Here is a 57671-nt window from a genome sequence, read left to right as displayed (position 1 = left end):
CTTCCAGCTGCAGGGCCAGATCGATCAGGTCGCGGACGTCGTCTTCGGACTCGTAGCGCTGGATCAGCTCGGCCGAGGCCATTTCCGAACTCGTGCCTTCCTTGCCCTTGCCCAGCGCATCCTTCAGGTGGATGCCGAGGATGTTGGGGATCAGCTTGGAAACGCCGTCGACCAGACCGTAGGGGAAGCCGAGCACGCGGCCGGTATCACGCACCACCGCCTTGGCCGCCATGGTGCCGTAGGTGATGATCTGGCTGACGCGCTCGCGGCCATACTTGCGTGCAACGTAGTCGATCACCTCGTCGCGGCGATCCATGCAGAAGTCGATGTCGAAGTCGGGCATCGACACGCGTTCCGGGTTGAGGAAGCGCTCGAACAGCAGGTTGTAGGGCAGCGGATCCAGATCGGTGATCTTCAGCGCCCAGGCCACGAGCGAACCGGCACCGGAACCACGGCCCGGGCCGATCGGAATGCCCTGGTTCTTACCCCACTGGATGAAGTCGGCCACGATCAGGAAGTAGCCGGGGAAGCCCATCTTGATGATCGTGTTGAGCTCGAACTCCAGCCGCGCGTCATAGTCCTCGCGGGTCATGCCGGCAGCAATTGGATGCACCTGCAGGCGCTCTTCCAGGCCGTCGCGCGAGATCTTCTGGATCCAGCTGTCCAGGGTCTGGTCGTCCGGCACCGGATAGTTGGGCAGGAAGTAGGTGCCCAGCCGCATCTCGACGTTGCAGCGTTCGGCCAGCGCCAGGGTGTTGTCGATCGCGTCGGGGATGTCGGCGAACAGCTCGCACATCTGTTCCGGCGTCTTCAGGTACTGCTCGGCGCTGTACTCACGCGGACGCTTGGGGTCGTCCAGCACGCGGCCGGTGGAAATGCAGACACGCGCCTCATGCGCGTAGAAGTCATCCGGCGACAGGAAGCGCACATCATTGGTGGCCACCACCGGCAGGCCGCGCTGGCCGGCAGCCTGCAGCGCGAACTGGTTGAAGGCTTCTTCGCCATCGCGGCCGGTGCGGGTCAGTTCCAGGTGCAGGCCGTCACCGAACACGCGCTGCCAATCGGCGAGCTGCTGCTCGGCCAGATCATGGCGGCCGTCATTGGCCAGGCGCCCGGCCAGGCTGTGACGGCCGGCCAGCGCGAACAGGTTCTTGCAGCCATCCTTCAACCATTGCGGATGCACGGCAACACCACCTTCGTTGCGATGGCCTTCCATCCACGCACGGGTCAGCAGCCTTGACAGGCTCAGGTAGCCTTCACGGTCGCGGCACAGCAAGGTCATGCGCCAGGGGTCCTGGCCGTCCTCGGTGATCAGCAGGTCGGCGCCGGCGATGGGCTTGATGCCCACGCCTTCGGCAGCCTTGTAGAACTTCACCAGCGCGAACATGTTGTTCAGGTCGGTGACCGCCAGCGCCGGTGCCTTCATCTCGACCGAGCGGCTCAGCAGGTTGGCCTGCTTGGCCTTCTTGGGGTCGGCCTGGTCGGGTTTGGCAGGTACGCGGATGGTGGAGTCCACCATCGAGAATTCGGTGTGGACGTGTAGATGGACGAAGCGGGAAGAAGTAGACATGCGGAGCCAGAAGTATGCCGGTGCAGGGTAGCGACGGGGGCGGGGTGGGGCAAGGCTTGACATGCCTGCGACCCGCGCCGGCCCGGGCCAACGGCCCGCAGGTGCACACTATCAGTACGGGCGCAGGCCCGGCTGGGTTGATCGCCAAGTCCCGCCCGTCAGGGCTCCAGCATGAGCTCGGTGGGTCTGGCTGGAGCACTGTCGGTGCCGCTGTCAGTGGACACGGAAGTAGCTGAGCGGTTCAGGTGCGTAGCTGCTTTCACGTACCCGGCGCTGGTGCTCGTGCAGACGGGCTTCGATCTCACGCAGCTCCAGCCAGCTGCGGCGGTTGAAGGCGATGTCATGGTAGCCGCGGCCCTGGCGTTCGGCCTCCATCTGGCGCAGGCGCTGGTAGTCGAGGAAGTTGGCGACTTCGCCGGCCAGTTTCGGCCAGACGGTGTCGATGACGATGGCCTGATCCAGCTGGCCGACGCCCGGGACTGTGTCGGGGATCAGCTGGTGGCTGGCGTGCAGGTAGGCCATGACCAGATGCAGTTCACAACTGACCTCGGCGGCGGGTTCCCAGTCGGTCTCCTGCAGCAGCTGTTCCAGCAGGTCGGCGTGGCGCATCCGCTGCTCGATGCAGGGCGAGGCGCTTGCTTCCCCGGCTGCGTTGTTCAGGCTGCGGGCAGCGGTGGCCAGTTGGTCCGTCTGCAGTGGCGGCTGGGTCCGGCCAAGACGGGCCAGCAGGCCGTTGAAGTATTCCATTTCACGCGGGACCAACAGATAGTCGTTCACATGGCTGCGGCGATGCGGGGTGCCGCTCGGGTACTGGTCCAGAACCTGCGGCAGCGGTAGGCGGGGGTCGATGGCGTACATGGTGGTGCTCCTGCGGGTGGGGCGTCCGGGAGGGGGGAACGCAGCGCCAGCATCCGCTTGGGCGTAGCATTGGTCATGATGGCAGGCGGAGCCTTCAGACAGTCATTGCGCTGGTTTCTGAGGAATTCATGAGGGCTTGCCGATGGGTGCGGTCGAAGACCCTGCTGACACAGGTCAAGCGGTCGAACGCTACCGTTTCGACGGCATCGTGGTGGATGCGCTGGCGCATACGCTCAGCCGTGACGGTCAGTATCAATCGCTGGAGCCAAAAGCATTCGCGGTGCTGTTGATGCTGCTGCGGCATGCCGATGAATTGCTGGTGCGCGACCAGTTGCTGGATGCTGTCTGGGGCCACCGGCATGTGACGCCAGGTGTGCTGACCCGTGCCATCGCGCAGTTACGTTCGGTGCTGGACGACCACTCGCATGAGCCGCGTTACATCCAGACCCAGCACGGTCTGGGCTATCGCTTCATTGGCAAGTTGTTGCCGCCAGAGGCCGCGGCTTCATCGGCCTCGGTCGTTGAAGCGATTTCCACGTCTACGGCGGCGGAGCAGGCTGTTGCAGTTGCTGAACCCGCTGAACACATCGCTGTGGATAGTGATCCGAATGCCGAGCCGTCGCAGCCGCCAGAACGGCGATTGTCGCGCTGGTGGCGGGAGGCGCCGAAGTTGTCGCTGCCAGCGTGGATGCGTTCACGCGCCTTCCTGATCGGCTGTGCGCTGTTGCTGCTGCTGTTGGGGGTTGGTTACTGGTGGTGGAGTCGCACGCCGGTGGTGGCCGGCGCTTCGATTGCGGTGATGCCATTCAGCAGCCTCAGCGACGCCGCCGCCGACCGCTATTTTGCCGATGGTCTGGCGGTGGAGATGCATGATGCCCTCACCAATGTACCGGGCTTGAAGGTGGCCGCACGACAACTCGCGGCGCCTGCCGAAGGCGCTACCGACGATGACGATGTGCGTCGGATCGGGCGCCGTCTGGGTGTGGCCACGCTGCTGGATGCCAGTGTGCGTCGCGAGGGCGGACGCGTGCGCATCAGTGCGCGGCTGTCCGATACCAATACTGGTTTTACCTTGTGGGCGGAAACATACGATCGGGAGATCAATGATGTGTTTGCGCTGCAGGGCGAGATAGCCAACAAGGTCGTGCACGCCTTGCTCGGCCATCTACCGGGGAAGACATCCGGGGTTGCGCAGCGCTTGAACCCGACCAACGACGTCAACGCCTACGATGCCTATCTGCGAGGCCTGTCGCTGCTGCAACGGCCAATCGGCGAGGCCGGCAACGAGCGCGCGATGGCGGCGTTTGCACAGGCGCTGGCGATTGATCCACGCTTCGCGCGGGCCCAGGCCGGCATCTGTCGCGCGCAGATCGCCCGGTTGGAGGGGGTGAGTGACGCAGGCGCGTTCGAGCGCGCACGTCAGGCATGTGCACGAGCGCAGGCGATGGACCCCGGCTTGCGCGAGGTGAGTCTGGCGATGGCGGAAATTGCCCGCGTCAGTGGCCAGAACGAACAGGCGCTGAAGCTGTACCAGCAGGTCATCGATGATCCGGCACTGCGCGCTGATGGTCTGGTCGGACAGGCACGCACTTACGCTGCGCTCGGCAAGGAAGAGCAGGCGCTGCAGTCGTTCCAGCAGGCCATCGCGGCGCGGCCTAGTGATGCGCAGATCTATCGCTTGCTTGGCTACCACCATTGGCTGCGCGGCGACGTGCCCAAGGCGATCGATGCGTTTGTCACCGCCACCGTGCTGCAGCCGGAAGACAGTCGCCTTTGGGGTAGCCTGGGCGGTCTGTATCTTGCCCAGGGCGATAGCGAACAGGCGGGGCATGCGTTCAACATGTCCTTGTCGATCGAGCCCAATGCCGGCGCCTTGACCAACCTGGGTACGATGAAATTCGATCACGGCGAATACGCGGTCGCCGCAGAACTGTTCCAACAGGCGACGGTGCTGGAACCGGAGGACTATCTGCACTGGGGCAATCTTGCCGATGCACTGGCTGCCGCGCCTGCAACCGCCGCGCAGGCACAGGCGCCGTATCTGCGTGCGGCGCATCTGGCGCAGCAATACGTCGATGTGCGCCGCGATGATGCGTATGCCTTGGCCTTGCTGTCCTGGTACCGCGCCAACCTGGGCGAGCGTGCACGCGCGCTGCAGGATCTGCAGGCGGCGCGTGCGTTGGGCACGCAGGCGGCAGAGGTCGCATTGTGGTGCGCGCAGACCTTGACCCTGCTTGGCGACAAGGCGGGCGCGCACAGCTGCGTAGAAAGCGCGTTGAAGCAGGGCATACCGCAGCAGCGCATCGATGCCTTGCTGTCGCTGCAGCGTCATGCGCTGGTCGGCAGCGGCGTGCGTAAGGAGTGAACACGGTTCCTGTCCGTGGCGGCGGACCTCAACGAGGAGTGGTCGTCATGAACCTTGGCGTGTGGCTCTATCTTGTCGTCTCCATCGGAACGGTTGCAGGCGTTGCTGCCTGCGCCACCCAACCTCCGCGCCCGGGTGAGGTGTTGCAATGCACGGAGAACCTGCCGCCGCGTATCGTCAAACTGGTCTACGTCGATGTGGCGTCTGGTCCAGGTGGGCCGGTAATCACTCCGGATGTATGCACGGTGCGTAGTGGTACGCAGGTGCTCTGGCGCACCGCAGAAGATGTATTGGACCCGTTCGCATTGGCGTTTGCCGAATCTCCCGGTGCTGCCGCGTATTACCGCAGTGCGGACAGCACCGGGCAGAAGGACTTCAATTCGCAGCGCATGGGCAGGCGGCAGGAAGTGCTGATCGTTGCAAAAACCGTGAGCAGCGAGAGCAACATCAAGTACGACGTGCGCATCGGCTCAACCCACCTCGACCCGGGGATCAAGATCATGCCACGCTGATGGGGGCGGCGCGTGGCTCAGGATGCGTCCAGGCTCGCACGCACCGGTGCAAAGCTGCGCCGGTGCTGCGGGCAGGGGCCATGTGCGCGCAGCGCTGCCATATGGAAGGGTGTGCCATAACCCTTGTGCTGATCGAAGCCGTACTCGGGGTGCTGCTGGTGCAGTTCCAGCATGAAGCGGTCGCGGCTGACCTTGGCCAGAATCGAGGCGGCCATGATGCTGCGGTCGATGGCGTCACCACCAACCAGTGCTTCGGCCGGGCAGGGCAGGCCCTTGGGAATCTTGTTGCCATCGATGCGGGCGAACTGGGCGACATGTGCCACGCCTTCCACCGCCAGGCGCATGCCCTGCATGGTGGCCTGGAAGATATTGAAGCTGTCGATCTCGGCTACGTCGACCATCACGATCTTGTACGCCAGGGCGCGTTCGATGATGCGGTCGTAGAGCTGGTCGCGGCGGAGTGCAGTCAATGCCTTGGAGTCATCCAGGCCGTTGATGCGTGGACGTTCGGGATCGAACACGACGGCTGCTACCGCGACCGGGCCGGCCAGCGGGCCGCGTCCGGCCTCATCGACGCCAGCAACCAGGCGCGGGGCCTGCCGTGCCAGCAAGGCGGCATCGTCAAACAAGGACAGCGAGGCATCCGCTGCCTTGGGAGTGCGCCTTGTGGTCACGGCTGGCCTGGCTTGCGCGGCGCCTGCAGCAGCCCGGCGACAGCGTCGGCGGCGCGTGCCGAGGCATCCTGGCGCAGTTGCTGGTGCAGCTGCTGGTAGTCGTCCTGCAGACCGCTGATGCAGTCGGGGTGCTCAAACCAGTTGCGTACTGCGGCGGCCAGATTGTCGGGCGTGCATTCGTGCTGGATCAGCTCCGGTGCCAGGTCCTTGCCGGCCAATACATTGGGCAGGGCAAAACGATCGACCTTGATCAGGCCCAGCGCCTTGACGATGCGATAGGTGAGCTCGGCCACGCGGTAGCCCACCACCATCGGCCGTTTGACCAGCATGGTTTCCAGAGTCGCGGTGCCGGAGGCCAGCATCACCACATCGGCGGCGATCATTGCTTCGCGTGCCTTGCCATCAAGCAGGTGCAGGCGCGCGCTGGGGAGCGCTGCGCTGCGGATCTGCTCGGTGATCATCGCCTTGCACTTGGCATTGGCCGCGGGCACGACGATATGCAGGCCGCGGTCTTGTTCGCACAGCTGCCAGGCGGCGGCGAAGAACGGCGGGCCGAGCCGGCTCACTTCGCCCAGGCGGCTGCCGGGCAGTACCGCAAGCAGCTTTGCCTGCCCGGGAATGCCCAGTGCTTGCCGCGCTGCCGTGCGGTCGCTGTGCAATGGGATCTCATCGGCCATCGGATGGCCGACGAAGCGTGCATCAATGCCGTGGCGGGCATAGATCGGCGGTTCCATCGGGAACAGGCACAGCACCAGATCGGCGCTGGCGCCGATTTTCTCGGCGCGCTTCTCGCGCCAGGCCCAGACCGAGGGGCTGACGTAATGCACGGTGCGCAGGCCGCGTTGCTTGAGCCACTTTTCCACACCCAGATTGAAATCCGGTGCGTCGATGCCGATGAATACATCCGGCTGCCAGTCGAGCACGCGCTGGCGGAATTCCTTGCGCAGCTTCAGCAGGCGCGGCAGATGGCGCAGGATTTCAGCCAGCCCCATCAGCGCCAGCTCGCTGGCATCGAACCAGGTTTCGCAGCCGGCATTGCGCATTGCATCGCCGCCGATGCCGACAAATTCGGCATCGGGGTAGCGCGCACGCAGGGCATTGATCAGGCCGGCGCCAAGCAGGTCGCCCGACGCCTCGCCGGCAACCAGCGCGATCCGCGGCTTGCGGCCAAGCGCCAATCCGGAGTCCTGGGTTACAGCGCTCATCGCTGCAGCGGGCGCTCGCCGTGCTCGATGAAGTCCAGCATCTGCTTGACGTCATCGCTGCTCTGGGCCTGCTCGGCCAGCGCCAGCTTGGCTTCGGCCAACGGCACACCGGCGACGTAGATGGTGCGGTAAGCGCGCTTGATCGCGCTGATGCGCTCGGCGTCGAAACCGCGCCGCTTCAGGCCTTCGCTGTTGATGCCGCGTGGACGGCCGTGGCCGTCGATGCCGACCATGGTGAACGGCGGGATGTCGCCGGTGACCAGTGCACCCATGCCGAGGAAGGCATGGTCGCCGATGCGACAGAACTGGTGGGCACCGGCGAAGCCGCTGATGATCACCCAGTTGCCGACCGAGACGTGGCCGGCCAGGGTGGTGTTGTTGGAGAACACGCAGTGGTCGGCGACATGGCAGTCATGGGCGACATGCACGTAGGCCAGCATCCAGTTGTCGTTGCCGATGGTGGTGACGCCACCGCCGCCGGCAGTGCCGCGGCTGAGGGTGACGAACTCACGGAACACATTGCGGTCGCCGATCACCAGCTCGGTGCGTTCACCGGCGAACTTCTTGTCCTGCGGTTCGCCGCCGACCGCGACGTGGCCGATGAAACGATTGTCGCGACCGATGCGGGTCGGTCCGTGGATGCTGCAATGCGGCCCCACTTCGGTGCCATCGCCGATCTCGACGTCGGCGCCGATCAGGGTGAACGCACCCACGCGCACGCCTTGGCCGAGTTTGGCCGAGGGATCGATGACCGCGGTCGGGTGAATCAAGGGTGCGTTATCGCTCATCGTTTGCTCCAGGCAGATTATTCGCGGGTGCCGGCGCAGAGCACTTCGGCGTGTGCGACGATTTCACCATCCACCTTGGCTTCGCCGTAGTAGACCGCCATGTTGCGGATCATGCGCTTGACCTGCACATGCAGTTCCAGCACGTCACCCGGTACCACCTGCTTCATGAAACGCACGTTGTCGACCTTGACCAGATAGAACAGCTTGGACTGCGCGTCGCGGCCAAGGCTGAGCTGGGTCAGCACGCCACCGGCCTGGGCCAGGGCTTCGATGATCAGCACGCCCGGCATGATCGGCTGGCCCGGGAAGTGGCCCTGGAAATAGGGCTCGTTGATGGTGACATTCTTGTGCGCGATGATGCGCTTGGCGTCCACATCCAGGTCGACAACCTTGTCGACCAGCAGGAACGGGTAGCGGTGCGGGATCAACGTCTGGATCGTGGTGACGTCGATGGGCATCTGCAGTGGTGCGTTCATTCTTTCTCCTTGCTCACAGCCAGGATGCGCCGTGCCAGCGAATCGAGCTGCTTGAAGCGCGCAGCGTTCTTGCGCCACGTGCGGTTGTCGGTCAAAGGGGTGCCAGACGAGTACTCGCCCGGTTCGGTAATCGAGTTGCGCACCACCGACTTGCCGGTGATGACGACGTGGTCGCAGATTTCCAGGTGGCCAACGACGCCGACGGCGCCGCCGAGCAGGCAGTAGCGGCCGATCTTGGCGCTGCCGGCAATGCCGGTGGAGCCTGCAATGGCGCTGTGTGCGCCGATCTGTACGTTGTGGGCGATCTGCACGAGGTTGTCCACGCGCACGTCTTCGTCCAGCGTGGTGTCTTCCAGTGCACCACGGTCGATGCAGGTGTTGGCGCCGATCTCGCAATCGTCGCCGATGCGCACGCCACCCAGCTGCGGGACCTTGATCCAGTGGCCGTTGTCCATTGCCAGGCCGAAGCCCTCGGCACCGAGCACGGCGCCCGGATGGATGCGCACGCGCTTGCCCAGCTTGACCCGCGCAACCAGGGTGACGCGGGCCAGCAATTCGGTGCCGGCCTCGACCACGCAGTCGTCACCGATGATGCTGCCGACGCCGATGATGCAGCTCTCGCCGATCACACTGCGTGCGCCGATGCAGACGTGCGGACCGATATGGGCGCTGGCGGCCACCGTCGCGCTGGGGTCGATGACCGCGCTGGGGTGGATGCCAGGTTCGCGCACCGGCACGGTCTCGAACAGCGCACCGATCTTGGCGAAGGTGGTGTACGGGTCCTTGGCAACCAGGGCGGTGCCCGGTGCGGCCTCGGCGTCGTCGGCGCGCAGCAGCACGATCGACGCCTTGCTGTAGGCGAGCTGTGCCCGGTAACGCGGATTGGCCAGGAAGGTCAGCTGCCCGGGCCCGGCATGGGCCAGCGTGGCAACGCCGTGGATGGCGACCGATGGGTCACCGTGCACCTGCAGGCCGAAACGGTCGGCAAGTTCCTGAGCGGTATAGGTAGGAGTATTCACGCAGCAAGTTTACCGTGTGCGCCGATGGCGGTCATGCGAACGGACGTTATCACTCTTGCAGGGCAAGGGCAGCGGGGTGGGCGGGAGGCCGGATGTGGGGCAGAAGGGGCAGCATGGCTTTGATGGGAATGTCTGGTTGCGGCGAGCGCAGGTACTGTCCCCATAAAAGCAAACCCCGGGACTGTGTTTCTTCCCGGGGCAGTTTGATGCGGTAATTCTGGTGGAGAGCCCCCTTTGGTAAAGGGGGCGCGCCGACAGGCGCGGGGATTCGGTAGACCGAAGCGCGCCCGAAGGTTATGCCTGCGGCATAACCTTCGGTCCCCGGGGCTTCACCCCGGGTCAGCGGGTCAGTTCTATTTAGAACTGACCACCAAAGGTGAACTGCAGGCGCTCGATCTCATCACCGTCTTCCTTCTTCAACGGGATGGCGTAGCTGATCGAGATCGGGCCGACCGGTGCACGCCACAGCAGGGCCAGACCGGCCGATGCACGAAGCTCATTGGCCTTGAAGTTGCTGGTGCCGTTGTAGACGTTGCCGAAGTCGATGAACGCCGAGACGCGCGCTGACGGGCTGTCGAACAGCTTCGGGAAATAGGCTTCGATCGAGCCGACCGTCTTCACCGAGCCACCCAGCGGCTGGCCGTTGTAGTAGCCGCCGATGATTTCCGAGCGCGGACCCAGGGTGTTGTCTTCGAAGCCGCGCACCGAGTTGGTGCCGCCGGCGTAGAAGTTCTCGAAGAACGGCAGGCCGCTCGCCTTGACCTGGCGGTGGTTGGCGGTGGGATTGGTGGCGCAGTCAACGACCTGGGTGGTGGCTGCGGTGCCTGGTACCGCAGGAGTAGTGCCGGTGGCCGGCGTGCCAGGCGTGGCCGGGATATCGTTCCAGCAGATATCGCGGACCTTGTCCTTGCCGTAGGAGTCGCCGTAGCCCAGTTCCAGACGGGTGTTGATCACCAGCGACGGGATGATCGGCCAGTACTTGGAGAACTGGTAGCTGAGCTTGTAGTACTCCACGGTCGAACCCGGCAACGTGGCTTCCAGGCCGAGGCGCTGGTAGGTGCCGCGGGTCGGCATGAAGTAGTCGTTGCGGGTGTCGCGTGCCCAGCCCAGCTCCGAACGCCAGGAATGGAAGGTGCGCGTACCGACCGCATCGATGTAATCGATGATCGCCTTCGGGGTGTAGCCCTGATAGGTGGTGATCTGGTTGCTGTCGATGCCGAACATCAGCGAGAACGCATCGTTCTCGGTGATCGGAATACCGAACACCACCTGCGCCGAACCATTGGTGCTGTTGTACTGCGCGGTGTTGAAGTCGGAGTAGTCGAGCTCACGCCAGGACAGGTTGTAGCCCAGCGAGACGCCGTCATCGGTGAAGTAGGGGTTGGTGTAGCTGAAGCCATAACGCTGCAGGTAGCTGCTGCGCGAAGCCTCGACCGACACGCGGTTACCGCCACCGAGGAAGTTGTTCTGTGACAGCTGTACCGAGGTGGTCATGCCGTAGGACTGCGAATACCCCAGGCCGAACACGAAGCTGCCCGAAGTGGTTTCCTTGACGTTGTAGACCACGTCGACCTGGTCATTGCTGCCGGTGACCGGCTGCGTCTCGACATCGACCGACTCGAAGTAGCCCAGGCGCTGCAGGCGGATCTTGGAGCGGTCGATCGCGGCCTGCGAATACCAGCTGTTCTCGAACTGGCGCATTTCGCGGCGCAGGACTTCGTCGCTGGTACGCGCGTTGCCCTTGAACACGATGCGACGCACGGCCACGCGCGGGCCCGGCACCACCTGCATGTTCACCGCCACGGTACGGTCGGCGCGGTTGCTGGTCGGGATCGGGTTGACCTTGGCGAAGGCATAGCCAACGTTGGACAGGCTGTTGGTGATGCCGTCGGCGCTGAACTCCAGCAGGGCGCGCGAGAACGTATCGCCGCTCTTCTGGATGACCATCTTCTCGACGTCTTCCTGCGGCAGGATGGTGTCGCCGGTGACCTTGATCTCGGAAATCTTGTACTGCTCACCCTCGGTCACGCCGGCGGTGATGAACATGTCGCGCTTGTCCGGGCTGATCGAGACCTGGGTGGAGTCGATGCTGAAGTCGACATAGCCACGGTCCAGGTACCAGGAATTGAGCTTTTCCAGATCGCCGGACAGCTTTTCCTTGGAGTACTGGTCATCGCGGCGGTACCACGAGGCCCAGTTGTGCTCCTTGGACTCCCAGATGTCCATGATGTCTTCGGCCGGGAACTTTTCGGTACCGATCAGGTTGACGTGGCGGATCTTGGCCGCCTTGCCTTCCTTGACGGCAATGGCAACGTCGACGCGGTTGCGGTCCAGCGGGCTCACCGTCGGGGTGATTTCCACGTTGTATTTGCCGCGGTCGTTGTACTGCCGGCGCAGTTCCTGGGTCACGCGGTCCAGGCTCAGGCGGTCAAAGGTGCCGCCTTCGCTCAGGCCGATGTCGCTCAGGCCCTTGAGCAGCTGCTCGCTCTTGATGTCCTTGTTGCCGGTGACGGTCAACTTGTTGATCGCCGGGCGCTCCTTGACGGTGACGACCAGGATGTCGCCCTGACGGTCCAGCTGCACGTCCTCGAAGAAGCCGGTCTTGTACAGGGCGCGGATGGTGTCGCCGGTCTTGGCATCGTCAACCACGTCACCGCGTTCCACCGGCAGGTAGGTGAACACGGTGCCGGAGGAAATGCGCTGCAGGCCGTCCACGCGGATGTCGCTGGCGGTAAAGGGCTCGGCTGCCTGTGCGAGCACAGGCAGGGCCAGACCAGCGGCAAGTGCGAGGGCCAGCAAGCGGCGATTGGGAAGTCGCGTCATATCACGTCCGGTTGGAGTCGATTTCGATAATGCGTGGGTGCCGGCGTAAGACGACGACAACGGGAAAAAGTTCATCGCGGGACCAGGCTGAGGATGTCGTTGTAGAACGCCAGTCCCATCAACCCCGCCAACAGCGCCAGACCGATGTATTGGCCGGCAGCCATGGCGCGCTCGCTAAGCGGGCTGCCCTTGACCAACTCGATAAGGTAATACAGCAGGTGCCCGCCGTCCAAGATGGGGATGGGCAGCAGATTGATGATGCACAGGCTCAGCGACAGCAAAGCCAGGAAATACAGGAACCAATCCACCCCGCGTTCAGCCGAGGCATTGGCGACGCGGGCGATGGTGATCGGGCCGGAAATGTTCTTTACCGAGGCGTGGCCAGTGAGCATGCGCCGCATCATACCCAGCGAATCTGTCGCCAATTTGCCGGTTTCGCGCACGGCAGCCGGCAGCGCGGCAAACACGCCGTACTGCTGGCGGGCGTCGTAGGCGGGGGCCTGGTTGGTGGCAAAGCCAACCCCGATAAGCCAGCGTGGCTTGCCGTCCGGGCCTTGGCCGGCCTGCGGGGTCAGCTCCAGCGCCAGTCGCTCGCCATTGCGCTCGACCTCGACCATGCCCGGGCCGCCGCGCTGGCCGAGTTGCTGGATCAGCGGGGTGACCTGGTCGGCGCTGTCCACGCGCTGGCCGTCCACGGCCAGGATCAGGTCGCCGGTCTGCAGCAAACCGGCGGCGGCCGAATCGACGGAAACCGAGTCAACCCGCGCTGGTTGCAGCCAGAACTGCCAGATGAAGCCGGCCTGCGTCGGTACCTGTCGTTCATCAAACCCAGCGGGCAGCTGCGACAGCGGCAGCACCCGGGTGCGTTCGTTGTCGAGGCTGTCGCGGACGCGCACGTGCGCATCCTGGCGGTCCATGGCAGCGGTGGTGAAGGCCATGCTGGCCTCGGCCCAGGTGTCGACGCCGCGGTCTTCGACGGCAAGGATGCGGTCGCCGGCGACAAAGCCGGCCTGTGCGGCCATGCCGGTGGTGCGGCCGATGGTGGCCGAATAGTCCTGACGGCCGATCACGAACATCGCCCACAGCAGGGCGATGCACAGGATCAGGTTGGCTGCCGGGCCGGCGGCGACAATGGCGATGCGCTGCCAGACGGTCTTGTTATTGAAGGCGACGGCGCGTTCACCGGCCGGGACCTCGACCTCGCGCTCGTCCAGCATCTTCACATAGCCACCCAGCGGGATGGCGGCGATGGCGAATTCGGTACCGTTGCGGTTGCGGCGGCTCCACAGCGGCTTGCCGAAGCCGACCGAGAAGCGCAGGACCTTTACCCCGCAGCGGCGGGCTACCCAGTAATGGCCGAATTCATGAAACGTCACCAGCACGCCGAGGCTGACGATCATCCACCACACAGACCCCAGGAAATCAGCCATGGGCACAGCTCGGTTGTAGGGTGGGATCAGACATTCGGCAGGCGGGCAATGGCGGATTCGGTGATATGGCGGGCCTGGGTATCAGCTGCCAACAGGGCGTCCAGTGTATCGGCCGCCACGTAGGGCAGGGTAGATAGCGTGTGTTCCACCAGTGCCGGGATCGACAGGAAGCCTATGCGCCCCTGAAGAAACGCTGAAACGGCGACTTCGTTGGCGGCATTCAGGATTGCCGGGGCGCTGCCACCGGTCTCCATCGCCTGCCAGGCCAGGCGCAGGCAGGGGAAGGCATCCATGTCTGGCGCCTCGAAATCCAGCCGGCCCTGGGTCAGCAGGTCCAGCCCGCCGACGCCCGACTCGATCCGCTGCGGCCAGCCCAGGCCGACGGCCAGGGTGGTGCGCATGTCCGGCAAGCCAAGCTGGGCAAGGGTTGAGCCGTCGATGAATTCGACCAGCGAGTGCACCAGGCTCTGCGGGTGCACCAGCACGTCGATGCGCGAACCGGGCACGTTGAACAGGTGGTGAGCCTCGATGACTTCCAGGCCTTTGTTCATCAACGTCGCCGAATCGACCGATATCTTCGGGCCCATCGACCACTTTGGGTGGGCAACGGCCTGTGCCACGGTTACCTTTTCCAACTCGGCGCGGCTGCGTCCCCGGAACGGGCCGCCGGACGCGGTCAGAATGATGCGGCGGACGCCGGCTTCCAATCGCGCGTCGCGCGAGCGCAGGCATTGGAAGATGGCGTTGTGCTCGCTGTCGATCGGAATGATCTCGGCGCCGGCGTTGGCGGCCTCGCGGGTCAGCAGCTCGCCGGCCAGTACCAGTGATTCCTTGTTGGCCAGCAGCAGGCGCTTGCCGGCGCGGGCGGCGGCGAGCGTGGAGGACAGGCCGGCGGCACCAACAATGGCGGCCACAACGGTGTCGCAGCAGTCGCTGGCGGCCAGTGCGTCGATGGCTTGATGGCCGGCATGTGCTTCGGTCGTCAGTCCGGCGTCCTTCAGGCCGTCACGCAGGCGCGCGAACAGCACCGGGTCGGCAATCGCGGCGTGATCCGGACGGTGCTGACGGCACAACGTTATCAGCGCATCCACATTGCTGCCCGCTACCAGCACGCTGGCGCGCATCTGCTGCGGGTGGCGGGCCATCACATCCAGCGCCGAGGTGCCGATGGAGCCGGTGGCGCCAAGGATGGCGACCTGACGTATTGAAGAGGTGGACATGCTTAGAAACCGAAGATTTCCTTGCCCAGCGCGAATACCGGCAGCGCGGCGAGCACGCCGTCGATGCGGTCCAGCACGCCGCCATGGCCGGGAATGATGTGGCCCGAGTCCTTGGCACCGGCGTGGCGCTTGAGCAGGCTTTCAAACAGGTCGCCCAGCACCGAAGCCAGCACTGCCACCGCGGTGACCAGCATCAGCCAGCCGAACTGCGGGGCCTGCACGCCGGCAAGCCAGCCGAATACGCCAGCGGTAACCAGACCGGCGACCAGTCCGCCAAGCAGTCCTTCAATGGTCTTGTTGGGGCTGATGCGCGGGGCCAGCTTGTGCTTGCCAAAGGTGCGGCCGGCGAAATACGCGCCGGAATCGGCTGCCCAGACCAGGGTCAATGCGGTCAACAGCCACAGGTGACCATTGCTGCCAGCGTGGATCAGGACCAGCGAGGCCCAGGCCGGGATGATCGCCAGGCTGCTGGCGGCGAGCTTGAGCATGCGTGCGCTGCTTTCGTCATGCGCGCCAAAATCGAAGAAACGCAGCCACAGCAAGGCCAGCAGCCAGAAGCCGACGCCGACCAGCGCTGCCAGTTGGAACAGCACCATGCTGCCGTCCGAGGCCCAGACCAGCAGCACCATCAGCAGCAGGTTCAGCGCCACCAGCACGGTGCGTGGCAGGCCAACCACGCCGGTGAGCTTGAGCCATTCCCACAGGCCGATCAGGAACACCAGGGCGGCTGCGGCGGCCAGCCATTGGCTGGGCAGGAACAGGATTGCGCAGATCGCCACCGGGGCCATGATCAGCGCAGCAATCACGCGGGTCTTTGTCATGAATGTGCGCTCGCTGCCGCAGCGGCGGCAATCTGGGCGCTGGTCAGACCAAAGCGGCGCTCACGCCTTGCATAGTCATCCAGTGCCAGTTGAAGGACGGCCGCATCGACATCCGGCCACAGCACGTCAGTGAACCATAGTTCGCTGTAGGCCAGCTGCCACAACAGGAAGTTGCTGATGCGGGTGTCGCCACCGGTGCGGATGAACAGGTCCGGCGGCGCCATGTCGGCCAATGCCACGTGCTGGCCGAGGGCCTGCTCGTCGATCTGCTCGGGGCGCAGGGTGCCGGCGGCGACCTGTTCGGCCAGGGTGCGCGCAGCCTGCGCGATGTCCTGGCGACCACCATAGCTGGCGGCGATGCTCAGGGTCATCGCGGTATTGCCGATCGTGCGTTGCTCGGCCTTGTCCATGCGCTGGACGATGCTGCCGGCAAATCGGCTGCGGTCACCGATGAAGCGCACGCGCACGCCACGGCGGTGGAGTTCATCCACTTCGCGGTCCAGTGCGCCGAGGAACAGCTTCATCAGCGAGTCGACTTCTTCCTGCGGGCGGCCCCAGTTTTCACTGGAAAACGCAAACAGGGTGAGTGCGCCAATGCCGCGCTCGAGGCAGAAGTCGATGCTGCGGTTGACCGCGCGCGCACCGGCGCGGTGGCCGATCATGCGCGGCCGCCGGCGTTGCTGCGCCCAACGGCCATTGCCATCCATGATGATGGCAATATGCCCCGGCAATGCCGGGGCCGCGGTGTCGTCGTGCAGGACGGAGGACACGCCTCAGACCGCCATCAGTTCCTGTTCTTTGAGCTTGACCACTTCGTCGACGTCCTTGATCGCCTTGTCGGTCAGCTTCTGGATGTCGTCCTGGCTGCGACGGTCGTCATCCTCGGTGATCGCCTTGTCCTTGAGCAGCTTGGCCACTTCCTGGTTGGCGTCACGGCGGATGTTGCGGATGGCGATCTTGGTTTCTTCGCCTTCCTTGCTCACCGACTTGGCCAGTTCCTTGCGGCGCTCTTCGGTGAGCGGCGGCAGGTTCAGGCGGATCACCGTGCCCATGGTGGTGGGAGTGATGCCGATGTCGGAGGCATAGATGGCCTTTTCCACGTCCTTGATCATGTTCTTGTCGAACAGGGTGATCACCAGCGAACGTCCTTCGGACACGCTGATGCTGGCCACCTGATTCAAGGGGGTGTCGGTGCCGTAAGCCTTGACCTTGATGCCGTCCAGCAGGGTCGGCGAAGCGCGACCGGTGCGGATGGTGGTGAGGGTATGGCGCAGAGCTTCGATGCTCTTGGTCATGCGCGCCTGCGCATCTTGCTTGATATCGTTGATCATCGGCCGAATCCTGGATGTTTCTAGAACCGGCCGATTATAGGCGATTACCCCTGCCCACCGCGCCGGCAGCGTCGGTTAGTGTGCGTCGCGGCCATGCACCAGGGTGCCGATGGGCTCGCCGTGCAGGATTTTCAGCAGTTCGCCGGGCTGGCTCATGTCGAAAACGCGCAGCGGCAGGTCGCTGTCACGGGCCAGCGCAAAGGCAGCCGTGTCCATGACTTCCAGGCCCTGGTTGATGACCTGGTCGTAGCTCAGGCTGTCATAGCGGACCGCATCGGCATGCTTGTTCGGGTCCTTGTCATAGACGCCGTCGACCTTGGTGGCCTTGAGCAGCAGGTCGGCGCCGATCTCGATGGCACGCAGTGCGGCGCCCGAATCGGTGGTGAAGAAGGGGTTGCCGGTGCCGGCGGCGAAGATCACCAGGCGGCCCTTTTCCAGGTGGCGGATGGCGCGGCGGCGGATGTAGTCCTCGCACACGTCGTTGATCTTGATCGCGCTCATCACGCGGGCCTTGCCACCGGCTTTTTCAAGCGCGTCCTGCATGGCGAGTGCGTTGATGACGGTCGCCAGCATGCCCATGTGGTCGCCGGTGACGCGGTCCATGCCGCCTGCAGCCAGGCCGGCACCGCGGAAGATGTTGCCGCCGCCAACCACCAGTGCGATTTCCACGCCGGCGTTCTGGGCCTCGATGACTTCGTGGGCAAGGCGGTTGATGACCTTGGGGTCGATGCCGTAGTCCTCGTCCCCCATCAGCGCCTCCCCGGAAAGTTTCAACAGGATGCGGCGGTAGGCGAGCTTGGACATGGTGACCTCAGATGGCTGGAAAACGCGGGGGATTCTAACGGATGCCGCAGTTTCAGGTGACATCTATTGTTGCAATGCAGCGACAAAACCCGGGTCAATCGGAATCTGGTTCAGCAGGCGGTGGGGTGGGGATCCGGTGCGCGGGCGATGACCCGGTTGCGGCCAAGGTTCTTGGAGCGATACAGCACGTCATCGGCGGCCTTGAGCAGGTCGCGCATGTCGGTGAATCGCTCATATGCACCATGGGTGGCGACGCCGGCCGAGAAGGTGACATGCAGTGGCATGTCGGCCACGGTGACGATCGGGGTCTGGGTGATGGCGCCAAGCACGCGGCGTATCACTTCCAGCGCGGTCTGCTCGTTGGTGCCGGGGAACAGCACGACGAACTCCTCGCCGCCGAAGCGGGCAACGGTATCGCTACCGCGCAGCTGGCCCTGCAGCTGGCTGGCGAACGCCTGCAAGACCTGGTCGCCGACCAGGTGGCCGTGCTGGTCGTTGATCTTCTTGAAGTCGTCCAGGTCGATGAAGGCTACCGACAGTGGTCGATCGGCGCGACCGGCGCGGTCGAATTCCTGTGCCAGCACCACTTCCAGCTGGCGCCGGTTCAACAGGCCGGTGAGTGCGTCCAGGTGCGCCTGTTCGGTCAGGCGGCGTGCCTGCTGCTCGAAATCATCGGCGCGTCGCTTGGCGGCGCCAGCGTCCTGCAGCTCGCGCAGGTTGCGCAGGGCCATCAATTCGGCGGCGTGATCGAGCAGGTAGGTGATGCGCGCGGGTGACGGTACCGGCACGTCGAACAATGCGCTGATCTCCGGCAGCATCTGGCTGACCTGTTGCAGCACCAGTTCGAACTGGCTGCTGTCCATTTCCAGCTGTGCATGCACCAGGCGCAGGGCGGTGTCGCGGGCCTGGTCGGTGTCCTTGCTCAGCCAGATCTCCGCAATGCTGCCTGACAGGGCAACGCAGCGGCCGAACAGGTCGGTTGGTTCGGCAGGCGCTTCGCTGTGCCTGATGGCGTCGACCAGGTAGGGCGGCAGGCCCCATTGCTCGCACAGCTCGGCACCGACGTCGGCGTGGCTGCACTCGAATATGGTGCGTTCGTGGGCGAGCAGTTCCTCATTGCTGCTGGCACCGGCAAGCAGGCTGGGGTAGTTGTCGCCGCGCAGCTGCAACAGGGCAAGGATGCCGATGTCCTGCAGCAGGCCGGCCAGCATCAGTTCTTCGACGCGGCGCACGTTGCGGGCCAGTCCTAGGTAGCGGGCGGCCAGGGCGCTGAGGATGCTGCGCCGCCAGACCGCCTGCAGCAGCTGGGCGTGATCTTCGTCCTCGCGCAGTGCGCGTGACAGGCTGAAACCCAGCGCCAGCTGCAAGGTGGCGTTGAGGCCCAGCATGGTCAATGCCTGGCCCAGGTTTTCAATGCGGCGGCGACTTGCGTACAGCGGCGAATTGGCGATGCGCATCATGCGTGCGCTCAAGCCCATATCCAGTGCTATCACGTCGGCGGCGCTGGCGATGTCGGTCTCCGGATCCTGCGCAAGCTCGATCAAACGGACAGCAATGGCCGGTGGCGAGGGCAGGTTGCGGCAGAGGGACAGGGCTGCGGTGAGCTCGGGGGACATGTCAAAGAAGCAGTCGGCAGTACTGCAAGCATACAGGATGCCTTAAGCAAAGACGGGGATTGCAACCCAGTGCCGGGAGTGTGCCGTTGCGGGCGGCTTGCGGCAAAGAAAAAGCCGCGGAAAACCGCGGCTTTTTCAGGGGCTGCAGGCGGCGGGTGCTTAGACCTGCATCGCCTTGGCAACTTCGGCGGCGTAGTCTTCCACCACCTTCTCGATGCCTTCGCCGACAGCCAGGCGCTGGAAGCCGACGACGTCGCCGCCAGCGGCCTTGACGGCCTGCTCGACGGTCTTGTCGCTGTCCAGCACATAGCTCTGGCCGTACAGGGTTACTTCGCTGATGATCTTGTTGATCTTGCCGCTGATGATCTTCTCCAGGATGTCAGCCGGCTTGGCCTTGTCCTTGTCGGTCATCTTGGCCAGCTCGATTTCCTTTTCCTTTGCAACGAAGTCGGCCGGAACGTCGGCTGCCTTGTTGTGCGGCGGGTTCATCGCGGCCACGTGCATTGCCAGGCCCGAAGCCAGCTCGGCGTTGCCGCCGGCCAGCTCGACCAGCACGCCGATCTTGCCGTTGCTGTGCACGTAGGTGCCAACGGTGTTGTCGCCGCTGATCTTGACCAGGCGACGGATCTGGATGTTTTCACCCAGCTTCTGGATCGCGATGGCGCGGGTCTCTTCGACGGTTTCGCCGCTGGCCAGCTTGACCGACTTCAGGGCTTCAACGTCGGCGACGCCGGATGCCAGGGCGGCAGCGGCAACGGCATCGACGAATGCCTTGAAGTTGACGTCGTTGGCAACGAAGTCGGTTTCCGAGTTCACTTCGACCAGGACGGCGTTGCCGCCGTTGCTGGCGACGCCCACGCGGCCTTCAGCGGTGACGCGGTCGGCCTTCTTGTCGGCCTTGGCAGCGCCGGACTTGCGCAGGGCTTCCGCCGCTGCGTCGATGTCGCCGTTGGTCTCGGACAGAGCCTTCTTGCACTCCATCATGCCGGCGCCGGTGCGCTCGCGCAGTTCCTTGACCAGGGAAGCAGTGATTTCCATGGAATTACCTCATCAATAGAAAGGGGTAGGCCGGCCATGATGGCCGGCCGTTGTTACGCAGCCCTGTCAGCGATCGGCGCCTGGGGCGGCAGCACAGGGGAGCGGGTGCAGCAGCGGCACCCGCCAGGGGGATCAGGCCGAAGCCTCGTCGCCCTTCTTGGCACCAGCCTTCTTGGCCGGAGCGCGGCGGGCCGGCTTGGCTTCTTCGCCAGCAGCGGCTTCGCTGAACTCTTCTTCGCGCACGGTGGCGGCGTTCGGAGCAGCAGCCTTGCCTTCCAGCACGGCGTCGGCAGCGGCGCGAGCGTACAGCTGCACGGCACGGATGGCGTCGTCGTTGCCCGGGATGGCGTAATCAACCAGTTCCGGGTTGTAGTTGGTGTCAACCACGGCGATCACCGGGATGCCGAGCTTCTTGGCTTCCTTGATGGCGATGTCTTCGTGACCGATGTCGATGACGAAGATGGCGTCGGGCAGGCGGTTCATTTCCTTGATGCCGCCCAGCGAGGCTTCCAGCTTGTCGCGCTCACGGCGCAGGCCCAGCACTTCGTGCTTGACCAGCTTGTCGAAGCTGCCGTCGGTTTCACCGGCTTCCAGTTCCTTCAGGCGGGCAACCGACTTCTTCACGGTGGCGAAGTTGGTCAGGGTGCCGCCCAGCCAACGCTGGTTCATGAACGGCATGCCGCAACGCTCTGCTTCTTCCTTGATGGATTCGCGTGCGCTGCGCTTGGTGCCCAGGAACAGGATGGTGCCGCGCTTCTGGGCAACCGAGGAGATGAAGTTCATCGCATCGTTGAACAGCGGGACGGTCTTTTCCAGGTTGATGATGTGGATCTTGCCGCGGGCGCCAAAGATGTACTGGCCCATCTTCGGGTTCCAGTAACGGGTCTGGTGGCCGAAGTGGACGCCGGCTTCCAACATCTGACGCATGGTGATCTGGGGCATTGCAAAACTCCTGATGGTGGAACTGACACCGCGCGCGCCCGGTTTGTTGGGGTCGTGCTGCGATGCGCGGCTTTCATGTCGAGCGCGCAAACAGTTCCGGGGTTGGGCTTCCCTGGCGCCTCCGTGGCCGAACCCTGACGAACAGGGCACCCCGGCACGGATGGGGGCGACAGGTGAGGATTCACCGGTTGACGCCCGGTGTCAGCGCGCTCCAACGGGCATGCGCCCGAAAAAGCGGGGGAAGTATAGCCCCTGGCTGGGCTGCGCGCAATTTGCCGGGTCGGCGAGGGGGGCTGGACTAATAGGTAAGCGTGACCGTGATCGTGTCGCTGTAGCTGCCTGGAATGGGGGCCGGCTGTGGGAACACCCTGCCATAGACGGGGAAGGCTACATCTTCGTTTTCACCCACATCACTGGCGCCGGTCGCCTCCGAGTCGCCCCAGGGAATGAGCAGTGCCGGGTCGAGGTAGAGCTCGTAGGGCAGGAAGTTGCCATTTGAAGCCATCCTGCGCTGCCCATTGGCAGGGTTGTTGCCGTTGCTCAGGGTCATGGTCCATGCCGTGCCGGTAGCGCAGCGCAGGCGGATCAGCGAGCTCTGGTCGCGGGGGGCGTCGAGGCGGCTGGCGCTGCCGAAGTCCAGGTCGGTGGCGATGGTGATCAGGCAGGCGCTGGGCACTTGCGCGCTGACCGTGCCAAAAAGGAACTGCGATTGACCAGCACCACCCAACAAGGGAAAGGTGCCATCGCGGCAGTTCTCCGCGGTTGGTGGCGCGAGTAGTGGTGGGCCATAGCTGTAACGGAGGATGGAGGTGCCTGGGTTGCCCTCGTATCGGTAGGCTGCTGGCAATGTCTGCCCACCCGGGACGCGGGCATAGATGTTGAACGGGATCTGTTGTGGACCCAGGGCGCCTGCCTGGATCGAGATCGCATAAACGGGCTGGCTGCCGCCAAATGCGCCTAGCAGTTGTGTCTGCGCCGGGTTCGCATAGAGGTCGTAGTTCATCAGGGCGCCTGCGTCATTTGTCATGCGGCGGGGTGCCACGCCGCCGGGAACGCCTTCGCCAGGGAAGATGCAGGCGGTGATCTGGTTGCCGAACGGTGCCAGGCCCTGGCAGCTGACGACGACAGTGGCCGCTGTGTCGGTAGTGGCCGTGCCGCGGATTTCGCCGAAGTCGATGTTCGGGCTGCGGATCACCTGGCAGCTTTGTGCCCACGCGAAGAACGGGAGCCCTGCCAACGCCAGCAGCAGGATATGCAGGGTCGCGATGCGCAGTTTTCGCGGCGATGGCTTGGCAGTGTCGATCATGGTTGGCACTGCAGTGTCGTGATGCCGGGTGGATCGCTGCCTTGCACGATGGTGGGCAGGGGAATCACACAGTCGTGGCTGTCGTCCACCGGGATGCGCAGTACCGCGTCGGCAGGCGGATCCTGCAGATACACCTCACCGTCATGGCCGGTGACGGTGGTTGCGACGATCTGGCCTGCCAGTTCGACTGCGATCGTGCTGCCGACGCCCAGCCATTTCCCATCCGCGCCGCGGACCTGCAGGCGCAGCGGGCGGCTTGGTTGCAGCTTGAAAACCACGCTTGCACCGCTGCCCGATGCAGGCACCACAAGCTGCTGCGGGGCATCCAGCGACAAATCCATTGGCAAGCCAAGGGTGTCGATGCTGATCAGGTTGCGTTGCCACGCGCGCAGCGGTGCAACCAGCAGCTGCCCTTGTGCATCGGTGCTGCCGATCAAGCGGTTTTCCAGTCGTACCGGGACCTGCGCCACGCCATTGGTCGACACCAGGGCAAACGCGTCGTCAACCTGGCGCAGTGCACGTATGCTGCGGCCGAACCACACGATGCTGCCATTGGCATCGGCGTACCCGTTGGTACCGGCGTCGGGTTCGTAGTCCATGCCGATACGCCACTGGCCGGCATCGCCCAGATGGCTCAGTTCGGCGTTGGCGCTGCGGCGTGTGCCCAGGCTTGCCTGCGCGCGCCAGCCCCAGCCGCCCGCATCCGCCGGCACACTGCGACCTGCCTGCAGGGCAAGCGCGTTGCCGTAGCTGCCGTGGCGTACTGCGCTGCTGAGCTGGGTAAGTCGCCCCAGTGGCAGGGAGAGATACAGGTTGGCGCTGTCCGTGCGCCGGTTGTCGAGGTCGTGCTGGAGCTGCACGCTGAGCCAGGCATTGCCGTGCAGGTTGCGTGACCAGCCCAACCCGGTCAGGCGGGTGGGGAGGCTGCCGGGGTAATGCTGGGAGATGTAGCTGAGGCTGAACTGGCCGCTGTGGACATTGCCCAGGCCCACGAAAAATTGATCGGTACGGCGGGGCGGGAGTGCATTGGCAAGAAACGCAGGGGCATCGCGGAAGTCGCTGCTGCTGCGCTGGGTGCGGGCCGAGACGCTGAATCCGTGCGCGCTCCATTGATAACCCAGCGCATGTTGATGTCCGCGCATGTTGCCGGCGCGACTGCTGCTGAAGGAGGCGTTCACTACCCCACCGCGCTCGCCCAGCAGGGCCACCGCACCCATGCCGGCCAGCTGCAGGTCCGTGCTGAGCTCGGTATGCGCTTCGATGGTCAGGTGCTGGTGCACGCCGTGGCGCAGGCTGGCACTGGCCATCGGCCTGTCACCGTAAGCGAAGGAACGCAGCCCGTAATCCTCGCGCAACACGCCCAGATCCAGTGACCAGTCGCTCAGGCCTGCCTGCAGCAGGCTGGGCGTGCCGTACAGCGCAAACTCCAGCATCCGCTGCTGCCCATTGATATCGGTCACCAGCAGCTGCGCCTGGCCACTGCCGTTGAGCGTGGGGACGGCATCCAGTTGGAATCGCCCTGGTTGCACGTTGCGGCTGGCCTGGCGGATGCCATTGATGTACAGGTCGACCGTGGATGGCAGCAGGGCATCGCCGGTGAATGACGCCAATGGTGTGGTCACCCGGTAGGGTTGCAGGGAGAAATCGCGTGACAGGTGTACGCCGGCGATGCGGACGGCGCGCGACCATTCCAGCGCGCCGGTCAGGGTGTCGCCAATGCCCAGGGTGAGCATCGGGCCGGGCAGGTCGAGTTGCCAGCGGCTGTCCAGGCGGATGTTGCGGTGCTGCCGGTGGCCTCGGTCAGCAGCGTCCAGGCTGGTGTTCTGTGTGGTTGACCAGATGCCTGCCCCGACGCCGAACAGGCGTAGCTCGCTGAAGCTGCTGGCGCTGCGGAATCCGCGTTGCTGTTGTGCATGCAGGTCGTAGTTGAGCAGGAGGCCGGGGCTGCTGACGCTTGCAGAGAGCACGCTGGGAGGCGTCGCCGGACGCAGTCGAGTGACTGGCCGATTCAGTCCGGCCAGTGGTAGCTGCAGTGCGAGGCGCTGGTTGCGGGCGTCGTAACTGATCCGTATATCAGGCAGTTGGGCAAGATCAACCGATTGCTGGTCGGGCTCCACGCCCGCCGGCAGGCGCAGGCCCAGTTCCCGCAATGTCGCCGCGCTGGCGGACAGCTGTTGTCCGGCAATGATGAAGCGTGCCAGCTGGGTGCTGCTGCCCTGGTTGATCCGGACTTCCAGATACAGCTCCTGTGGCAGCTGTTCGCCAATGCCGACGAGCGCCGTATCCGGGCGGGCAGGAGGCGCGGCAGACAGGGAGGAGCTACTCGCCATGAGCATTGCCAGATCAAAGGTCAGCAGGGCGCAGCGGCTGCGGGATGGCGGCATCGTTCAGCCTGGCCTGCAAAGTGCCGGTGAGGGGGAAGGGGCGTGGCAGCGGCAGCGTCCACTGCATGTGTTGGCCTGCCAGTACATAACCGAGCAGGCCGGGTGTCAGTTCAATCGGTGGGCCGTTCTCGGGCAGCCAGCGCAACTGGCTCAGGCGCACGCGCTGTGCGCCCGTGTTGTGTACGGTCAGGGTCAGCCGGCCCGGGTCTAGCTGCCAGCGGGCGTGCAGTCCGCTTGTGTCGGCAGCGGCTTTGCTTCCTGGTTCGCGCGGGTTGGCACCGGCGGGTAGCACGAACGCCGGAATCGAGTAGCGCAGCAGGAAATTCAAGCCCTGGTTGGGCTTGACGTGGGTGGCGGGCAGCTCATCCACCAGCAGGCGATAGGCTTGCTCCTGCGTATCGCCCGCGGACAAAGGGGCGGGCCGCAGCACGCGTACCAGCTGCCGTTGGCCGGGGCCAATCTGGACGATGGCAGGGCGCGCCAGCAGTATCTGCGATGGCTCGAGCACGTCAGCCGAATTGCTTTGGGTCCAGCGCTGTACGCGCACCTGCGCATGCAATGGCTGATCGCCGCTGTTCTCCAGCCACAGTGCCTGCGCCTGCACACCTTCACCGAACTCCAGCAGGATCGGTGCAACCTGCAGATTGCCGGCGCTTGCTAGTGGGGCCAACAGCAACAGGCCCCAGCGCGCCCGGTGCAAAGGGCGCGGAGCGGTGCTGCGGACGCGTGGGCAGGCGGGCTGCATCTGGTAAGGACTCAATACGTGATCGTGGCAATCACCGTGTCGCCGTAGCTGCCGGCCGGGGCATCGGTGGAAGGCACGCGGCCATAGACCGGAATCGTCTGCGCGCTGGCAGTGCCGGTCCCGGCCAGGGTGTCGGTGCCGATCACCTCGCCCCAGAAATTCTGCCGGCCGGCATCGCGGTACAACCCATAGGCAACGAAGTTGCTGGCGCCGTCGCTCATGCGCCGGTTGTCGGCGGCGGCAGTGGTGCTGGTGGCATTGGCGCCGGGGTTCATGCCGATGGTATAGGGGGTGCCGGTGGTGCAGTTCACCTCCAGCGTGCCCTGGGCGTCGAGCGGGGTACCGGTGGCGCGGGCCACGCTGCCAAAGTCGATGTCGCTGGCGGCGACGGCCTGGATATCACAGGACTCGGTAATGACGATGCGGACCTGGAACTGAGCGGTCTGGGTTGCTGCCTGGGTGAGGCCTGCAGTTCCCGTCAATGCAATGCTGGCTGCGGTGATCAATAGCGTGCGCGTGAGCATGTCGATTCTCCCGGCGGTTGGGGGCAGCGGCGAGGCCATGCTGCATGGCCTCGGGGTGCGCGCAGAGCAAAGCACGGCAGCGCAGCGCTGGCACGTGTTCACGCTGGCAGTTTTGCCTGAACGGGGGATCTTGCTAAGTTCGGTCAACTGACAGCTTGTGCACTTTGGCTGATCTCAACGGTGACCCCGCGCGATGTAGGCGCGCGCCGGACGAGGCGTCGCTGGGAATTTCCCGGAGGCAGGCCCTGCTGTGTCGGCTGTACTGTTTCTGCTGGACGGAGCTCAATAGGTGAGGGTCATGGTGACGGTGTCCTGGTAAGTGCCTGGCACTGCGCTTGGCTGGGCAGGCACATGGCCGTACACCGTCAGGTTCTGCAACGTGCCGTTTCCAACTCCGTTGACGGTGCTGGTCTGGCTGTTTCCCCAGCGGCTGAGGTGGGTTGAGTCACTGTAGAGCTCGTAGGCCACACGTTCGCTGGCCGCAGCCATGAAGCGCGCGCCCGATTGTGCATGCAGGCCATCGCTCAGGCTGACCTGCCATGCCACATCAGGCGTGCACTTCAGTTGGACGGTGGTGTTCTGTGCGCGCGCGGCACTCAGCCCGGACGTAGTGCCGAAATTGATAGTGGACAGGTTGCTGATGCGGCAACTGCGCAGGACGCTTGCGGATACGCCGCTCCAGTTGAAGCTGATGTCACCGGCACCACCGAGATGGCCGGGAAGGCGGTCGCGGCAGTCGCTCTCCAATGGGGCGTGTATATAGCCATAGCTGTAACGTACATACGAGTTGTATGGCAGATCCCGGTAGGGGAGGTTGCCGGGCAGGTTCTGGCCGGCGGGCACGCGTCCATAGATCGGGATTCTGATGCTTCGACTTTCTCGGGGGGCGATTCGGAAGCTGATGCTGTAAAGCGGGTAGCCGCTGGAATGCGGGCCAATCAGCTGACTGCGTGCGGCATCGGCGTAGATGTCGTAGCGCATCAGGCTTCCGCTACCGTTGGTCATCAAGCGGGGTTCAACCGCTCCGGCCGTACCGGTGCCGACAAACAGACAGACCCTGACCTGCGCGGCAGTCAACAAGGTGGCAGAGCCGCCGTTGCAGTTCAGCGTCAAGGACGTCTGGCTGTCCTGGTAGCTGCTGGCTGAAACCGCACCGAAGCTGAGGGTGGGGGGAGCCCGATATCGAACAGGAAGGGGCCGCACGAACGGGCAGTGACGGCAGGCACAGCAGGAGTACCAGCGGCAACAACCGGCAGATCCAGTAAATCAGCTGCCAGCGGAGACAGTGCGGCGCTGCCGGACTTGTCTGCAGCATCATTCGCATACCACGTCCTCGAGGTCGATGCGCCCTTCCCGAGTGGGAAGGGCTGGCAAGGTGGCGGTGCATTCGTCGGCCTCGGTGCGGAACAGCAACCGTGCCTGCGCGGGCGGATCAAGCAGATAGACCTTGCCTTCATGGCCGACAAGACTGGCCGCCGTTGGCACGTCCGGCGCATCGATGGTGAGCCAGCTGCCTACCGGCAGCCATTGGCCGTCGCGGTCACGTATGCCGACGTGCACTGCCAGTGTGCGGCGCATGGCAAAGGGCACCAGTACACCGCTGCGTGCTGCCGGCACCACGACCTTGCTGGTGCTGTCCAACTGCATGTCTGCAGGCAGGTGCTGCGGGTCGATGGAAAGCTGGTTGTGTTGCCAGGCGCTGAGCTGGGAAACCAGCAGCTGCCCGCGCTTGTTGGTGCGGCCGATGCTGCGGTTGTCCAGGTGTACCGGTACATCGGCGACACCCGCGGTCGAAACCAGCGCGAAGGCATCATCAATACGCGGCAGTGCGTGGACATGACCGCCGAGCCAGGCCAGGGCGCCGTTGGCGCTGGCATATGCGCGGGTAGTGCTGTGTTGTGCGTTGTCATGCTCCAGCCCTGCGGTCCATTGGCCGGCGTGTCCGCGGCGGCCGATTTCTCCACGTGCTCCGCGCTGGCCGTCACCACCGCTGAGCTGCGTCCGCCAGCTGAGTGCGTGGTCATGCGCGGCGGAATGGTTGGTTTCCAGTGACAGCTGGGCACCGTTGCGGGCATGCCGCAATGAAGCGGCGCGGGTGGTGTGGCGATCCAGCGGTCGTGACCAATGGACGAACGCGTTGTTGCCACGGTACGCGCTTAGATCACGGTTGAAACTTATATTGAGCTGGCCATTGTCGGGCAGCGTGTGTGACCAGTTAAGACTGATGTAGCGACTGTGCGGCACCTTGGCATGCTGCTGTGTGATGTAGCTGATGCCGAGCTGCCCCAGTGGTGTGCTGACGCCGGCATACGCCTGTTCGCTGCGCTGGGGCAAGCTTGCCAGCTCATGCACGGCAGCGACATCGCGGTAACCTGGACTGCGTCGCGTTCTGCTGGCGGACAGGGTGAGTTGGCGCGAGCTCCAGTGGTAACCGATGCCGTGCTGCTGTCCGCTGGTCGCGCCAGCATGGCTGCCGGCCAGTGATCCGGAGAACACGCCGCCGCGGCGGCCAAGCAACATCACCGCGCCTAGTCCTGCTTGATGTATGCCCTGGCTGCTTTCGGCATGCCATTGCAGGGTCAAACTGTCGCTCAACCCGTGGCGGAGGCTGGCGCTGACGAAGGGATAGGGGCTATACGCGAAAGAGCGCAGGCCGTAATCGCGGCGGAGCGCACCCAGTTCAAGCGACCAATCGCTCAGTCCGGCCTGCAATAGTTCGGGTGTGCCGTACAGTGAAAAATCCAGCGTCCGGCTTTGTCCATTGATGTCGGTGATGACCAGACTGGCCTGGCCGGTACCATTGAGTGAAGGTGTACTGTCGAACTGGAAACGTCCCGGTGGCAGTTGCTGGCTGGATTGTCGGATGCCGTCGATATACAGATCCACCGTTGAGGGCAGGGCGGCTTCGCCAGCGAACGAGGCTGGCGGTGTGGTGATGCGATACGGCTGCAAAGAGAAGTTGCGCGACAGCCGAACCCCGCCAAAACGCAAGGCACGGGACCAGTCATGTGCAGCGGAAACGCTGTCGCCAATACTCAGGCTGAACATTGACTCGGGAAAGTCCAGTTGCCAGTTGCTGTCCAGACGTGTGCTGCTGGTGCGGTTGTGGTGGTCCACGCCGCGGCTATGGAAGGCATGGGCCAGGGTGTTGTTCCAGATGCCGGCGCCAATGCCAAACAGGCGCAGTTCGCTGAAGCTGCTTAGGGTGCTGGCACTGCTGCTTCGCTGTCCATATAGATCGTAGTTGAGCGTGGCGCCGGTCGCGCGTTGTTCGGGATCAGGGCGAAGGTGATCGGTGCGGCGCAGATCGACATGGGTCGGGGGGCGGTCGAGCATGTCCACCTGTACCTGCAGGTTGATGCGCTGCAGTTGCACGTCATAGTGCACGTCGACGCCGGGTAACGATGCAAGTGGCAGCAGTGCTTGCCTGTTGGCTTCGGCAGAGAGTTTGAGCCCCAGTAGACGGAGGCTGGCGGGGCTGGCAAGCAAGGCGTCTTGGCGAACCACGAAACGGTTCAGTCCACTGGTGTCTACCTGATTGATGCTGGCTTGCAGGTGCAGTTCGTATTCGCCGGTATCGCCTACGCGCGCAGGTGATTCTCTGCCGGTTCCTTCGGCGAGCGTCGCTGCCGGAATCGCGGCCGCAATCGCAAGCCCCGTGCTAGCGGCCAGTAGTGACCTGCGGCAGCGGTTGGGAATGGGCATCGTCATTGAGTGTTGCGTGGAGGGTGCCATTGACCGGCAAGGTTGTAGGCAGCGGGAGCGTCCAGCGCATCTGCCTGCCGGCCAATACGTAGCCGAGCAGCCCGGGAGTGATGTCGATCGGCATGGCGGATGGGGATGTCCAGCTCAGCTGGCTGATGCGGATGCGCTGTGTACCGAGGTTGTGCAGCGAGAGCGTGGCGTTGCCGTCGCGTACCGACCAATCGCCCTGCAACTGGCTGGCGTCGGTGGGTTCGCGTTTGCCGCTGCGTTCCAGTTGTGGGGTCGCCCCTGTTGGCAGCACAAAGACGGGTATGGAATAGCGCAGCAGAAAGCGCAGGCCGGAGCTGGCGCTGCTGGAGGTGCCGGGCAGCTCATCGACGATGAGCCGGAACGCGCGCTCCCCGTCCTTGCTGCCGGGGTGCGCCTGCAGCAGGCGTACCAGCTGGCTGTCTCCGGCAGAAATATCGACCAAGGGTGGGCTGGCGAGCAGAGCATCGGAGGGCTGCAACGACTCCTGTCCGTTGTCCTGGCGCCATTCCTGCACACGGATCTGCGCGCGCAATGGTTCGTTTCCCGAGTTGGTCAGCCAGAGTGTCTGTGAGGCTTGGCTGTTGTTGAATTCAAGCAGGATGGGGGCGACCTGTAGATTGCCCGCGGAGCTGTGAAACCAGGGCAGCAGGACAAGTGCAAGCGTGATGGTGGCGAGCCGTGCCAGGCTCGCCACCCGAAAGCGGGGCGGGTGGCGATCGTTCACATCACTGGCCTGGTCAGTAGGTGACAGTGGCGGTGATGGTGTCCACGTAGACACCTGCCGGCACATCGGTCGCCGGTACCCGTCCATAGACCGGGATCGACTGCTGCGCGGCGGTGCCTGTGCCTGCGAAAGTGTTGGTTCCCACGACCCGACCCCAGAACTGGGTACGGGCCGCATCCCGATACAGACCGTAGGGTACGAAGTTGTTGTCAGCGCTGATCATGCGGCGGTTGTCGGCGGCGGCCGTTGCACTGCTGGAATTGAGGCCGGGGTCCAGTGCGATCTGATAAGGCGTGCCGCGGCTGCAGTTGAGCTGCAGGGTGCCCTGGTTGTCGATCGGGGTGGCGATGGTCGAACGGACGTGGCTGCCAAAGTCGAGATCGGTCGCGCTTACAGTGTGCACGTCACAGGACTCGGTGATGGTGATCTTGACCTGGAACTGCGTGGTGTCTGTTGCTGCGTGGGCGGCACCGGTTGCAACAACGGCGGCGATACAGACCGGCAGGGGAACGTTGCGGAGCTTCATGTTGATCCTTGGATGAGAGACAACGCACCTGTTTGTCTCGAACACGCCAGCTTGCAGGTCTGGCGTATGCGGTAGGTGCGGATTGAGTCTGTTCCCAGGGTCGCTGTCAGGGGTATGAGATATGTCCCAATGCGGGATTTTCTGTGATGCGCGTGCGCGAAATAAGCTACGCGTGGCGGGCGTTCAAGGCCTTGTCGAATGTCCGATTGGGACGATTCGCATGGGTATGGGGGCTGGGCGGGAGCGTGGGCCTTCGCGGTCAGGGAACACCGGGGCGGAGCAGGTCGGGCTACCCGATTCCGTGTTCATTAATGTGAAATACTTAGCGAAATAACCCAAATGGGGGATAATCGGCACATGGCAATCCAACTGAAAACCCCCGAAGAAATCGAGAAGATGCGCATCGCCGGTCGTCTGGCGGCTGAGGTGCTCGACATCATCACCCCGCACGTCAAGCCCGGTGTCACCACCGAAGAGCTGGATCGCATCTGCAACGACCACATCATCAACGTGCAGGGCACCATCCCGGCCAATGTGGGCTACCGCGGATTCCCCAAGACCGTGTGCACCTCGGTGAACAACGTCATCTGCCACGGCATTCCCAGCGAAGCCAAGGTGCTCAAGGATGGCGACATCGTCAATATCGACGTGACCGTCATCAAGGATGGTTGGCACGGTGATACCAGCCGCATGTATTACGTCGGCACGCCGTCGGTGATGGCCAAGCGCCTGGTGGAAACCACCAAGGAAGCGATGTGGCGCGGTATCCGTGCGGTCAAGCCGGGCGCGACGCTGGGCGATGTGGGCCATGCGATCCAGGCATTCGCTGAAGGCGAGCGCTTCAGCGTGGTGCGTGAGTACTGCGGCCACGGTATCGGCAAGGTCTACCACGACGAGCCGCAGGTGCTGCATTACGGCCGTCCTGGCCAGGGCCTGGTGCTCAAGCAGGGCATGACCTTCACCATCGAGCCGATGATCAATGAAGGCACCCGCTACACCAAGGTGCTGCCCGATGGCTGGACCGTGGTGACCAAGGACCGCAAGCTCTCGGCGCAGTGGGAACACACCATTGTGGTGACCGAGGATGGCGTTGAGGTATTGACGCTGTCTCCGGCGGAATCCGCGCAGGCATGACCTCTTTGCCGGCGGGCCCGATTCTGGACACGCCGGCAGATCCTGCCGGTGACGCGCAATGGGCTGCCGATGCACGGCAGTCACTTGCCCACACCGATGCCCGCCTGGGCAAGCGCTTCGAGCAGACCGACAATGTCGAGCGTCTGCCCGGCCTGCGCGCGCGTGCGGTCGATCAGCTGATCATTGAAGCCTGGCAGCGCTGCATTCCTGCGACTGCAGGCTTGGCGCTGTTCGCGGTCGGTGGCTACGGCCGTGGCGAGCTGTTCCCGCGCTCGGACATTGACCTGCTGGTACTGGCCGAGACCGACGTGCAGCAACGCCACGAAGCCGCACTGGCACGTCTGTTCGCCTTGCTGTGGGATGCCGGCTTGCCGGCCAGCCATGCGGTGCGCTCGGCAACGCAGTGCGTGCACGCCGCGGCTGACCAGACGGTGCTGACGGCCTTGATCGAGGCGCGTCCGCTGGTTGCGGACGCAACCGCCCAGCACGGTCTGGCGCGGGCGATTGCGCCCAGCCTGGTATGGCCGCCGCGTGAGTACTTCCTGGCCAAGCGCGAAGAGCTGCTTGCCCGCCACCAGCGCTTCGGTGATACCGCAGACAATCTGGAGCCAGACATCAAGGACGGCCCGGGCGGCCTGCGCGATCTCAATACCCTGGGCTGGATGGCACTGCGTGCCTTCGGAGTCAGCAATATCGATGCGCTGGTCGGTCTGGGCCATCTGGGCCTGGACGAGGCCGCCGCGCTGAAGCGCGAACGCCAGGTGTTGGCGCGGCTGCGTTTCGGCCTGCACCTGGTCGCACAGCGGCCGGAAGAGCGCCTGCGTTTCGATTACCAGAAGACCTTGGCCGCGCGCATGGGGTTTGGCGATGATGCCGAAAGCCTGGGCGTGGAAAAAATGATGCAGGGCTTCTATCGCAGTGCGACGGTGATCCGGCGCATCAGCGACCGCCTGCTGCAACGCTTTGAAGAACAATTTGACGGTGAGGCGACGCCGCAGCCGGTAGGTGAGGAATTCTCGCTGCGCCGCGGCTATCTGTCCGCCGACGACCCGTTCTGGCCGCATGGCGACATCCGCAGCATCTTTGCCTTGTTCGCGTGCTGGGCGCGCACCGCCGATGTGCGCGGCCTGCATTCGATGACGGCCCGCGGTCTGGCCGAGATGCTGGACGAGATTCCTGACTACACCGCCGTGGACGACGACGTACGCGAGCAGTTCATGGCCTTGCTGCGCGGTCCGCGTGCGGTCGATACGCTGGCGCGGATGGCGCGGCTTGGCGTGCTCGGGCAATGGATTCCCGCATTCGCCGCAGTGTCCGGGCGCATGCAGTTCGATCTGTTCCATGTCTACACGGTGGATCAGCACACCTTGATGGTGCTGCGGAACATGGCCTTGTTCGCCAGCGGCCGCGCCGACGAGCGTTTCTCCATCGCCCACGAAGTCTGGCCGCGCCTGCGCAAGCCGGAGTTGCTGCTGCTGGCCGGGCTGTTCCACGACATCGCCAAGGGCCGTGGTGGTGATCATTCCGAACTGGGCGCGGTGGATGCGCGTGAATTCTGCAGCGCACATGGCCTGAGCAGCACGGACACTGAACTGGTGGCGTGGCTGGTCGAGCAGCACCTGCGCATGTCGGTGACCGCGCAGAAGCAGGACATCACCGACCCCGAGGTGATCCATCGCTTTGCCGGCCTGGTCGGCGACCGCGATCGTCTCGATTACCTGTACCTGCTTACCTGCGCCGATATCGCTGGTACCAGTCCCAAGATGTGGAATGCATGGAAGGACAGGCTGCTGGCCGACCTGTATTTCGCCACCCGTCGCGCGCTGCGTGAGGGTTTGGAGCATCCCCTGCCCGAGGCCGAGCGGGTGCAGGAAGCGCGCGACAACGTGCGTGAGCAGATGCGCCTGCTTGGTCATGAGGATGCGGTGATCGACCGCCAGTTCGCGGCCATGCCGGATGAGAGCTTCGTGCGTTTCCGCCCGGAGCAGTTGGTCTGGCAGGCTGCGTCCCTGGTGGAAATCCACAAGGGCGGCACCCTGGTCAAGGTACGGCGGATTACTCCCGAGAGTGATGCACTGGAAGTGTTCGTGCACTCGCCCGACCGTGACGGCTTGTTCGCCGCGATCGTGATGACACTGGACCGGGCCGGCTACGGTATTCACCGCGCGCGCGTGCTTGACGGCCCCGATGACACCATCTTCGATACCTTCGAGGTGACGCCGGCCGGCAGCTTCGCCGACGGCGATGCCGCGCGCCTGGAATCCGTGCTGCGCAAGGCGCTGGCCGGCAATATCCTGATCCTGCGTCCTTCGCGGCGGGTGATGCCACGGCAGCTCAAACATTTCCGCTTCGCTCCGCGCATCGAGTTCCTCGACGCCAGTCATGAAGGCCGGACCGTCTTGAACCTGGTGGCACCGGATCGTCCCGGCCTGCTTGCCGACGTCGCACATGTGCTGCGTGACCAGCGCCTGCGTGTGCAGGATGCACGCATCGCCACCTTCGGCGAACGCGCCGAAGATCAGTTCCAACTTACCGATCGCCACGATCACCCCCTTACCGAAACCTCCATGCAGGCCTTGCGTGATGCATTGCTTGCCTGCCTGGATCCCGACAACAAGCCAGGAGACCCCCACTGATGGCAAGCAAGCCCGCAACCAGGAAGACCGTGACCAAGAAGACCGCCAAGAAGGCAGCGCCTGCAAAGGCTGCGCCGAAGAAGAAAGCCGCAGTAGCGACCAAGCCGGCCGCCAAGCCTGTTGCGAAGACGGTCAAGGCGCCGGTCAAGAAGGTTGCTGCTGCCAAGCCGAAGTCGGCCAAGCCGGTGACGCCGTCGGTAGGGCCGCGCAGCCTGCGCAAGCCGCCGGCACCGGGCGTGGCCGAGTTGAAGTTCAGCATCGAGAGCGCATTCGAGCGCCGCACCATGCTGACCATGGACGAGATCGAAGGTTCGACCCGTGCGCTGGTGAACCGCGTGATCGACGGCCTGGAGTCCGGCGAATTCCGCGTTGCCGAGCCCGATGGCAATGGCGGCTGGAAGGTCAACGAGTGGTTGAAGAAGGCGGTGCTGCTGTACTTCCGTGTCAACGACATGGCAGTGATGGACGGCGCCCCGGCCCCGTTCTGGGACAAGGTCGAGTCGCGCTTTGAAGGCTACGACGAAGCGGCCTTCCGCCAGGCCGGCGTACGCGTGGTGCCGGGTGCGATTGCCCGTCGCGGCACGCACTTTGGCAAGGACGTGGTGCTGATGCCGAGTTTCACCAATATCGGCGCCCATGTGGGCGAGGGCACCATGGTTGATACCTGGGCCACGGTGGGTTCCTGCGCGCAGATCGGCAAGCATTGCCACCTGTCCGGTGGTGCCGGCATCGGTGGCGTACTGGAGCCGCTGCAGGCCAGCCCGACCATCATCGAGGACCATTGCTTCATCGGCGCGCGTTCGGAAGTGGTGGAAGGTGTGGTTGTCGGCCACCACAGCGTGATCGGCATGGGCGTGTTCCTGAGCCAGAGCACCCGTATCTACAACCGTGCCACCGGCGAAGTGACGTATGGCTATGTACCGCCGTACAGCGTGGTGGTCAGCGGCTCGCTGCCGTCCAAGGACGGCACGCATTCGCTGTACTGCGCGGTGATCGTCAAGCAGGTGGATGCCAAGACCCGCAGCAAGACCAGCGTCAATGACCTGCTGCGTGGGTTGGCGGATTGATTTCCTCCTTCTCCCTTCGGGAGAAGGTGCCCCGAAGGGGCGGATGAGGGTTGGCGCGAAGCGCTGCAGTGCCAAGCCTGTGCGAGGCTTCGCCCTTACCCTCACCCCAACCCCTCTCCCGAAGGGAGAGGGGCTACATCACCGCGAGCTTTGAACCATGACCACGATCTACGGACTTAAAAACTGCGACACCTGCAAGAAAGCCACCAAATGGCTGGATCGCTTCAATGTCGCCTACACCTTCGTCGACTACCGCGACAACAAGCCCAGCCCGGAAACCCTGCTCGAATGGGCTGGCAAGGCCGGTGGCTTCGCGGCGATGATCAACAAATCCTCGACCACCTGGCGGCAGTTGCCGGACAACCGCAAGTCGCCCGAGTCCGATGCCGAGTGGAAGCTGCTGCTGCGTGAATACCCGCAGCTGATCAAGCGCCCGTTGGTGATCACCGACGATGGCAGCCTGAGCCAGGGTTTCAGTGACAACGGCTTCAAGGCCCGTTTCAACATCGCCTGATCCGCCCACCAGCAATTGTGGGAGCGGCGTAAGCCGCGAAGCCACCGACCCAAGAAGGCTGCAATGAACGACGTACTAGCCCTGACCTGCGACCTGATCGCCCGCCCCTCGGTTACCCCGGAAGACGCCGGCTGCCAGCAGCTGATCGCAGGCCGCCTCAGCGCCGCAGGCTTCAACTGCGAGCACCTGCGCCTGGGGGAAGTGGACAACCTCTGGGCCACCCACGGCAGCGGCGCACCGGTACTGGTGCTGCTCGGTCACACCGATGTGGTGCCGACCGGGCCGGTCGAGGCCTGGAGCAGCGACCCGTTCAAGCCGGAGGTGCGCGATGGCGTGCTGTACGGGCGCGGCACTGCCGACATGAAGGGCAGCGTTGCCGCCTTCGTGGTGGCCGCTGAGCAGTTTGTTGCCGCGCATCCGGACCATCCCGGCACGCTGGCGGTGCTGCTGACCAGCGACGAGGAAGGGGATGCCATCGATGGCGTCCGCCACGTTGCCAAACTCTTTGTCGAGCGCGGGCAGGGCATCGACTGGTGCATTACCGGCGAGCCGTCGTCCACCGCCAAGCTCGGTGACCTGCTGCGCGTCGGTCGCCGCGGCAGCCTTTCGGCCAAGCTGCGTATCAAGGGCGTGCAGGGTCATGTCGCCTATCCGGACAAGGCACGCAACCCCATCCATCTGGCCGCAGCGGCGTTGGCTGAGCTGACTGCCCGTCATTGGGACGATGGCTACGAAAGCTTCCCGTCCACCAGCCTGCAGATCTCGAACATCAACGCAGGCACCGGCGCCAACAACGTGATCCCGGGCGAGCTGCAGGTGATGTTCAACCTGCGCTACAACCCACATTGGAATGCGGACAAGCTGGAAACCGAGATTGGTGCGCTGCTGGATCGTCACGGCCTGGACTACGACCTGCAGTGGCACCGCAGCGGCGAGCCGTTCTATACGCCGGAAGGGCGCCTGCGCAGTGTTGCCCGCGACGTTCTGGCCGGATTCGCCGGCGCCGCGCCGGAAGAAAGCACCGGCGGTGGCACCTCCGACGCCCGCTTCATCGCGCCCTTGGGCGCACAGTGCATCGAAGTGGGGCCGGTGAATGCCAGCATCCACCAGGTCGATGAGAACGTGCGCGTCGCCGATCTGGAGGCGCTGCCTGGGCTGTACAGGAAACTGATCGAAAAGCTGCTGGACTAAGCTGTTACGGTGCAAGTGCACAATCTTGCCGGGGGGCGAGATGGACAGTGTTCAAATGCGGTTCCGTAAAGGGCTGATGGCCCTGCTGCTGGTGTGCCTGCTGCCATTCGCGCACGCCAGCACAACACTGCATGGCTTGCCGCTGCTACGTCAGTTCGGGGCAAGCCAATTGCCTGCCGCGCCAACCTATCCCGGCGTGGTCGTCGACCGCGCGGGCAACCTCTATGCTGCCAGTGGCGAAGGCGTGATGGTCTTCCGTAGCGGGGTATGGGAGCTGTTGGAGGCGTCTGGTGAAGCGCCGGTGTACTCGATCATGCTGGCGCGCGATGGCAGCATCGTTGTCGCCGGCGCAGGGGTTTTCGGACGCTTGCTGCGACAGCCTGATGGCACCCACAAATTCGTTGACCTGTTGCCACGCTTGGCCAGTGCGGGTCTGGTGCAAGGGCCGGTCGAGGTCTTCTCGTTGGGCGAAACCTCGCGTGGCGTGCACGCGGTAAGCGCTGGCGCCTTGTTCGTGCTTGAAAAGGACGGCAGCACCACGCGCATGCAGCTCCCCGCCGGCGCACGTACGCGTCCGCTGGTGGCCGGCGACGAGGTCTTCTTCCGGGTTCCGGGGCAAGGTCTTTACCGTGTCGACAAGGCGGCGATGGTGCTGGTCGAAGGCATGGAGTCGCTCGCCAAGCTGCGTGTTCCCGCGGCCTGGCCGTACCGGGGCGGCTTGCTGTTTGCCGCGGCCGATGGCTTCCATTTCAGCGATGGTACGCATGTGCGCAAGCTCGACACGGAGGCCGATGCGGCCTTCCGTCTGCACGAACCGTACACCGGCATTGCCCTTGCCGACGGTGGCTTCGCGATCGGCAGCTTCGACGGCACGATCATGCGTTTCTCCCCCGATCTGCACCTGCTCGACAGTTTTGCCGCGTGTGCGGGTGAGATGCACGACCTGGTGGAGGATCGCGAAGGCGCGGTGTGGATCTCAGGCGAGAACGGCATCGCACGCCTGCGCTGGTCGCTGCCCTGGACGCGCTATGGGCGTCTGCATGGCCTGAACGGACGCATCTTCGACAGCACGTGGTATGACGGCCGCCTGTGGGTGGCAAGCATGGGCGTGTGGAGTGCGCAACCCTCTGCGGCGGGCACGCCAATGTTCTCGCTCTCGCAATGGCCGCGACGCGATCTGGAGACCTTTGCGCTGAAGGGAACAAACGCCGGTCTCCTGATCGGAGATCGCTATGGACTGGCGGTGCTCGATCCCGGGCAAACGCAACCACGACGGCTGCTGCCGCCGGCGCTGGGTGACAGTGTCAGCAGGCTGATGCCCTCGGCGTTCGACGCCAGGCGCATGTTCGCGTTGACCAACACCAAGATCATCGTGCTCGGTCAACACGACGGGCGCTGGCAGCTGCAGGGGCAGTGGCAGATCGGTGGGGGCGCTGCGGGTGGCGTGTATGAAGTTGTCGCCGGCGAGTTGTGGGCAGGCGATGCAGGCGGTGGCGCTAGGCGCTGGCGCTTCGCTACGGATACTGGCCAATTGCTCGCTGAGCAGCGTTTTGGGTCGAAGCAGGGCTTGCCTGTGGCAGCAGGGAAGGGCACTCGTTTGTTCCGGAGTGATCGCGTTTTGTACGCGATATCCGGGCAGCAGGTGCACCGTTTGCAGGGTGAACGGTTTGTTGCCGCGGCTTTGCCCGTGCTGCCGGGACTGCAGGCGCCCATGGAGCTGGAAGGCGAGGACAACGCCAAGGGCAGCTTTGCCTGGACGGCGCGACAGCTGTGGTGGCGCAAGCCCGGTGCGGCCACGTTCCAACTGCAGCATGTCAGTGATAGCCGCGTGCCAGGTTTCAAGACGGTTGCCCTGCATCGCGACGGGCAACTGCGCGTGGTTACCCGCGACAGCGTGTTGCAGTTGGATCCTGCTGCGATCGAGTCCGTTGCGACACCAGCGCAGGCGCGGCTGGATCGCATCGAGCTGCAAGGTCCGAACCATCCGCCGGTACTGTTGCCGCTGTTGCCAAAGACAACGCCGCACTTGCCAGCGGGGGCGGGATTGGCCTTGCGCTTCGGTGTGCAGAGCATGGAGCCGGAAGTCGAGTTCCGTTATCGGATGCCGGGCTATCACAACGAATGGTCGCCATGGACGGCAGGGCGTGAGCTGACCTACCAGCGCCTGCCAGCGGGTGCTTACATCTTCCAGTTGCAGGCGAGGGTGCTGGGCGGCGCCCCCACCGAGGCGATGAGCTACCCGTTGCAGGTTGCACCCTTCTGGTACCAGCGGCCCTGGGTTCGGGTGGGCTTTGGCGTGGCGGGCTTGTTGTTCGTGGTCGCGGTGGTGCGGCTCCGCACCCGTGCCATCAATGCACAAAACCGCCTGCTTGAGCAGAAGATCAACGAGCGCACCGCCGAGCTGCAGAGCGCCAATTCCAGGCTCTCTGCCCTGGCGGTGACCGACGGACTCACTGGCATCGCCAACCGCCACGCGATGGAGAAGGCCTTGCCACGGGCGTGGCAGCGCTGCGTCGAACAGCAGGAGCCGCTGGCGGTGATGATGATCGACGTAGACCACTTCAAACAGTTCAACGACACCCACGGCCACCACATCGGCGACCTGCAGTTGCGCCGCGTTGCGCAGACCCTGGCCGCGCAGGTGACCGGTGCGGAAGAGCTGGTCGCACGCTATGGCGGCGAGGAGTTCGTGCTGATCCTGCCGGGTTGCGACGCGCAGATGGCGATGGTGCTCGGGGAGCGTCTACGCAGTGCAGTGGAACAGGTGACCGGTGCGGCGGGGCAACGGGTGACCATCAGTGTCGGGGTGGCGGTTTGCACTCCGGTGCCTGGGGAAGACCCCATGGCGCTCGTACGCTGTGCCGACCTGGCGCTCTATCGCGGCAAGCGCGAGGGGCGGAATCGGGTTGAGATCGCAACGCTGGATGCGGAGTGACCGGGAGGGGCATGACCTGGGCCAGCGGGAAGCCCGTACTGGTGCCTATCCGAAGCACCTGTTTTCCCTAGGCGACGATCAACCCAAACGCCGCCAATGCCGCCGCAGCCTGCCGCTGCGAGATCACCGCTTTCTTGAAGTGCTTTGCGTCCATCAGGTTGAGCCCACTGATATCGGTATTGCGCAGATCGGCACCTTCGAAGCGGGTCAGGCGGGTCTGTGTGTTGCGCAGGCTGCCGCCGGTGAATACGGCATCGCGGAAGTCGCAGCCCGAGAGGTCGGCATCGGAGAAATCCATGCCTTCCAGCTGCACTTTGCGGAATGACATGCCGCGCAGGTCGGCGCTGACCAGCAGGCAATCGCGGAACTCCAGCGCCCAGCCGCTTACTTCCTGCAGGTGGGCGCCGGTGAGCTTGCAGTCCTTGAATTGTACCGACGAGAGCGTGGCGCGTCGCCAGAAGCTGTTGTTGAGGTCGCAGTGATCGAAGCGCGAATCACTGAGCTGCGCGGAACTGAAGTCGCAGTGGCTGCCGCGGCATTTCTGCCACTGGCTTTCCTCCAGTGATGAGGCCAGCCAGTTGGCCCTGCTCAGCGAGCACTGCTTGAACTGGAAGCCGTCCATGTCCAGGCGCGAGAAATCGCCTTCGTCCAGCGTGCAGGATTCGAATATCGCAGCGCGCGGGTGCGCGCGGATGATCTGCTGCATGCGCGCGCGGTCGATGGTTTCTTCGTGGAAAACCGGAGTGTTCGTCATGTCCAACTCTGCAGGTGCTTGCGCGTCATTCTGCGCGACATCGCTGTGCTGATGCAGTCTTGTTGCGGCGGACGTTGTGTGTACAGACCTGCTCGATCTATTCGAAGATGAAGAACGGCGGCGCGATGGCCCGGCGCCAGTACGACTCCTCGGCCAGATAGAACTCCTGCGCCTTGGCGCGCGCGAACCATGCCGCCGCTGCAGTCTCATCTTTCGGCAGGCTTTTGCTGCCGCGACCGAGCGCCAAGCCGCTGAAGTACTGGCCGTAGACATTGCCCTGTTCGCCGGCGCGCTGATACCAGCGCAGTGCCTCGCGCATATCCGTTGGCATGCCGATGCCCGCTTCGTGCAAGGCGCCAAGATCGACCTGGGCCTCGGCATCGCCGCGCGCGGCACGCCGCTGGATGCGGGCGATGGTCGCATTGCTGGAGGGTTGGTCCGGGTCAAGGCGAGCAGCTTCGCTTGAGGCGAGGGTTGCCTTGCGCAGTGCGTCCAGCTTGTACAGCTCACGCATGTACACCGCCGAACGCAGGCGCCAACGCAGTGCGCCCGCCATGTCGCCCTGGCGTTCGTACCAGCGTGCCAGATCGGACATGGCATACGGCGAGCCGTGGTAGGCGGCACTCTGGTACCAGCGCAGTGCCTTGCGCGGTGACGGCTTGAAGCGGACGTCCTCGGGCTTTTGCGGTTCGTCACTGCTGTCCAGGCGGCCGCGCTCAAGGATCCTGCCCAGTTGCTCCTCGGCGCCGGTGCTGCGGTGGGTGCGCGGTATTGTCGCCGCGGCGCGCGCGTACCAATCCAATGCGCGCGGGTCGTTCCAGGCCTGATACATCTTCGCCACCCGCAGTGCGGAATCGAACTGGCCATCGGCGGCCGCGGACAGCGCGTCGCGTTCGGTGTCGCTGGCAGGGCGGGTGTTGGGCCTTGTCGCGCAACCGAGCAGGATGAACAGGGGCAGGGCGTACAGCAGCACGCGGGGTGTGGGACGGGGCATCCAGCAGGTCCGGGCAAGGTGGCGGGGGATTATCGCGGAGTGCGCCGACCCGGCCGCTGAATCGGTTGCCAAAGCAACAGTTGCGCGGGCGCCGAAAGCGGGATACGGTCAGCGCCATGTCCTCGTTCCTGGCCACCGCCGTCAACAATAACAACCGCAATAATCTGCGCGCGAATAATCGTGCGCGGCCACTGCGGGACTGCGACCAGAGCTAGAACAGGCAACACGCTCAGGACACCAGAAAACCCGCATCGGCCGATGCGGGTTTTTTTGTGGCCGGGCGGGAACACCGAGCGGCTGCAGGTCTTCAAGCCGTTGCTTCCAATGTTTGTCCCCACACAACCCAGGAGCTTTCCCATGTGTTCCATCTTCGGCATTTTTGGCCTGCAATCCGGTGACGACCTGCAGGCGCTGCGTCGGCAGGCGCTTGAACAATCCCAGCGCCAGCGGCATCGCGGCCCGGACTGGAGCGGCGTCTACGTGGACGACGGCGCCATCCTGGTGCACGAGCGGCTGGCTATCGTCGACCCGGCCGGCGGCTCGCAGCCGCTGCTGTCAGACGACGGCCAGCTGGCGCTGGCAGTGAACGGTGAGATCTACAACCACCAGGAACTGAAGAAGGAACTCGCCCAGCCCTACGCCTTCCAGACCGGTTCGGACTGCGAAGTGATCAACGCGCTATACCGTGAAGACGAGCCTGCGTCCTACTTGAACAGGCTCAACGGCATCTTCGCCTTTGCGTTGTGGGACCGCGAAAAACAGCGCGTGATCATCGCCCGCGACCCGATCGGCGTGGTGCCTCTGTACTGGGGCCACGACAAGCAGGGCCGGCTGTGCGTGGCCTCGGAAATGAAGTCGCTGTCCGATACCTGTGCCGACGTGGCGCAGTTTCCGCCAGGCCATTGGTATGACAGCAGCACCGATACGCTGAGCAAGTACTACGAACGTCCGTGGCGCGAGTACGAGGCGGTGGAAGGTGTGGATGTATCGCTGACCGAACTGCGCGAGGCCTTCGAGCGCGCCGTGCACCGCCAACTGATGACCGACGTGCCCTATGGCGTGCTGCTGTCCGGTGGCCTGGATTCCTCGCTGGTCGCCGCGGTTGCGGCGCGCTATGCGCGCAACCGCATCGAAGACGGCGGTCAGAGCGAGGCCTGGTGGCCGCGCCTGCACAGCTTCGCCATTGGCCTTAAGGGTTCGCCCGACCTGGCCGCGGCCAAGGTGGCGGCAGAAATGCTGGGCACCGTGCACCACGGCTTCGAGTACACCTTCGAAGAAGGCCTCGATGCAGTGCCGGAGGTGATCCGTCACGTCGAGACTTACGACGTCACCACCATCCGCGCATCCACGCCGATGTTCCTGTTGGCGCGACGGATCAAGGCAATGGGCGTGAAGATGGTGCTGTCCGGTGAGGGCAGTGACGAGATCTTCGGTGGCTACCTGTACTTCCACAAGGCGCCGAACGCGCGTGAGTTCCATGAAGAGTTGGTGCGCAAGCTGGATGCGCTGAACAACTACGACTGCCTGCGCGCGAACAAGTCGATGATGGCCTGGGGCGTGGAGCCACGCGTGCCGTTCCTGGACCGCGAATTCCTCGATGTGGCGATGAAGATGGATGCGCGCCACAAGATGGTCGACAAGGCCAGCGGCCGCATCGAGAAGGCGGTGTTGCGTGAGGCCTTCGAGGGTTACCTGCCCAAGGAAATCCTGTGGCGGCAGAAGGAGCAGTTCAGCGACGGCGTCGGCTACGGTTGGATCGACGGTTTGAAGGCGCATGCCGAAGCACAGGTCAGCGACCGCGTGCTGGCCGCCGCCGACAAGCGTTTCCCGCACAACCCGCCGCAGACCAAGGAGGCGTACTACTACCGCCACGTCTTCGAGCAGTTCTTCCCCAGCCATGCGGCGTCGGAAACGGTGCCGGGCGGCAAGTCGATTGCCTGTTCGTCACCCGCGGCGATTGCCTGGGATGCCAGCTTCGCCAGCATGGCCGATCCGTCCGGTCGCGCCGTGGCGGGTGTGCACGAACAGGCCTTGGCTGGATAAGTAGTCAATCGACCCGGTGGTCATTTGACGCATTGGCCTGCATTGGCTCCGAAATCCCTCTCCCGGTACAGGAGAGGGAGAGGGGGCACGTTTCGTGCCGCACAATCCAATGCGCGCGATCAGGAAATTGCAGTTCTTCCCTTCACAACCGATAAAAAGGACTTTCGATGCGTGCTTGTGCGTTGGTGATGCTTGGCCTGTTGTGCAGTTCCTTCGCCCACGCTGCCGAGGTGCCGTTGGAGCGGCATCAGCTGGGCAGCTGGGAAACAGATATTGGCTACACCGGCGTGGTGCGCGATGGCGACACGTTGCATATCTCCGGCGTCCCCTGCCGAGGTGCGGACATGCATGTCGCGGTACGCGATTGCTACGGAAAGCTGACGGAAATCCTGCAGCAGTTCGATGCTGACAGCAGTCAGGTGGTCAAGGAAACGGTGTTCACCACGGATATGGATGGCTTGATCAAGGCGATTCCCGATCGCAAGACCTTCTTCCCCGACGGCAAGTATCCAGCCGCGAGCTGGGTGCAGATCAGCCGCCTGTTCGACGCAGAGGCCAAGCTCGAGGTGGAGTGGACGGTGCGCTTGAAGTAAGCGCGTATCAGCCATTTGTAGGAGCGGCGTAAGCCGCGAAGCAGGGGCACCATCAGGTTGCAGACGCGTCGATGGTTCCGGTAAATCCTGCCTCGCGGCTTACACCGCTCCCACAATCAGACTGCAGCCATGTGCGGGTTAGTCAGCGCGGGCTCAAACTCAAACTGTGCGCCGGCTTGCCTGGCAGGAACGGCGTTGCTCGGCCTTCCACCCAGTCGTCGTGGCCTGCGCCCCAGAACGGTGACAGCGGATGGCCGCTCTGGCCGCCGGGCATGTGCACGATGCCGTCGGCTTCGTGACCGGGTGACACCACCATGCGTTCGGAGGCACCGAACTTGGGCCCGACCACGCGCGGCATGTTGTCGTCACCGGCCAAGGGCTGGGCCGGCATGCACAGCCAGCGCTTGAACAGACCCGGCAGCGCCGCCGAGACCGGATGGCAGATCGCGGCGGTATTGCGCTCGCCCCAGCTGCGTTGCGCCAGATCCGGGCCCTGTTCGGCCAGATCCTTCTCAAGTTGGCGGGCGCTGTCGGCGAGCAGGGCATCCCAGCTTTCATACGGCGGTGGCAGCAGGTGCGGCGGGCGTTCGCTGAGCAACGGCCACAGCACACCTTCGAACTGGGCCAGCTTGGGAGGTATGTATCGCTCGCCCAACTGCTCCTTCGCCGGTGCCAACAGTGCGCCTTCCATGTTGTCCATCAGGATGCCGCGGAAGCCGCGCGCCATCCGATAACTGACTGAATCGGTGGATGCGCGGCCCTGCCACTGGCGGCTGGCGACTTCCAGACGCTTCAGTGCAGGATCATCGCTATGCTCGACGGTCTGCCGCAGCAGCTTCCACCAGCGTTCCATCAGCAGGGCGCGGTCGTCCAGTTGGATCGCCAGCAGGTCACTTTCATTGAAGCTCTCGTGGGCAAATAGACCGTCGCGGATCTGCTTGGCGCGCGCACCGAAGTCATAGCCGCCATCACCGGCTTCGGCCAAGGCGGCACCGTCGAGGACGCGGCCATTGGCCGTCCACAAACGATGGTCCGGTGGGTCGACCAGTGCCGGTGCGTGGTCGGTGCGGATCGGCCACGGCGAGCAGCTGGCCTGCGCCGCTGCGTCGGCATGGCAACTCGGGTCACGCGCAGGGCGCGCGCCGATCAGGCGCCAAGCGATACGGCCACTGCGGTCAGCGACCAGCAGGTTCTGAGCAGGGATGCCCGAGCGGTCGGCTACCGCAAATGCGGAATCCAGGTCGGCGGCCTTGGCCATGTCGGCAAAATCCAGGCGGACCGCACCGGCTTGTTGACCAACCCAGCGCAGTGCGAGCAGTTGACCGGCGGGTTCGTCGTGCAGGACCGGGCCCCAATCGCTTTCCCGCACCAGCAGCATTTCCGGGTTGGCACCGGCAACGGCAATGGCCTCGTTGTAGCTGCGCAGCGGCGTGTTGGCGGGCAGGGCGGTGAAGTCCGCGGTGTCGATATAGCTGTTGGTGAAGGCCCAGGCCACCCGCGTGTTGCTGCCGACGATGACCGCGGGCAGGCCGGGCAGGGTGAATCCGGCGACATCGACCTTGCCTTCCGGCGCGGTCGGGTCGGCATAGCGCAGGCGTGCGCGGAACCAGATATTTGGCGCTCGCAGGCCCAGGTGCATGTCGTCGGCGATGATGGCGCGGCCATCTTCGGTCAGAGCGCCGGCTACTGCGAAGTTATTGCTTCCCGGAAAAGAACCGGTCGCCGCAGGCGACCCACCTACGTCTCTCTCCCGCGCAGCGGGAGAGAGGGGGGCCGCTTGCGAAGCAGGCGGTGGAGTGAGGGCCGGCGCGGTGCCTGCATTGCGCAGGTCCAGCGTTGCCGCATCCGGTAACACCGCATCACCACGGGGCGCGCCGAACAAGGGTGCATCCCAGCTGCTGCCGTCGTGGGCAAGCATTGCGTACAGCGCGGGCGGCACCACGCTGCGGATGCGCGCCATCGCCAGTTCGCGGGTGTTGGCCGGGTCCTGCAGGTCGGCGTACATCGCCAGCCCGGTCAGCACCGAGTCCTCCAGTTCCCACGGCCGTGGCTGCTGGCGCAGCAGCAGATACGGCCATGGCTGCACCGGCAGCGCGGCCAAGCCGGCATTTACACCGTCGCGGTAAGCCTCGATGACGCCGCGTTTGTCGCCGAGGGCGGCGCCCAGGTTCTGCTGGGTGTGGGCGCGCAGCCGGTGCACGCGCATGCGCTTGTCCAGTGGCAAGGCCTTGGCGCCGAACAGCTCGGACAGCTCCCCGGCCGCCGAGCGGCGCATCAGGTCCATCTCGAAGAAGCGTTCCTGCGCGTGTACATAGCCCAGCGCACGGGCCATGTCGGTCTCGTTGGCGGCCTCGACGGTGAGCACCCCCAGCGCGTCACGCTGGATGCTGACCGGTGCCGACAGCCCCGGCAGGGCCAGTTCCCCGTCCAACTGCGGCAGGCTGCCGCGCAGCAGCCCCCAGATGACCAGCAGTAAGACCAGCAACAGCCCCAATACAACCCAAAGCGAACGCAGCAGCCAACGCAGCACAGGCCTACCCCCGGTAGCGGTTCTGTCGCGATTGTAGACAGCTTGTGAAGCCGAAAGAGAGGGAATCGCAACTGAAAGTGATTCCGATTAGATCATTGGGTTTTCAGATGGGGCACCCTATGCACCATCGAATCATCAGGAGCACCCCCATGCAGGGCAAAGCCGAAGTCATTGAGTGCCTGAAGGAGCTGCTGCGCGGCGAACTGGCTGCGCGCGACCAGTACTTCATCCATTCCCGTCGCTATGAGGACCAGGGCCTGCTGGCGCTGTTCGAGCGCATCGGCCACGAGATGGAGGAAGAGACACAACACGCCGATGCGCTGCTGCGCCGCATCCTGTTCCTCGGCGGCAACCCCGACATGCGTCCGCACGCATTCGAGCCGGGCGTGACCGTGATGGAGATGCTGGAGAAGGACCTGCAGGTCGAATACCAGGTGCGCGCCAACCTAGCCGCTGGTGTGAAACTGTGCGAAGCGCAGGGTGACTACGTCAGTCGCGACATCCTGCTGCTGCAGCTGCGTGACACCGAGGAAGACCATGCCTGGTGGCTGGAGAAGCAGTTGGGCCTGATCAAGCGTATTGGCCTTGAGCTGTACCAGCTGAGCAAGATGGACGCCAAGGGCACCCCGGCGCATTGATCTGAGGGCGGCGAACGCCGCCTGGTAGTGCCGGCCCATGGTCGGCATCTGTCAGGTCTACCGGCAATGCCCCTGCCGACCATGGGGCGGCACTACAGGCGCTGCAGCCTGTAGACGGCGGTGGAAAGTGCAGTTGCGCCGTCGGCACGGAAATCCGGCTGCTGATCAAGGATGTCGCGGCGTTCCAGCAGGCCGGCCTGCCAGGGGCTGGCGAACAAGCGCTGCACTTCGGCTTCCTCCACCGAGAACGGCGGGCCCTGCTTTTCATCCTGCGGGTATTCCAGGGTGATCAGCACGCCTTGGCAACCTATCGGCAACTGCCCGTACAAGGTGTCGCGGTAGTGTTGGCGCAGGTGCGGCGGCAAGGCGATCAGGGCGGCGCGGTCGTAGACGCCGGCTGTGTCTGCCAGCAACTCCGCGTCCAGTGCAAATGCATCACCACAGATGATTTCAATCGGCCCGGCGCTGTAGTGCTCGCCGTACTGGCTGCTGTGGCGCTGCGGAATGATGTCGGCTTCGGCGAAGAACTGCTCGATCGCCATCGGCGACAATTCGACGCCAAGCACGCGGTGGCCTTGCGCGGCCAGCCAGTGCATGTCCAGGGTCTTGCCGCACAGCGGTACCAGTACGCGGCTGCCTGCCGGGAGTTGCAGTTCGGGCCAGTGCTTCTGCAGCAGTGGCATCACTTCGTTGCGATGGAAGCCGATTTGACCGTTCTGCCAACGTTGCAGCCAGAAGTCGGGTTGCATGGGGTTCTCCAATTGCGAGTGTGTTGCCGGTTGGCTCGCTGCTTGTGGGAGCGGCGTAAGCCGCGAAGCTGACGGCAATGGAACCATGGTGATTCTTGATTGCCGGTGACGGTTCTTCCTTTAGCTTCGCGGCTTACGCCGCTCCCACAAACACAAGCAAAAGAAGGCCGGGCATTACCCGGCCTTCTTTGTACTTACTGGACTTCCAGCCCTTCCACCTTCTGCCAGCCACGCGGCAGCAGATGCCCGCGCGTCGCCCGCGTTCCCAGGTACGTCTCCAGGTCCTTGAACGACAGGTTCATGGTGCGCTGGCCACTGCGCACCTGCAGGGTGTTGCCCGGGCCGACCGCGACCACCGCCACCACGCGCTCGGTGGAGAGCTTGGCCTTGGGGATCTCGATGATCTTGTTGCCCTTGCCCTTGTCCAGCTCAGGCAGCTCGCTGGCCGGGATGGCGAGCATGTTGCCGGCGCTGGTGACCGCGACGATGCGGTCGGTCTCCGGGTTGGCGACCAAGGATGGGGTCAGTACCGCCGAACCAGCGGACAGGTTGAGCATCGCCTTGCCGGCCTTGTTGCGGCCGGTCAGGTTCTCGAAGCGGGTGACGAAGCCATAGCCGTGGGTGGACGCCAACACAAAGCGGGTGTTGTTGTCGCCGCTGGCCACGGTGACGAAGCTGCTGCCGGAGGCCGGCGAGAAACGGCCGGTCAGCGGCTCGCCGTTACCGCGTGCCGAGGGCAGGGTATGCACCGGCGTGGAATAGGCGCGGCCTTCGGTATCGAGGAAGGCCACCTGTTGCGTGCTGCGTGTACGTGCCACGGCCAGCAGGCTGTCGCCATCGCGGTAGTTCAGGGTCGAGCCGTCGACATCGTGGCCCTTGGCCGCGCGCACCCAGCCCTTCTCCGACAGCACCACGGTCATCGGCTCGCTGGGGACCAGCTCGGTCTCGTCGATGGCCTGGGCGGCAACGCGCTGTACCAGCGGCGAACGGCGATCGTCACCGAATTTCTTGGCGTCTGCCAGCAGTTCGTCCTTGACCAGCTTCTTCAGCTTGGCGCTGCTCTGCAGGATCGACAGGATCTTGTCGCGTTCCTTGGCCAGCTCATCCTGCTCGCCGCGGATCTTCATTTCTTCCAGGCGCGCAAGCTGCTTGAGCTTGGTTTCCAGGATGTACTCGGCCTGGTCCTCGCTCAGCGCGAAGCGTGCGATCAACGCGGCCTTGGCATCGTCCTCGGTGCGGATGATGCGGATCACTTCGTCCAGGTTGAGGAAGGCAACCAGCAAGCCTTCCAACAGGTGCAGGCGACGCTCGACCTTCTGCAGGCGATGATTGAGGCGGCGGGTGACCGTGTCCTGGCGGAAGCGCAGCCACTCGCTGAGCAGCATCTTCAGGTTCTTGACCTGCGGACGACCGTCCAGGCCGATGACGTTGAGGTTGACGCGGTAGCTGCGCTCAAGGTCGGTGATGGCGAACAGGTGGCCCATCAGCTGCTCGGCGTCGACGCGGTTGGAGCGCGGCATCAATACCACGCGCACCGGGTTGGCGTGGTCGGATTCGTCGCGGATGTCTTCCAGCCACGGCAGCTTCTTGGCGCGCATCTGCGCGGCGATCTGCTCGATCACCTTGGACGGCGAGACCTGGTGCGGCAGCGCATCGATGACGATGTTGCTGCCTTCCTTCTTGAAGGTGGCGCGTGCACGTACGCTGCCGTTGCCGGTCTCGTAGATGTTCCGCAGGTCCGACGGCGAGGTGATGATCTCGGCGGTGGTCGGGTAGTCCGGGCCCTTCACGTGCTCGCAGAGCTCGGCGACAGTGGCGTCCGGCTCGTCGATCAGGCGCACCAGTGCGCTGACGATCTCATTGAGGTTGTGCGGCGGTACGTCGGTGGCCATGCCCACGGCGATGCCGGTGGTGCCGTTGAGGAGCAGGTGTGGCAGCCGCGCCGGCAGCCAGCTCGGCTCTTCCAGGGTGCCGTCGAAATTCGGCGACCAGTCGGTGGTGCCCTGGCCCAGTTCGCCCAGCAGCACCTCGGCGATCGGGGTCAGCTTGGATTCGGTGTAACGCATGGCCGCGAACGACTTGGGGTCGTCGCTGGAGCCGAAGTTGCCCTGGCCGTCGATCAGCGGGTAGCGGAACGAGAACGGCTGGGCCATCAGCACCAGTGCCTCGTAGCAGGCGCTGTCACCGTGCGGGTGGTACTTGCCGATGACGTCACCGACGGTGCGGGCGGACTTCTTGGGCTTGGCCCCGGCACCCAGCCCCAGTTCACTCATCGAATAGACGATGCGGCGCTGCACCGGCTTGAGCCCGTCGCCGATGAACGGCAGGGCGCGGTCCAGTACCACGTACATGGAGTAATCAAGATAGGCGCGTTCAGCGTATTCGCGCAGTGGCTGCTGTTCGAAGCCATGGTATGCGGGGCGTGCAGAATCAGTCATTGCGGGTGGGTGCTACCTGTTGTGCGCGGCCAAGGCGGGGACCGCCGGCTGCCTGATCCGACGATTATCCGGATGGCGGCGGAGATGCCAAGCCACGGACCGGATCGAGCCCGCCTTCAAACCCCTGATCGGCCCGGTTCTGGTAGCGGCCCGGGGGCAGGCCAAAGTGGCGGCGGAACACGATCACGAAGGCGCTGGGGCTGCTGAACCCCAGTGAATGGGCGATGTCGGCCACGGCATGGCCTTCATTGAGCCGGCGCAGCGCTTCGGCCAATCGCGCCTGCTGGCGCCACTGGGCGAAGCTCAAGGTGGTCTCGTCGCGGAAGTGGCGGCTCAGGCTGCGCGGTGACAGGCCCGCCCACTGCGCCCATTGCGCAAGGCTGCGGTCGTCGGCGGGCTCGGCCAGCAGTTGCGAGGCGATTCGCAGCAGGCGGCGATCGGCCGGCATCGGCAGATGCATGCGTTGGCGGGGCGCGTCCCGTATTTCGTCCAGCAATACGTCGAGCATGTGCTGCTGGCGCGGGGAGAGGGCCTGGTCCGGCGACCAGTCGCTGATCCGCTCGGCCAGTGCGTTGAGCAGGCGGGAAATGCCGATCACGCAGGGATCGTTGGGCAAATCAGTGCATATCGGGCTGGCCAGGGCCATGCCCCAGCCGCGCAGCGGGCCGTCGATCACCACCGTATGCGGCTCGGCTGCGGGCATCCAGCCACCGGAGCCGGCCGGCAGCGACCAGGTGCCGTGGCGGGTGCGGGTGGTCAGCAGGCCGCGTTCGACGCAGATCAGTTGCGCCCGCGCATGCTGATGCCAGTCCACTTCGCGGGCCAGACCCTGCGGGCTGTCGAAGCGGAAGCCGAACACCGGCGGCCCGTCGTCGCGTTCGAACCAGTCCAGTTCCTCGTCATGCAGCAGCGGGGCGGGCAGGTGCATGTCAAAGCCCTGCGGTGCCCGGCGCCGGACCGACGAGAGTGTTGCCCCCGGGGTTGGCTGGATTTCGTCATTCATTGGCCAGATTGTATTACCCGGCCACGACGGCAGCCATTACTGTGTCCGGGTCGGACGCAGGCGTCATTGGTGCAACACAGCATTTGATGCCAGTTAGAATATTTCCATTGAGAATTATTCCATCTGGAAGGAAAATGCCCGCCCATGATCTGTGCCGATACCACCACGCCCCCCAGCTTTGGCCTGTTGCTGCGGCAAGTCCGCGACGGCCTTGCCAGGCAGCTTGATGCCTCCATGGCCGAAGAAGACCTCGGTCTTGGATTCAGCCACTACATCGGTCTGAAGACCTTGATGCACATGGCGCCGTGTACTGCCAACCAGCTCGCCCGCACCCTGGACCAGGTTCCCAGTGCGGTGACCCGTCTGCTGGACAAGTTCGAAGCGCTTGGTTGCGTGCGTCGCGAGGCGCACGCGCAGGACCGCCGTGCATTGCAGATCGTGCTGACCGATGAGGGCCGTGCCCTGTGGCTGCGTCTGAAACAGCGTGGCGACAAGGTGATGGAAGACGCCATGCGTGACCTGCAGGCGGAGGAGCGGGAGATGTTGATGTCCCTGCTGCTTCGCATACGTGACTCCTTGATGACCCCATGAAAACCATGTCCTCCCCCACATCCCTGGTTTCACCCGCCCGCGGCCTCCTGGCCGCGGCGCTGGTTCTTACGCTGGCTGCGTGCGCCAGCAGCCGTGGCCTGCAACCGCAGGGGCGACTGCTGGAGGCCGACAGCCTGCACAGCAGTCGCAGCCTGGCCGGTACGCCGCTCAGCGCGGCAGGCTTTCCGGCAGCTGATTGGTGGCGCGCGCTCGCCGATCCACAATTGGATGCGCTGATCGACGAGGCACTGCGCGGCTCTCCTTCGCTGGAAGCCGCCGACGCGCGCCTGCGCCAGGCCCAGGCACACGCCGCCAGCAGCAATGCCGAGCGCAAACCCAACCTGTCGCTGTCACCGGGCTATACCGGCATGCGCCTGCCCGAATCCATGGCCGGTGACGAAATCGGCGGCCATTACATGGGCAGCGTGCAGGCCGTGGCCAACTTCAGCTATGGCGTCGACCTGTGGGGCGGCAAGCGTGCCGCCTGGGAAGCCGCCGTCGACAGTGGCCACGCCGCTGCCGTGGATGCGCAGGCGGCACGCCTGGACCTGGCCGCGGCCATCGTCCAGAGCTATGTGCAGTTGGCCCATGCTGGGCAACTGCAGCGTGTTGCCAATGACGAACTGGCGCGCGCCGAAAAGACCTTGCAGCTGACCCGTCAGCGTCGCGCCGCCGGTATCGACAGTGAACTGCAGGTGCAGCAGGCACAGGCGCGGCTGCCGGCCGCACAACAGCAGCAGCTGGCCGCGCAGCAGCAGATCGATGTGTCGCGCAATGCGCTGGCCGCGCTGCTCGGCAAAGGGCCGGATCGCGGCCTGGACATCAAGGTTCCGAATGAATTGAATCCGCTGGCCCTGCAGCTGCCAGGTGTAGTTCCCAGCGAACTGCTGGGCCGGCGTCCGGATATCGTCGCCGCGCGCTGGCGCGTGGAGGCCGCGGACAAGCAGATCAAGGTCGCCAAGACCCGCTTCTACCCGAACCTCAACCTGACCGCCCTGGGCGGGGTGGTGTCAAAGGACCTGGGCAGCCTGCTGGAAAGCGGCTCCACCTTCGGTCTGCTGGCGCCGGCGCTGAGCCTGCCGATCTTCGATGGCGGTCGCCTGCGTGCTGGCCTGGCCAGCAGCGATGCCGACTATGACCTTGCGGTGGCCAACTACAACCACACCCTGGTGGAGGCCCTGCGCGACGTCGCCGACCAGGTCAATGCCAGCCGTTCGTTGGCCGAGCAGGTGCAGGCGCAGCAGCAGCTGCGTGGCATCGCGCAGACCGCCTACGAGCTGGCGCAGCAGCGCTACCGCGCCGGTATCGGCAATTACCTTGATGTACTCAGCACCCAGGACCGCCTGCTGCAGGCCGACCAAGGGCTGAGCAACCTGCAATCACAGCAGCTGCTGTCCTCGGTACGCCTGAGCACCGCCCTCGGTGGCGGTTTCCAACCCAGCGCCGACGCGGCGCCAGCCGTTGCCAATGGCAACGACACCACGCATTCCTGAGAGTCCCCCCATGAGCCAGACCTCCTCCCCCGAAGCGGCAGCCGCCGCTCCCAGCCGTCGCGGCAAGCTGCTGCGCGGTCTGCTGTTCGTCATCTTGATCCTGCTGGCGGCTTTTGCCGCGTGGTACTACTTCCTGGGCCGCTGGGCCGAGGAAACCGACGACGCCTATGTCGGCGGCAACCAGGTGCAGATCACCCCGCAGATCACCGGTACCGTGGTGTCCATCGCCGCCGATGACGGCATGAAGGTGGAGCAGGGCCAGCTGCTGGTGCAACTGGACCCGGCCGATACCGAAGTGGCCATGCAGCAGGCACAGGCCAACCTTGCCAGCACCGTGCGCCAGGTGCGCGGTCTGTACCGCAGTGCCGAAGGTGCGCAGGCGGAATTGAATGCGCGGATGGTGTCGGTGAAGCGTGCCCGCGAAGACTTCGCCCGTCGCCGCGACCTTGCAGCCAGCGGTGCCATTTCCAATGAAGAACTGGCCCACGCCCGTGACGAGCTGGCCGCTGCCGAAGCCGCAGTTGCCGGTTCGCGTGAAACCGTCGAGCGCAGCCGCGCGCTGATCGACGACACCGTCATCGCCACCCAGCCGGATGTGCAGGCGGCCGCGGCGCAGCTGCGCCAGGCTTATCTCAACAACGCACGTGCAGGCATCGTTGCGCCGGTCACCGGTTATGTCGCGCGTCGTTCGGTGCAGGTTGGCCAGCGCGTGCAACCGGGCGCGGCCTTGATGGCGGTGGTGCCGGCCGAGCAGATGTGGGTGGATGCCAACTTCAAGGAAACCCAACTGCGGCATATGCGTCTTGGCCAGGAAGTGGAGCTGCGCTCGGACTTGTACGGTGGTGACGTGACTTACAAGGGCCACATCACCAATCTCGGCCTGGGCACCGGCTCGGCCTTCTCTCTGCTGCCGGCGCAGAACGCCAGCGGTAACTGGATCAAGATCGTGCAGCGTGTGCCGGTGCGCGTGGCCATCGATGCCAAGCAGTTGGCCGAGCATCCGCTGCGGCTGGGCCTGTCGATGAAGGCCGAGGTCAATCTGCACGACCAGAAGGGCACGGTGCTGCCGGCAGAAGCGGCCAAGGGCACGGTGTATGGCACGCAGATCTACGCCAAGCAGCTGCACGATGCCGACGAGCTGATCCACCGCATCATCCAGGACAACCTGCCGTCGTCCGCGCGCGCCAGCTGAGGTCACCATGTCCGCTCAAGCTCCTGCCGCACCTGCCGCACCCGCGGCCGGTGCAGCGCCCGTCAATGTAGCCCTGTGCACGGCGGGCCTGGCCCTGGCTTCGTTCATGCAGGTGCTGGATACCACCATCGCCAATGTCTCGTTGCCGACGATTGCCGGCAACCTTGGCGCCAGTTCGCAGCAGGCAACCTGGGTCATCACCTCGTTCGCGGTCAGCACTGCGATTGCCTTGCCGCTGACCGGTTGGTTGAGCCGCCGCTTCGGTGAGGTCAAGTTGTTCATGTGGGCGACGATCGCGTTCTCGATCGCCTCGCTTTTGTGCGGCATCGCCCAGAGCATGGGCATGCTGGTTGTGTCGCGCGCGCTGCAGGGCTTCGTGGCCGGGCCGATGTACCCGATCACCCAGTCGTTGCTGGTGTCGATCTATCCGCGCGAGAAACGCGGGCAGGCGCTGGCCTTGCTGGCAATGATCACCGTGGTGGCGCCGATCGCAGGTCCGATTCTCGGTGGCTGGATCACCGACAACTACAGCTGGGAATGGATCTTCCTGATCAACGTGCCACTGGGCGTCATCGCTGCGGCGATTGTCGGCGGCCAGTTGCGTCACCGCGTTGAGACCACCGAACGGCCGAAGATGGATTACGTCGGCCTGGTCACCCTGGTGATCGGCGTCGGCTGCCTGCAGTTGATGCTGGACCTGGGTAACGAGGAAGACTGGTTCAACTCGACCAAGATCGTTGTGCTGACCTGCATCGCTGCGGTGATGCTGGCGGTGTTCGTGATCTGGGAGCTGACCGACAAGGACCCCATCGTTGACCTGAAGCTGCTGCGGCATCGTAACTTCCGTGCTGGCACGTTGGCCATGATCGTTGGCTACGCGGCGTTCTTCTCCGTGGCGTTGATGATCCCGCAGTGGTTGCAGCGTGACATGGGCTATACCGCGATCTGGGCAGGCCTGGCCACTGCGCCATTGGGCATCCTGCCTATCCTGGTGGCACCGGTGCTGGGCAGGTTCGGTCACAAGGTCGACATGCGCTATCTGGCGACGATTGCGTTCTTCGTGCTGTCGATGACCAGCTTCATGCGCTCGGGCTTCAACCTGCAGGTCAACTTCGAGCATGTTGCCGGCGTGCAGTTGTTGATGGGTGTTGGTTTGGCGTTGTTCTTCATGCCGGTGCTGCAGATCCTGCTGTCCGACCTTGATGGCCGCGAGATTGCCGCCGGCTCAGGCCTGGCGACCTTCCTGCGTACCCTGGGTGGCAGTTTCGCGGCATCGTTGACCACCTGGCTGTGGGCACGTCGCACCCAGCAACATCACGCTGACCTGACCGAACATGTGTCCCTGTACGATCCGGGCATGCATCAGCAGGTGACCGCGATGGGGCAGGGCGACCTGCAACATGGTGCGGCGATGCTCAATGAAATGATCAACCACCAAGCCTCGCAGATGGGCTTCAACGACATCTTCCTGCTGCTGGGCTGGGTGTTCCTGCTGATCATCGGCCTGGTGTGGCTGGCCAAGCCGCCGTTTGGGGCGGGTGCTGGTGCAGCGTCGGCAGGTGGCCATTAGCCCTGGTTGCTGTAGGAGCGGCGTAAGCCGCGAAGCCGACTGCAATGAAATTACAGCGAAGCCCGCAATCGGAAAGACTGCGGGCTTCGGTTTTTTTTTTTTTTGGGGGGGGGGGGGGGGGGGGGGGGGGGCGGCGCGGGGGGCGGGGGGCGGGGGGGCGGGGGGGGGGG

At 64.5% G+C, this 57671-nt stretch carries 46 protein-coding genes (1 of these 46 running past the window's edge); 15 read left to right on the top strand and 31 right to left on the bottom strand.

Going from position 1 to position 57671, the window contains the following annotated elements; genetic code table 11:
- Both dnaE and ACVOLI_RS06255 read right to left on the bottom strand, forming a co-directional pair.
- Nucleotides 1-1570, bottom strand: the 5' end (the start) of a protein-coding gene (dnaE, locus tag ACVOLI_RS06260; protein WP_481533963.1) for a DNA polymerase III subunit alpha. 2021 nt of this gene lie to the left of the window's left edge; only the first 1570 of its 3591 coding nucleotides appear in the window; its start codon is at nt 1568-1570; its stop codon lies off the left edge, out of view.
- Nucleotides 1571-1783: 213 nt separating this feature from the next.
- Nucleotides 1784-2428, bottom strand: a complete 645-nt coding sequence (locus tag ACVOLI_RS06255; protein WP_481533962.1) for a hypothetical protein — start codon at nt 2426-2428, stop codon at nt 1784-1786.
- Nucleotides 2429-2570: 142 nt separating this feature from the next.
- Here ACVOLI_RS06255 and ACVOLI_RS06250 point away from each other — a divergent pair, with 142 nt between their 5' ends.
- Both ACVOLI_RS06250 and ACVOLI_RS06245 read left to right on the top strand, forming a co-directional pair.
- Nucleotides 2571-4793, top strand: coding sequence for a winged helix-turn-helix domain-containing tetratricopeptide repeat protein (locus ACVOLI_RS06250; protein ID WP_481533961.1), 2223 nt, complete (start codon nt 2571-2573; stop codon nt 4791-4793).
- A 47-nt stretch (nt 4794-4840) separates the two neighbouring features.
- On the top strand, nt 4841-5305 hold the full coding sequence (locus ACVOLI_RS06245; protein ID WP_481533960.1) for a hypothetical protein: 465 nt from the start codon (nt 4841-4843) through the stop codon (nt 5303-5305).
- 17 nt (nt 5306-5322) lie between these two features.
- On the opposite strand, the gene ACVOLI_RS06240 is transcribed toward ACVOLI_RS06245, so the two are convergent.
- The 23 genes from ACVOLI_RS06240 to ACVOLI_RS06130 all read right to left on the bottom strand — a co-directional run bounded on the left by ACVOLI_RS06240 (nt 5323) and on the right by ACVOLI_RS06130 (nt 31436).
- Entirely contained in the window at nt 5323-5940 is a 618-nt protein-coding gene (locus tag ACVOLI_RS06240; RefSeq protein ID WP_481533968.1) for a ribonuclease HII, read from the bottom strand.
- Between the two features lie 35 nt (nt 5941-5975).
- Complete coding sequence (lpxB, locus tag ACVOLI_RS06235) at nt 5976-7184, bottom strand: lipid-A-disaccharide synthase (RefSeq protein ID WP_481533959.1); 1209 nt, start codon at nt 7182-7184, stop codon at nt 5976-5978.
- Nucleotides 7181-7972 carry an acyl-ACP--UDP-N-acetylglucosamine O-acyltransferase gene (gene lpxA, locus ACVOLI_RS06230; RefSeq protein WP_481533958.1) on the bottom strand — a complete coding sequence of 264 codons (792 nt, stop codon included), beginning with the start codon at nt 7970-7972 and terminating at the stop codon, nt 7181-7183. The genes lpxB and lpxA overlap by 4 nt, the downstream gene beginning before the upstream one ends.
- A 17-nt stretch (nt 7973-7989) precedes the next feature.
- Nucleotides 7990-8448 (bottom strand): 3-hydroxyacyl-ACP dehydratase FabZ, encoded by a 459-nt coding sequence (gene fabZ, locus ACVOLI_RS06225; protein ID WP_481533957.1) that lies wholly within the window; start codon nt 8446-8448, stop codon nt 7990-7992.
- Nucleotides 8445-9467 carry a UDP-3-O-(3-hydroxymyristoyl)glucosamine N-acyltransferase gene (lpxD, locus tag ACVOLI_RS06220; protein WP_481533956.1) on the bottom strand — a complete coding sequence of 341 codons (1023 nt, stop codon included), beginning with the start codon at nt 9465-9467 and terminating at the stop codon, nt 8445-8447. Before lpxD ends, fabZ begins: the two co-directional genes overlap by 4 nt.
- Before the next feature lie 357 nt (nt 9468-9824).
- A complete protein-coding gene (bamA, locus tag ACVOLI_RS06215; RefSeq protein WP_481533955.1) occupies nt 9825-12290 on the bottom strand; it encodes an outer membrane protein assembly factor BamA in 2466 nt (821 codons plus the stop codon).
- Between the two features lie 71 nt (nt 12291-12361).
- Nucleotides 12362-13720, bottom strand: a complete 1359-nt coding sequence (rseP, locus tag ACVOLI_RS06210) for an RIP metalloprotease RseP (RefSeq protein ID WP_481533954.1) — start codon at nt 13718-13720, stop codon at nt 12362-12364.
- A gap of 26 nt (nt 13721-13746) precedes the next feature.
- Nucleotides 13747-14940: a 1-deoxy-D-xylulose-5-phosphate reductoisomerase gene (locus tag ACVOLI_RS06205; protein WP_481533953.1), complete on the bottom strand. Its 1194-nt coding sequence runs from the start codon at nt 14938-14940 to the stop codon at nt 13747-13749.
- Nucleotides 14941-14942: 2 nt separating this feature from the next.
- Complete coding sequence (locus ACVOLI_RS06200) at nt 14943-15761, bottom strand: phosphatidate cytidylyltransferase (protein ID WP_481533952.1); 819 nt, start codon at nt 15759-15761, stop codon at nt 14943-14945.
- Nucleotides 15758-16531, bottom strand: a complete 774-nt coding sequence (uppS, locus tag ACVOLI_RS06195; RefSeq protein WP_481533951.1) for a polyprenyl diphosphate synthase — start codon at nt 16529-16531, stop codon at nt 15758-15760. Before uppS ends, ACVOLI_RS06200 begins: the two co-directional genes overlap by 4 nt.
- Before the next feature lie 3 nt (nt 16532-16534).
- Nucleotides 16535-17092, bottom strand: coding sequence for a ribosome recycling factor (frr, locus tag ACVOLI_RS06190; RefSeq protein WP_282267388.1), 558 nt, complete (start codon nt 17090-17092; stop codon nt 16535-16537).
- A 75-nt stretch (nt 17093-17167) separates the two neighbouring features.
- Nucleotides 17168-17896 (bottom strand): UMP kinase, encoded by a 729-nt coding sequence (gene pyrH, locus ACVOLI_RS06185; RefSeq protein WP_313169345.1) that lies wholly within the window; start codon nt 17894-17896, stop codon nt 17168-17170.
- Nucleotides 17897-18006: 110 nt separating this feature from the next.
- Nucleotides 18007-19512: an HDOD domain-containing protein gene (locus tag ACVOLI_RS06180; RefSeq protein WP_481533950.1), complete on the bottom strand. Its 1506-nt coding sequence runs from the start codon at nt 19510-19512 to the stop codon at nt 18007-18009.
- 159 nt (nt 19513-19671) lie between these two features.
- Nucleotides 19672-20550: a translation elongation factor Ts gene (gene tsf, locus ACVOLI_RS06175; RefSeq protein WP_481507896.1), complete on the bottom strand. Its 879-nt coding sequence runs from the start codon at nt 20548-20550 to the stop codon at nt 19672-19674.
- A 132-nt stretch (nt 20551-20682) separates the two neighbouring features.
- Nucleotides 20683-21492 carry a 30S ribosomal protein S2 gene (gene rpsB, locus ACVOLI_RS06170; RefSeq protein WP_481533949.1) on the bottom strand — a complete coding sequence of 270 codons (810 nt, stop codon included), beginning with the start codon at nt 21490-21492 and terminating at the stop codon, nt 20683-20685.
- A 298-nt stretch (nt 21493-21790) separates the two neighbouring features.
- Complete coding sequence (locus ACVOLI_RS06165) at nt 21791-22798, bottom strand: Csu type fimbrial protein (RefSeq protein WP_481533948.1); 1008 nt, start codon at nt 22796-22798, stop codon at nt 21791-21793.
- Entirely contained in the window at nt 22795-25128 is a 2334-nt protein-coding gene (locus ACVOLI_RS06160; RefSeq protein ID WP_481533947.1) for a fimbria/pilus outer membrane usher protein, read from the bottom strand. The genes ACVOLI_RS06165 and ACVOLI_RS06160 overlap by 4 nt, the downstream gene beginning before the upstream one ends.
- Before the next feature lie 13 nt (nt 25129-25141).
- Nucleotides 25142-25852 carry a fimbrial biogenesis chaperone gene (locus ACVOLI_RS06155; RefSeq protein ID WP_481533946.1) on the bottom strand — a complete coding sequence of 237 codons (711 nt, stop codon included), beginning with the start codon at nt 25850-25852 and terminating at the stop codon, nt 25142-25144.
- Between the two features lie 86 nt (nt 25853-25938).
- Nucleotides 25939-26451 carry a Csu type fimbrial protein gene (locus ACVOLI_RS06150; protein WP_481533945.1) on the bottom strand — a complete coding sequence of 171 codons (513 nt, stop codon included), beginning with the start codon at nt 26449-26451 and terminating at the stop codon, nt 25939-25941.
- A 282-nt stretch (nt 26452-26733) separates the two neighbouring features.
- The gene (locus tag ACVOLI_RS06145; RefSeq protein ID WP_481533944.1) at nt 26734-27654 is read right to left on the bottom strand and encodes a Csu type fimbrial protein; all 921 of its coding nucleotides are present in this window, start codon (nt 27652-27654) and stop codon (nt 26734-26736) included.
- A gap of 111 nt (nt 27655-27765) precedes the next feature.
- A complete protein-coding gene (locus ACVOLI_RS06140; protein ID WP_481533943.1) occupies nt 27766-30162 on the bottom strand; it encodes a fimbria/pilus outer membrane usher protein in 2397 nt (798 codons plus the stop codon).
- A complete protein-coding gene (locus ACVOLI_RS06135) occupies nt 30113-30910 on the bottom strand; it encodes a fimbrial biogenesis chaperone (RefSeq protein WP_481533942.1) in 798 nt (265 codons plus the stop codon). The genes ACVOLI_RS06140 and ACVOLI_RS06135 overlap by 50 nt, the downstream gene beginning before the upstream one ends.
- 13 nt (nt 30911-30923) lie before the next feature.
- Nucleotides 30924-31436 carry a Csu type fimbrial protein gene (locus ACVOLI_RS06130; RefSeq protein ID WP_481533941.1) on the bottom strand — a complete coding sequence of 171 codons (513 nt, stop codon included), beginning with the start codon at nt 31434-31436 and terminating at the stop codon, nt 30924-30926.
- 357 nt (nt 31437-31793) lie between these two features.
- Here ACVOLI_RS06130 and map point away from each other — a divergent pair, with 357 nt between their 5' ends.
- From map to ACVOLI_RS06100, 6 genes are all read left to right on the top strand, one after another.
- On the top strand, nt 31794-32570 hold the full coding sequence (gene map / locus ACVOLI_RS06125; protein ID WP_481533940.1) for a type I methionyl aminopeptidase: 777 nt from the start codon (nt 31794-31796) through the stop codon (nt 32568-32570).
- A 20-nt stretch (nt 32571-32590) separates the two neighbouring features.
- The gene (locus ACVOLI_RS06120) at nt 32591-35206 is read left to right on the top strand and encodes a [protein-PII] uridylyltransferase (protein WP_481533967.1); all 2616 of its coding nucleotides are present in this window, start codon (nt 32591-32593) and stop codon (nt 35204-35206) included.
- Nucleotides 35206-36273 carry a 2,3,4,5-tetrahydropyridine-2,6-dicarboxylate N-succinyltransferase gene (gene dapD, locus ACVOLI_RS06115; RefSeq protein ID WP_296251304.1) on the top strand — a complete coding sequence of 356 codons (1068 nt, stop codon included), beginning with the start codon at nt 35206-35208 and terminating at the stop codon, nt 36271-36273. Before ACVOLI_RS06120 ends, dapD begins: the two co-directional genes overlap by 1 nt.
- Before the next feature lie 157 nt (nt 36274-36430).
- Nucleotides 36431-36787: a Spx/MgsR family RNA polymerase-binding regulatory protein gene (locus ACVOLI_RS06110; protein ID WP_296251301.1), complete on the top strand. Its 357-nt coding sequence runs from the start codon at nt 36431-36433 to the stop codon at nt 36785-36787.
- Between the two features lie 63 nt (nt 36788-36850).
- Entirely contained in the window at nt 36851-37978 is a 1128-nt protein-coding gene (gene dapE, locus ACVOLI_RS06105; protein ID WP_481533939.1) for a succinyl-diaminopimelate desuccinylase, read from the top strand.
- Between the two features lie 55 nt (nt 37979-38033).
- Nucleotides 38034-40913, top strand: coding sequence for a GGDEF domain-containing protein (locus ACVOLI_RS06100; protein WP_481533938.1), 2880 nt, complete (start codon nt 38034-38036; stop codon nt 40911-40913).
- A gap of 67 nt (nt 40914-40980) precedes the next feature.
- On the opposite strand, the gene ACVOLI_RS06095 is transcribed toward ACVOLI_RS06100, so the two are convergent.
- A complete protein-coding gene (locus ACVOLI_RS06095) occupies nt 40981-41667 on the bottom strand; it encodes a pentapeptide repeat-containing protein (RefSeq protein WP_481533937.1) in 687 nt (228 codons plus the stop codon).
- Nucleotides 41668-41764: 97 nt separating this feature from the next.
- Nucleotides 41765-42661, bottom strand: a complete 897-nt coding sequence (locus tag ACVOLI_RS06090; protein WP_481533936.1) for a tetratricopeptide repeat protein — start codon at nt 42659-42661, stop codon at nt 41765-41767.
- Nucleotides 42662-43018: 357 nt separating this feature from the next.
- On the opposite strand from ACVOLI_RS06090, the gene asnB reads away from it, so the two are divergent.
- On the top strand, nt 43019-44704 hold the full coding sequence (asnB, locus tag ACVOLI_RS06085; RefSeq protein ID WP_481533935.1) for an asparagine synthase B: 1686 nt from the start codon (nt 43019-43021) through the stop codon (nt 44702-44704).
- A gap of 167 nt (nt 44705-44871) precedes the next feature.
- Complete coding sequence (locus tag ACVOLI_RS06080; RefSeq protein WP_481533934.1) at nt 44872-45297, top strand: RidA family protein; 426 nt, start codon at nt 44872-44874, stop codon at nt 45295-45297.
- A 142-nt stretch (nt 45298-45439) separates the two neighbouring features.
- On the opposite strand, the gene ACVOLI_RS06075 is transcribed toward ACVOLI_RS06080, so the two are convergent.
- Nucleotides 45440-47827 (bottom strand): penicillin acylase family protein, encoded by a 2388-nt coding sequence (locus ACVOLI_RS06075; RefSeq protein ID WP_481533933.1) that lies wholly within the window; start codon nt 47825-47827, stop codon nt 45440-45442.
- A gap of 149 nt (nt 47828-47976) precedes the next feature.
- On the opposite strand from ACVOLI_RS06075, the gene ACVOLI_RS06070 reads away from it, so the two are divergent.
- Nucleotides 47977-48465, top strand: a complete 489-nt coding sequence (locus tag ACVOLI_RS06070) for a bacterioferritin (protein ID WP_282273472.1) — start codon at nt 47977-47979, stop codon at nt 48463-48465.
- 92 nt (nt 48466-48557) lie between these two features.
- On the opposite strand, the gene ACVOLI_RS06065 is transcribed toward ACVOLI_RS06070, so the two are convergent.
- The 3 genes from ACVOLI_RS06065 to ACVOLI_RS06055 form a co-directional block, all read right to left on the bottom strand.
- Complete coding sequence (locus ACVOLI_RS06065; protein ID WP_296252297.1) at nt 48558-49214, bottom strand: thiopurine S-methyltransferase; 657 nt, start codon at nt 49212-49214, stop codon at nt 48558-48560.
- 194 nt (nt 49215-49408) lie between these two features.
- Nucleotides 49409-51652, bottom strand: coding sequence for a DNA topoisomerase IV subunit A (gene parC / locus ACVOLI_RS06060; protein ID WP_481533932.1), 2244 nt, complete (start codon nt 51650-51652; stop codon nt 49409-49411).
- A gap of 64 nt (nt 51653-51716) precedes the next feature.
- Nucleotides 51717-52580 (bottom strand): helix-turn-helix domain-containing protein, encoded by an 864-nt coding sequence (locus ACVOLI_RS06055; protein ID WP_481533931.1) that lies wholly within the window; start codon nt 52578-52580, stop codon nt 51717-51719.
- A gap of 219 nt (nt 52581-52799) precedes the next feature.
- Here ACVOLI_RS06055 and ACVOLI_RS06050 point away from each other — a divergent pair, with 219 nt between their 5' ends.
- Genes ACVOLI_RS06050 through ACVOLI_RS06035 form a run of 4 tightly spaced genes read left to right on the top strand, consistent with a single transcriptional unit; the run spans nt 52800 to nt 57501 of the window.
- Complete coding sequence (locus tag ACVOLI_RS06050) at nt 52800-53246, top strand: MarR family winged helix-turn-helix transcriptional regulator (RefSeq protein ID WP_481533930.1); 447 nt, start codon at nt 52800-52802, stop codon at nt 53244-53246.
- Nucleotides 53247-53251: 5 nt separating this feature from the next.
- Nucleotides 53252-54739, top strand: coding sequence for an efflux transporter outer membrane subunit (locus ACVOLI_RS06045; RefSeq protein ID WP_481533929.1), 1488 nt, complete (start codon nt 53252-53254; stop codon nt 54737-54739).
- Nucleotides 54740-54749: 10 nt separating this feature from the next.
- On the top strand, nt 54750-55931 hold the full coding sequence (locus ACVOLI_RS06040; RefSeq protein ID WP_481533928.1) for a multidrug transporter: 1182 nt from the start codon (nt 54750-54752) through the stop codon (nt 55929-55931).
- Nucleotides 55932-55938: 7 nt separating this feature from the next.
- On the top strand, nt 55939-57501 hold the full coding sequence (locus tag ACVOLI_RS06035; RefSeq protein WP_481533927.1) for a DHA2 family efflux MFS transporter permease subunit: 1563 nt from the start codon (nt 55939-55941) through the stop codon (nt 57499-57501).
- The last annotated feature ends 170 nt before the right edge of the window (nt 57502-57671 follow it).

The organism is Stenotrophomonas sp. STEN029, from assembly GCF_056760015.1.
The sequence above is the reverse complement of the archived record's forward strand: the minus strand, read 5'-3'. Positions and strand labels throughout refer to the sequence as shown.

Coding starts and splice junctions, on each gene's coding strand:
- ACVOLI_RS06255 (WP_481533962.1), bottom strand. CDS start 2,428: ATGTACGCCATCGACCCCCGCCTACCGCTGCCGCAGGTTCTGGACCAG.
- ACVOLI_RS06250 (WP_481533961.1), top strand. CDS start 2,571: ATGGGTGCGGTCGAAGACCCTGCTGACACAGGTCAAGCGGTCGAACGC.
- ACVOLI_RS06245 (WP_481533960.1), top strand. CDS start 4,841: ATGAACCTTGGCGTGTGGCTCTATCTTGTCGTCTCCATCGGAACGGTT.
- lpxB (WP_481533959.1), bottom strand. CDS start 7,184: ATGAGCGCTGTAACCCAGGACTCCGGATTGGCGCTTGGCCGCAAGCCG.
- lpxA (WP_481533958.1), bottom strand. CDS start 7,972: ATGAGCGATAACGCACCCTTGATTCACCCGACCGCGGTCATCGATCCC.
- fabZ (WP_481533957.1), bottom strand. CDS start 8,448: ATGAACGCACCACTGCAGATGCCCATCGACGTCACCACGATCCAGACG.
- bamA (WP_481533955.1), bottom strand. CDS start 12,290: ATGACGCGACTTCCCAATCGCCGCTTGCTGGCCCTCGCACTTGCCGCT.
- rseP (WP_481533954.1), bottom strand. CDS start 13,720: ATGGCTGATTTCCTGGGGTCTGTGTGGTGGATGATCGTCAGCCTCGGC.
- ACVOLI_RS06205 (WP_481533953.1), bottom strand. CDS start 14,940: ATGTCCACCTCTTCAATACGTCAGGTCGCCATCCTTGGCGCCACCGGC.
- ACVOLI_RS06200 (WP_481533952.1), bottom strand. CDS start 15,761: ATGACAAAGACCCGCGTGATTGCTGCGCTGATCATGGCCCCGGTGGCG.
- frr (WP_282267388.1), bottom strand. CDS start 17,092: ATGATCAACGATATCAAGCAAGATGCGCAGGCGCGCATGACCAAGAGC.
- pyrH (WP_313169345.1), bottom strand. CDS start 17,896: ATGTCCAAGCTCGCCTACCGCCGCATCCTGTTGAAACTTTCCGGGGAG.
- ACVOLI_RS06180 (WP_481533950.1), bottom strand. CDS start 19,512: ATGTCCCCCGAGCTCACCGCAGCCCTGTCCCTCTGCCGCAACCTGCCC.
- tsf (WP_481507896.1), bottom strand. CDS start 20,550: ATGGAAATCACTGCTTCCCTGGTCAAGGAACTGCGCGAGCGCACCGGC.
- rpsB (WP_481533949.1), bottom strand. CDS start 21,492: ATGCCCCAGATCACCATGCGTCAGATGTTGGAAGCCGGCGTCCACTTC.
- ACVOLI_RS06165 (WP_481533948.1), bottom strand. CDS start 22,798: ATGATCGACACTGCCAAGCCATCGCCGCGAAAACTGCGCATCGCGACC.
- ACVOLI_RS06160 (WP_481533947.1), bottom strand. CDS start 25,128: ATGGCGAGTAGCTCCTCCCTGTCTGCCGCGCCTCCTGCCCGCCCGGAT.
- ACVOLI_RS06150 (WP_481533945.1), bottom strand. CDS start 26,451: ATGCTCACGCGCACGCTATTGATCACCGCAGCCAGCATTGCATTGACG.
- ACVOLI_RS06140 (WP_481533943.1), bottom strand. CDS start 30,162: ATGACGATGCCCATTCCCAACCGCTGCCGCAGGTCACTACTGGCCGCT.
- ACVOLI_RS06130 (WP_481533941.1), bottom strand. CDS start 31,436: ATGAAGCTCCGCAACGTTCCCCTGCCGGTCTGTATCGCCGCCGTTGTT.
- map (WP_481533940.1), top strand. CDS start 31,794: ATGGCAATCCAACTGAAAACCCCCGAAGAAATCGAGAAGATGCGCATC.
- dapD (WP_296251304.1), top strand. CDS start 35,206: ATGGCAAGCAAGCCCGCAACCAGGAAGACCGTGACCAAGAAGACCGCC.
- ACVOLI_RS06110 (WP_296251301.1), top strand. CDS start 36,431: ATGACCACGATCTACGGACTTAAAAACTGCGACACCTGCAAGAAAGCC.
- dapE (WP_481533939.1), top strand. CDS start 36,851: ATGAACGACGTACTAGCCCTGACCTGCGACCTGATCGCCCGCCCCTCG.
- ACVOLI_RS06100 (WP_481533938.1), top strand. CDS start 38,034: ATGCGGTTCCGTAAAGGGCTGATGGCCCTGCTGCTGGTGTGCCTGCTG.
- ACVOLI_RS06095 (WP_481533937.1), bottom strand. CDS start 41,667: ATGACGAACACTCCGGTTTTCCACGAAGAAACCATCGACCGCGCGCGC.
- ACVOLI_RS06090 (WP_481533936.1), bottom strand. CDS start 42,661: ATGCCCCGTCCCACACCCCGCGTGCTGCTGTACGCCCTGCCCCTGTTC.
- asnB (WP_481533935.1), top strand. CDS start 43,019: ATGTGTTCCATCTTCGGCATTTTTGGCCTGCAATCCGGTGACGACCTG.
- ACVOLI_RS06080 (WP_481533934.1), top strand. CDS start 44,872: ATGCGTGCTTGTGCGTTGGTGATGCTTGGCCTGTTGTGCAGTTCCTTC.
- ACVOLI_RS06070 (WP_282273472.1), top strand. CDS start 47,977: ATGCAGGGCAAAGCCGAAGTCATTGAGTGCCTGAAGGAGCTGCTGCGC.
- ACVOLI_RS06065 (WP_296252297.1), bottom strand. CDS start 49,214: ATGCAACCCGACTTCTGGCTGCAACGTTGGCAGAACGGTCAAATCGGC.
- parC (WP_481533932.1), bottom strand. CDS start 51,652: ATGACTGATTCTGCACGCCCCGCATACCATGGCTTCGAACAGCAGCCA.
- ACVOLI_RS06055 (WP_481533931.1), bottom strand. CDS start 52,580: ATGCACCTGCCCGCCCCGCTGCTGCATGACGAGGAACTGGACTGGTTC.
- ACVOLI_RS06050 (WP_481533930.1), top strand. CDS start 52,800: ATGATCTGTGCCGATACCACCACGCCCCCCAGCTTTGGCCTGTTGCTG.
- ACVOLI_RS06045 (WP_481533929.1), top strand. CDS start 53,252: ATGTCCTCCCCCACATCCCTGGTTTCACCCGCCCGCGGCCTCCTGGCC.
- ACVOLI_RS06040 (WP_481533928.1), top strand. CDS start 54,750: ATGAGCCAGACCTCCTCCCCCGAAGCGGCAGCCGCCGCTCCCAGCCGT.
- ACVOLI_RS06035 (WP_481533927.1), top strand. CDS start 55,939: ATGTCCGCTCAAGCTCCTGCCGCACCTGCCGCACCCGCGGCCGGTGCA.